This is a genomic window from Paraburkholderia sp. FW306-2-2C-D06C (assembly GCF_058781505.1).
The window spans coordinates 113,011-170,681 of the sequence record NZ_JBYSWU010000007.1 but is presented as its reverse complement, the minus strand read 5'-3'; the positions used below and the strand labels follow the sequence as shown (position 1 = coordinate 170,681).

The window sequence follows — 57,671 nt, the reverse complement described above, 5'->3', positions numbered from 1 at the left end:
TGCCCGCGCGGCGCTCGATGATGGTCTGCACGCTTTCGCCCATGGAGCCGAGATGGACTGGCATATGCGGAGCATTGGCGATCAGATTGCCGCCGGCGTCGAAAAGCGCGCACGAGAAGTCGAGGCGCTCCTTGATGTTGACCGAGTACGACGTGTTCGCAAGCGTCACGCCCATCTGCTCGGCAATCGACATGAACAGGTTGTTGAACACTTCGAGCAATACCGGATCGGATTCGGTGCCGATCGCATGACGGCTCACGAGCGCGGTCGTACGATCGACCACCAGGTGGTTGTGCCTGCTGACCTGAACCTGCCAGCCCGGTTCGATCACGGTCGTTCCGGTCTTTTCGCTGATGATGGCCGGTCCGTCGATGCATGCGCCGGGCGCCAGCGAATCGCGATCGAAGACGGGCGTGTCATGCCATTCGCCGCCTGAGAACATACGTGTCGTAGCGAGCGGTTCAGGGTTCGCCGAAGCGCTGTCGGCGAGCGGCCACTGTTCATCTTCGACGTCGTGCGCCTGTCCGATCGCCTCCACCGCGACCGCTTCGATCACAAGCGCCTTGTTCGGCATCAGGAACCCGTAGCGTGCACGGTAGAGCCGCTCGAACGTCGCGACAATGGCCGGCGCGTCGTTGCTGAATTCAATTTCGAGCGCGGTGTCGGTGCCGTCGTACTTGACGTGGAGTGTGCGGCGCAGCGTGATGCAGTCCGCCGCAATGGGCTGCTGGGTGACTTCGCTTTCTGCCGCCGCTCCCAGGGACGCAAGTGCTTCCTCGCAGGCGGCGAGCGATGCCGCATCCAGTCGAGTCTCGATGGCCTGCTGACGCAACGCGCGCACATCGGCGAGACCCATGCCGTATGCCGACAGCACGCCCGCAAGAGGATGGATGAAGACGCGCGTCATGCCGAGCGCATCCGCAACGAGGCACGCATGCTGACCGCCTGCGCCACCGAAGCAGGCGAGCGTGTACTTCGTCACGTCGTAGCCGCGCTGCACCGAGATCTGCTTGATCGCGTTCGCCATGTTCTCGACGGCGATCCTCAGGAACCCTTCGGCGATTTCTGCGGGCGAGCGCGCGACGCCCGTCGCGTCCTCGACCTGCACCGCAAGCGCCACGAACTTGCGCTGCACGACTTCCGCGTCCAGCGGCAGATCGCCTTCGGCGCCGAACACATGTGGGAACCAGCGCGGGTTGATCTTGCCTGTCATCACGTTGCAGTCGGTGACGGTCAGCGGGCCACCGCGCCGGTACGACGCCGGCCCAGGATTCGCGCCGGCGCTTTCCGGGCCGACCCGGAAACGCGCGCCGTCGAACGTACAGATCGAGCCTCCGCCAGCGGCGACAGTATGGATCTTCATCATCGGAGCACGGATTCGAACGCCTGCCACTTCCGTGGCGAACTCGCGCTCGTACTCGCCCGCATAGTGCGTCACATCGGTCGACGTGCCGCCCATGTCGAAGCCGATGATCGATTCGAAGCCCGCTAGCTTCGACACCTGCGCCGCACCCACGATGCCACCGGCAGGGCCGGACAGGATCGCGTCCTTGCCCTGGAAGCGGTGAGCATCGGTGAGGCCGCCATTGCTCTGCATGAACTGCAGCGGCACAGCGCCCAGATCGCTTTCGACTTGCCGAACGTAGTGATGCAGGATCGGCGACAGATACGCATCGACAACGGTCGTATCGCCGCGCGAGACCAGCTTCATCAGCGGACTGACTTCGTGGCTCACGGAAATCTGCGTATAACCGATGTCCTGCGCGATCTCCTTGAGCTTGCGCTCATGCGCGGTGTATCGATAACCATGCATCAGCACGATCGCACAGGAGCGGATCCCGCTGTCGTAGGCCTGTCGCAAGGCGACGACAGCCTGCTCGACGTCCAGTTCGCGGACCATTTCGCCGCGGGCGCCGATCCGCTCGTCGATTTCCACCACTCGCTCATACAGCAGTGTCGGCAATTCGATGTTGCGCACGAACAGCTTCGGACGGCTTTGATAGGCGATCCGCAGCGCGTCGGCAAAACCCTTCGTGATCGCGAGCACGGTCGGCGCGCCCTTGCGCTCGAGCAGTGCGTTGGTGGCGACCGTCGTGCCCATCCGTACGCTATCGATCAGATGCGCCGGTACGGGCTCGTGCGCCGCGATACCCAGCAATTCCCGAATGCCCTGCACGGCGGAATCGCGATAACGCTCGGGATTCTCGGAAAGCACCTTATGGGTGACGAGCCGTCCATCGGGACGGCGGGCGACGATATCGGTGAACGTGCCTCCGCGGTCGATCCAGAATTGCCAGCGGCGATCGCGGGGTACGGTGTTTTCAGTTTGGTCCATCAGACGAAGCTCCGGTAACAAAGGAAGTTCTCACGACTTGAGTTGCGCGCCGCGCGTTTCCGGCAGCGTCAGCGCGGCCAGAATGACGACGCCGTAGGCGGCCGCGGCGAAGATGCCGATCGCGGTGCCCAGCGCCATCTTTTGCGCGACAAAACCGATCAGAAACGGGAAGGTCGCACCGACCGCGCGGCCAAAGTTGTAGCAAAAGCCCTGACCTGAGCCGCGGATCCGCGTGGGGAAGAGTTCGGTCATGAACGCGCCCATCCCGGCGAAGATGCCGGATGCGAAGAATCCCAGCGGGAAGCCGAGCACGAGCAGCATGGCATTGTTCATCGGCATGAGGGTGTACAGCAGGGCGATCGCCATCGAAGCAATCGAGAACGCGATGAAGTTCAGCTTGCGGCCGAAGCGGTCGCTCAGATACGCGCCGCACAGATAACCCGCATACGAGCCGGCGATGATGACCGCGAGATAGCTCCCCGTGCCGACCACGCTCAGGTGCTGTTCGGTCTTCAGGTACGTCGGCAGCCAGGTTGTGATTGCGTAGTAGCCGCCTTGCGTGCCGGTTGCGAGGATCGCAGTGCGAAGTGTCGTTAGCCAGATGCCGGGTCCGAAGATTTCGAAGAACGAGCTCCGGTTGCCGGCTTCCGTCTCGCGCTGCTTCTGCTGCTGATGGACTTCGGGTTCCTCGACGAAACGGCGGATGAAGATCACAAACGGCGCGGGCAGAACACCGAGTGCGAACAACGCGCGCCACGCGATATCGCCGGGCAGGAGCGAGAACACCAGCGTATAGAGACCAGCCGACGCTGCCCAGCCGATGGCCCAGCCCGCTTGCACCATGCCCACCGCCTTGCCGCGGTCGCGCGGCCGGATCACTTCGCCGATCAGCACGGCGCCCGCCGTCCATTCGCCGCCGAAGCCGAAGCCCATCAAACCGCGCGCAATCAGAAGCTGGCTGTAGTTCTGCGCGAACGCACACACCAGCGTGAACAAGGCAAACCATACGATGGTGATTTGCAGCGTCTTGACCCGGCCGATGCGGTCGGACAGGATGCCGGCGACCCAGCCGCCGAGCGCGGAAGTCAGCAGCGTGACTGTGCCGATCAGGCCGGCTTCGCCCTTGCTGAGACTCCACGTGGCGATCAGCGTCGGAATCACGAAGCTAAGGAACTGCGTGTCCATCGCATCGAGTGCATAGCCGGTCTTGCAACTCCAGAATGCCCGCCGCTCGCTGGCATTGGTATGCCGATACCAGCCGAACATGCCGCGGCTCGCGGCGTCGACCATTCCGTCGTCGACGGGCGTGCTTGCGTATTGCGCTTCCGTGTTCATGTGTTTCTCCTGAGATGTGGCGAATCCGTGCGTCAGAACACGGCGAGCGATGCGTTGGGGATGTCGGTGACCAGCATGTGGCCAGGCCGGTGCGCGATGGCGAACGGCAGCCGCGCGCTTTCGATGGCGCTCTGGGGCGTCACGCCGCAGGCCCAGAAGACCGGCAGTTCGTGTTTGTGGATCGACACCGGATCGCCGAAATCCGGAGCCGACAGATCTTCAATGCCGAGCACTGCAGGAAGGCCGATATGCACCGGTGCACCATGCACCGACGGAAACCGGCTCGTGACCTGAACGGCGCGAATCGCATGGGCGCCGCTCATCGGCCGCATGGAGACGACGAGGTGGCCGCCGAACGGACCCGCCGCGTGATTGGGAAGGTGGGTGCGGTACATCGGCACGTTGACGCCTTCATCGATGTGGCGCAGCGGGATGCGTTCGCGCGCGAGCATCTGCTCGAACGAGAACGAGCAGCCGATGGCGAACACGACGAGATCGTCGCGCCATACTTCGCGGATATCGGCGGGCTGCTCGCACAGCACGCCTTCGCGATAGACGTTGTAGCCGGGGACGTCGGTGCGGATATCGAGGTCGCGGCCCAGCATCGGCAGATCGAATTGCCCCGGTTCGCCCACGGCGAGCAGCGGACATGCTTTCGGATTGCGCAGGCAGAAGCGCATGAAATCCTCGGCGTGGGCGCGCGGAAGAATGGCGAGATTGGCCTGCGCGAAGTCGCCGCAATAACCGGCCGTCGGACCGGAAAATTCCTTGCTGCGGACTTGCTGGCGAAAGGTGTGCGGCATGGCTGCGATTCCATTCGTGAGTTCGATGGGGTGCAGGTTAGAACCGAAAAAAAAGCTGTGCCAGCGAGTAATCCGTGCCGCCAGTGTTAGGTTTTTTTTAACGATTTCATGCGGGTTTTTACGTAGCTGGTGCTCGGCTCCGTGTCGCGGGAAAACCTCGGGTACGTCCTGGTAGCCAGCATTGGCACGCTGTTCAGGCCGATGCGGCGAGGGCGCCGCCACTCGTGCCACGCACCGGATTTCCTTTTGGAAGTACCGCAAGACAAGCAATTCTCCGTGGTGTAACTCGGGCTTTTTGTTAAGGTTCATACTGCTGACCGGGAACGCCGAAGGGATTTGCCGACGGTATGGGTCCCGAAACCGGTCCCGAAACCATTTGATCTAACGAAAGCCGCGAATACCTTGGCCATGAGTACCGATCTATCGATGTCCCTACGTGACGCCTTTGCTTGCACGGGTCCATACGCGAAGCGTCTCGCCAGATGAACACGCGCTTTCTCGAAACGTTTGTGACGCTGGCCCAGCTGGAGAGCTTTCGGGCCACGGCGCGTGTGCTGCACGCGACACCGGCAACGATCTCGCTGCGCATCCGTTCACTGGAAGACGAGTTGAAGACTGAACTCGTCGACCGTTCCACAACAACCTTCCGGCTGACACCGTCTGGCCAGAATCTGCTTGGGCCGGCAAAGAATGTCGTCAATGCTGTGCGCGCTTTGCGGGAGGCGGCGGGTCAGGAAGTGGTGGTTGGCGGGAAGCTTCGGTTGGGCGTGATCGAGACCGTGGTGCATAGCTGGCTCGCGCATTACATCACCCAGTTGAATGCGAGTTTTCCGGGACTCGAAGTAGACTTGACGGTCGATTCGAGTTCAGTGCTGCAACGACGCTTGCTGAGTGGCGATCTGGACATTGCGATACGGGTCGAGGGCATCGATAGTACGAAGATTGTCTCGAGTGCCATCGCAAGTTATCCGGTTCGCTGGATCGCGAAACGGGGCTTGCTGTCCAAGCGTGCCCAAGGGCTCGCGCTGCGGGTCCTGGAGCGCCCGGTTTTGACCTTCGGGCGTGGGACGGCGCCACAAGTGGCCCTCGAGAGCATTGTTCATGCGCTGGCGCAGCAACTCGGGATGCCGGCCGGGCAGACGCGAATCACCTGTTCGCCCTCCGTGGCCGCGATCGTTCAGCTGGTCCGGGACGGATATGGCGTGGCGGCCATTCCCGGCCTGTTTGTCATCGAGGCATTGCAGAGCGGTGAATTCATCGAGTTGCCGCTCAAACCCGTTCCCCCGCCGATCATCGTGTCGATTTGCAAGCCGGTGAACGCGAGTCCGATGATTCATGTTGCGGCGAATGCCGCGCAGCTTGCGTGCTCTGCATATTGCCAGTCGCGACGCAAGGACATGGTCGAGGCACTTTGATCAATACGGCGATATCCACGGATGCAAATGGCTGACCCGCGCGCCCTCGCCGTGTACCCAATCGAGCGCGTACTGGCTCGTGCCAGTACGCGATTCCTCGACACCGCGCGCACTGTTGCGCACGCCGTGACCGATCGTCCGGCCATGATGGCAGAGCGCGTCGATGCGCCCGCGCGGATAGCCTTGCGCAATGCGCTCGAACGCTTCGCGATCTTGCGCAAGCAGCGCCGACTGAGGCTGCGCGATTTCATGACGCGCGACTTCGGCAATCACGCGCAGCACGCCGGCACGCGAAACGAAGGTGCCCGTGCGCATCACCTTGCTCATCCGCGTGTGCATCTGCTCGGATGTCTGCCCGACGTGTACCTTGATCACGCGTTCCAGCGCGCCGCGCGAGATCACTCGCAATAGCGCCGGTTCGCGCGTGACTTTGTCCCACAGTTCACCGAGACGGTTTTCGATCGGTTCGCTCTGATTGCCGCGAGCAGTACGCTGCCGCATCCGGGTTTTGCCTCCATCACGCAAATCCTTCAGCGTCTGGCGATGAGCCGACAGTTGTTGCCCGATGTCCTCGACTTCGTCGGATACCGTCATGTGACGCGCGCTGAGCTTCGCATAGTGCTCGAACTCTTTCTTATGCTGCTGCGCGTATTGAAGTATTTCGCCTTGCAGACGTCCGATGCGAATTTCCAGCTGGTCGATATCGACACCGCTTGCGCTTGCTCCGACCGTATCCGACTCGCTTGCCTTCGCGCTCGGCACGCCCTCGCGCGTGAGCCTGTTGCGCTCGGCGCTCGCTTCGGCGATCTTGCCCTTGTAATAGGCGTCGAGTTTCGGCGCCACGCGCTGGCCCATCGCTTCGACGTCGTCGATGTTCATGATCCCCGTGAACTGTTTTTCCATCGCGTCGATCATGGCCTGAAACGCGGTGCGATGCTCGGTGAGCTGCGCGAACACGGTGGCGACCTGTTCGGCGGTGTGCGCGATTTCCGGGCCGAGCAGTTTTACGTCGCCGAACATCACGCCGCGCGACTGCCGTTGGACGGCGGCTTGCAGGTTGGCACTGGCGTTCCTGAACACCTGAAGCACCGCGCGCGTTGCGATTTGCGCGGGCGACACGTTGAGCAAGCGGCGAACCGCGTTCATCTGGTCCATCGTTTTGCCCACCCGCCTGCCAACCGTCGACACGCGCAAGCTGCGGCCGAAATCCTCTACCAGCAGGCGCTCGACGGCGGGGTACAACGGCTTGAACCGAGGGTGCGAGACGAGCGCCATGAACGCCTGCAACGCTTCCTGCGGGTCCGCTCCCGGTCGTGCACCGCTTTGCGCGATGTGATCGAACGCGGTGGCGACGGCCTCCTGAAGCTGGCGCTCGAGATCGGGCGGACGGCGTGACGGCCGGGCCTGCGCGGGCTGCAGGCCACGCAGCCATTCGGTGACCTTGGTCACCAGTTCGGGACTCACATGGTCTATCGACTCGAAGGTGCCGACCGTTCCCAATGCGCGCAGCGTATCGCGGCTCGCGACGACTTCCGCCTCGCGCGCCGCCTTCTTGCGGCTGCTCTTCAACAGATCGACTTGCTGCCCCAACGCGGCGATACGCTGCGAGTGCGCGGCGCGCAATTCGCTACGACTCGTGCTGGCTTGCGACGCACGAGGCGTGGGGCGTGCGTCGGCGGTGCGAGCTTCATGCAATTGTTCGAGGCGGCTCGATTTTTCTTCCAGCGACGCATTCAGCTTTTCGACAACCGCACGTGCCCGCTCGCACTGTTTGCCGAGCGCGTCGACGGTGCGCTGGGCGATGTCGCCGCGCGCTTCGAGTCGCGCAATGGCTTGCTGCACTTCGGCTTGCGACATGGTCGGGGCATCGGGTCCATCAGGTGCATCGGGCTGCGCGGGCGCCTTTAGCGCGAGCAACTGAGCCTCGAGCTCACGGATCTCATCGGCGAACGCGAGTACGGCATCGATGTCGCGTTGCCGCGCTGCAAGCACGGCGGCACGGCCTGCGTGTTCGGGCCGTTGCTGCGCGACGGGCGTCGCCTCGGTCGAAGACGATGACGCGCCTTCGGCCCCCGGCGAACGCGACGGCAAGCTGGCAATTAACGGGTTCGCGGCGGCGCGCAACCGACGTCCCGGTTGCGCGGGCGTCTGCGCGCCGGTTCGCGCGGCTTCCTGCTCCAGCACGTCGTGAGGTCGCTGTGGGGATCGAATCGGCGAAACCATATGCATCCTTTGATCGGGCGGCGGTTGACCGATGCTGTCGCGCGAACCCTGAGAAAACCGCAACACGCTGCACGCAAGCGCAATGGCTCGGCGCGTTCAGAAGGGTTGCGATTGTTTGCTTGCGAGCGATGTGCTGTGTCGCTCTCCAGGATCACGCGACGCATGAGTCTATGACGAGCCGATTGTGTTCGACGGCGATCCGCGAGCAAAGAGATGCGCCGAATATGCGGCGACGGGGGCGAAATGATCCAGGTCCTGTAGAACGACGTTCGATGTGCGGCATGCCGTCGTGCAGATGGCTGCCGCATCGGGGCTTCGCACCTTGTCGCAGTGCTGCCGGCCTCGCCGCGCAAAACGATGGTGATCGGCAGATTGGCGCCGACGCTTCGGTAAGCGGGAAACAACTTCGCTGTCCCGCGCCGCGCGGCTCGCATCTTCGTGTACGGTATGCGCCACCCGATCGAAGCTGAAGAAGTCACCATGTCGAAAATATCGGCGCAAAGCGGTGTTCAGGCGCTTGCTGAGCTCGCATTGTCAACAAGCGGCGACACAACCGGCGACGCAAACATCGCACGAGTCCCGGCACATCCCAAGGCGAAGTTCGGTTGTGGCTGGGGAGAATTGAAGTCCACAACCGCGCACTGCAAGCAACTTTCGATGGACCGCCCGAAGCTTATGCGCACGCCGCTAACGCGCGAGCGGCTGCATCGCCTGCGTTACGAACTCGGCAAGATCAGCCCGTCGCCGTCGACTATCGAAGAGGCGCGCGCCGAAATCATCAAGGCCATGGCGCGCGCGAATCTCGGCGGCTGGCGCGTACCGGAGCTCACCGACGACTCGGCGATTCACCATGTGGACGGCTCGGTGCGAATCAGCCTCATCGCGCATGTGATCGTTTTCAATCGCAGCGGTGCATTTCAGATTGTCGACACGCATCCGCCCGGCATGCTGTACTTCGAAATGTGTGGACGTGACGGCGCGGCTTTCGTGCCGCCTTGCGGTATGCATGCGCAAGCCAGCCGAAATGTAAGGTAACTGCCAGGCGAAACCCGCGGACGCGCGAGTTTCCCGCATCCGCGGCGCGCGTGACCGCGCGCAGTGCCGGATCAATTATTTTTGCGTCGCTCGCAACTTTTCGCGCCGGCGGCGACACTCACGGTCATCCACACAATCTGGCGGATTGCGAGCACAGCGACATGTCACCGAAACCGATCGTCTCAAGCAACGTCTGTCTTGCCGCGCGCAGCGTCGACGCGGAAGATGCCGCGTTGCTGCAGCGCATCGCGGCGGCGGACAAGTCTGCGCTGGCCGCGCTCTATCGCGAGTATCACCGGCGGCTGGTCCGCTTTCTCGGCCGCTTCACGCGGCGCGATGACGTGATCGAGGAAGTCATCAACGACACCTTCATGATCGTCTGGCAAAAGGCCGGCGAATTTCGCGGCCAGTCGCGCGTGTCGACGTGGCTCATGGGCATTGCATACCGCGTCACGTTGAAGGCGCTGCGCCAGGGCGGCTTGCCGGCCGAACAGCAGCATGACTTCGACGGGCCGTCCACGGAGCCGTTCGCCGAACAGGAAATGACCGACTGGGTGACCAAGGGGCTGATCAGGCTCGCCCCGGAGCAGCGTATCGTGATGGAGCTGGCCTACGTGATGGGCCATTCGCTCGAAGAGATTGCGGAGATAACCGAAAGCCCTGTCAGTACCGTGAAGGCCAGGATGTTTCATGCGCGGGTCAAGCTGCGCAATCTGCTGCCGGCGCTCGCCGGCATTGATGGGAGCGTTCGATGAGCAATACAGCCGAGAGCGAACTCGCTCATCTGCACGTATGGGAACTGTTGCCGTGGATCGTCAACGGCCGGGCGTCCGACACCGAACGCAAGCTGGTCGACGCGCACGTGCGCGATTGCGAACGATGCCAGGCGGAACTCGCGTCGCAGCGCAAGCTGGGCGCGGCGATGGCCGCGCGCGAGGACGCCGGTCCTGACGTCGAGCGCGGTCTCGATCATCTGTGGGAGCGTTTCGACGAAGAGGCGCAGCCGGCCGTTCGCACCGGCACGTCGGCGCCCAGGCGCAGCCGCATGACGGCGATCGCGGCCGGTCTCGCGGCCATCGTGCTGCTGGAGACGGGCGCGCTCGCGACGCTCGGCTTCGGCCGCGGCGCCGATAGCGCGCCGGCGAACTATCGCACGCTGTCCCAGACCGATGCCGCTGCCGCCCGCGCGACCATCCGGCTCGTCGCCGATCCGGCGATGCCGGTTGGCCGGCTGCAGGCGCTGCTCGTGCCGCTGCATCTCCAGATCGTGGGCGGGCCGAGCGAAAACGGCGTCTATTCGCTCGCGCCGGTGGCCGCGCCCGGCGACGTGGCGAAGCAGCTCGCGGTCTTGCGCGCCGCGCCCGGCGTGCGCTTCGCAGAGCCGGTCGGCGAGGGTGCCCGCGGTCCCTAACAATTCCTTGTCGGTTTTTTTGCGTTCGGGTTTATCGGTTAAGATCGGCACAGCCTTGCCGTGCGCAGTTGCGCGCCCAAGGCTTGCCGGATGGCTTGAATAACGCCATTGCTTTTCCATCCCACCCGGGTTCCTGAACGACAAGATGGCGCCGAGGTTTCGTTCGATCGCGCTTTGCGCCGGCGTGGCGCGCCCGCCAGCCCGTCCAATCCGATGGTGTGCATCGCTCGCGCTGCTTGCCGCACTGCTTATCGTTTCATCGCTGCCGCGCCTCGCCTTGGCGGCGAGCGAAGATTGGCAGTTCGAAGCTGGTATCGCCACCGACAAGGTCACGCGCGGCATGGACATCAGCTACCGGCAGCCGTCGGTGGACGTCGCTGCGAACTGGTATCCCGGCAACGGCTTCTTTGCGGGCGCGTCCGCATCCTCCATCAGATGGGGCGACCCGCCGACCACGGGCGCGGAATTCGTCGTCAACGCGGGTTACGGCTGGCGCCTCGCCAACGACTGGAGCGCGCAGGCCATGCTGTCGCACTACCAGTTCACCCGCGTGCCGTCCGCGTCGAGATTCAACTACGACGAACTCGCGTTGACGGTGGGCTGGCGCGACTCGGTGTTCGCGTCGGTCGCGCTGTCGCCGAATACGGGCTTTGGCCCGTCGCCGAGTTCACGGGCGATCTCCTACGATCTGGTCGGCCGCCTGCCGCTCATCCACGGCTGGACTGCAACGGCGGGCATCGGCTATTACGATCTGCATACGGTGCTCGGCTTCGGCTATGTGTACGGCAATCTCGGGCTGACCTGGCAGTTCCGGTCGTGGCAATTCGATCTGTCCTATATCGCGACGAACAACGAAGCCAAGACGATGCTCGGCCCGGGCGCCTCCAACCGGTGGATTGCCGATGCGATCTGGCATTTCTGAGTTGCACTGTAACTTTTTGCGCGGTGACGCGCACCTACGGCAGTCCACATCTTTGAATCAGATCACCATGAAGCTCGCGCAGCGCCGCCATTTCCATGAGCTCGCCGGGTCCGCTCCGGCGGGACGCCGCAACATTGGCGGAGAGGCGCGCGCGGTCGGCGCGGGCCAGGTTGTGCGCTGGCTTGTGCATGGGCTCGTGATGTGCGCGGCGCTGACAATGTCCGGATGCGCGCTCGTTCCCGCCACGCCCGATCCGGCCGTCGCCACGCAGCAGATGAAAGCCCGCCCCGAGCGGATGATCGTGCTGGCGGTCGCGAATCCGCCGGAAACGCTTATGTTGCGCGCGGGCACGACGGCAGGCGGCTACGGCGCAGCGGGCGGCTATTCGCCGGGCGGCAGTGCCCGTGCTCAGGTCGCAGCGCTCGCAGCGCAATATGGCTTGAGGGAGGTGTCGGCGTGGCCGATTCCGTCGTTGAAAGTGCATTGCGCGATGCTCGAAATCGCCGGCGACGCGCGGCGCGACGAGGTGCTTGCGCGGCTCTCCGCCGATCCCCGCGTGCGTCTCGCGCAGCCGTTGCAGACCTTCGAGCTGCTCGGCGATGCGCCGCACAGCAGCGACTACGCCGACTTGCAGCAGGGCTTTCGCGAGATCGGCGCGGGCGCCGCGCAAAAGGTCGCGCGAGGCGATTCGGTGCGCGTGGCGGTGATCGATACGGGCATCGATACGACCCATCCTGATCTGCATGGCCGCATTGTCGCGACCCGCAATTTCGTCGACGATGACTGGACGCAATTCAATCGCGATCTGCACGGCACGGCGGTCGCGGGCGTGATTGCAGCCGATCGCGCGGACGCGGCCGACGGCAAGCCGGGCGGCATCGAAGGCGTGGCGCCGCATGCGAAGCTGATCGCGGTCAAGGCTTGCTGGCAGCGCGACAGTCACAGCGGACCTTCGGTCTGCAACTCGTTCACGCTGGCCGAGGCGATCCAGGCGGCGCTCGAAGCGCATGCGCAGATCATCAACCTGAGTCTTGGCGGGCCCGCCGATCCGTTGTTGAGGGAACTGATCGAGCTGTCGGTAAAAAAAGGCGTGATCGTGGTCGGTGCGGTGCTGCCGGACGGCGACCTCAAGGCGTTTCCGGTCGGCGTGCCGGGCGTGATCGCCGTCGATTCGGCTCGCCCGGCGGCCAGCGCGCCAGCCGATGCTGGCCCGAACGTGCTGTATGCGCCGGGGCGCGACGTCCTCACGCTCACGCCGGGCGGGCACTACGACTTCGTTTCGGGTTCGTCGTTCGCGGCAGCGAATGTGACGGGTTCCGTCGCATTGCTGCTCGGATTGCAGCCGAATCTCGACGCGCATTCGATCCAGGCGCTGCTCGACCAGACAAGCGGCCCGAGCCGGCAGCATGGTCGCGTGATCAATGCGTGCCGCGCAATTGCCGCGCTTCATCGCCCGTGCGTTGACGTGGCGTTCTGACCGGCGCCGCTTGCTGCGCCGCTGTTCGCTGCCGGACGAAGCGGTTCGCCCGGTCGGCCAGGCCGCGCGCCAGTTGTGGCGCATGCTGTTGCCAGTCAAGCCAGCGGCCTTCTGTCCGATTCGACGCAGAGACAGGTGACGGCTCATCCTTGTGCGCCGAATGTTCCCGTGGAGCCATATCATGCGTACACAGCGCACAGCCAGTACTCCCCCAACCGATCTCGCCGATCCCCACGCGCCTCGGCCGGCCGGCGGCAATGTCAGCCGGTCACGGGCGAAGTCGCGCTTCTCCGGTTCGGCCAGCGCGATCCTGTCGCAGCTGAGGTCGATCGGCGGCGGCTCGCGTTCTGCGACGCGCTCGCTCCGGGCGACGTCGGCTGCGAACCGCGCGCCCGCGGCGGTGACGGTCACAGCGAAGGGGGATCCTCTCGGGGACACCGTCCAGTGGATCAATCATCAGCGTCGGCAAGTCGATGCTCCGCGCGCCGGCGCGAATGGCGGCGTGACGAAACTGACTCGCGAGCAGGCCGCGGCATTGAACAAGGTCGTGCCGAAGCGGGTCGCTCCCGCGCCGCCGACGGGCGCGAGTGGCGAAACCGCCAAAGCGCAGACGAGCAAGACGGGGCCTTCTCCCACCAACCCGGTGATCGAGTCTGACGACGATCTGTTCGAACTGCCTCTGCCGGCCGCAGGGCGCGCGCCGCATAAGACGTTGCAGCAGCTGTTCGATGAAGAGCGCACCTTTAGGAACGACCCGGAGCTACCCGCTCAGACCCAGCCTCAAAGCACCGCGGCCGCTCCCGCGGATGACGACGATCTCATCGAAGTGGATCTGCACAGCGGTCGCGCCAATGCTGGCGCCGACGCATCGGGGCCAGCCGGCGCAGCGGCTCCAACCGGGCTGAAAAGCGCACTGCGCAAACCGGACCCGGCCCGCCGCGAGGCCAGGCCGCGCGTGAGCTGGCATCCGGATGTCCGGGACACGAAACTCGCATCGGCGGAAGAAAAGGGCGGCCCACGGCAACGCACGACCGACCCGGAGCTCCTCGAGATCCAGGCGAACACCAGAAAGAACGAGGTGCTTCAGGAGTTTGGCAGGTTGCCCGTCGACGAAGAATGCGATGAAGGCAATCAAGGCGTGAGTGCCGCGCCGACGCTCGATCGGTCGCCGGCACGCCGTGAGCAGCCAGACGAAAGCGCACCGTCCGCGTCACCAGTCGCGACGGCTGTGACAGCAACGGCGCCTGCTGGCCGCGCGCGTCGCGGCGGTATCACGGGCATGCTCGGCCGCATGGTCCAACTGCCGCGAAAATTGTGGCGTTGAGTGACGAGGTTTCGCTGCAACGTTGCGGGCAGACGCGCACTTCAGCGCTCCATGCCACGCTCGACGAGCGGCCGCGACGACGCATCACAGGTCAACGCGCGCCTGCATACCGCTCGCGCACTTTAAAACGCACTTTTTTTAAACACACTTCACCTGCCCGAGTATTTCCAGCGTCTCGCGCAGCTTGCCGCGCGCTCGATGCATGCGCGCCTTGACCGTCGTGACCGGGCAGCCGGTGATCTCCGCGATCTCTCCGACCGAATGTCCGAGCACATACGCGAGCGCCATCACGAGACGTTGCTCGACGGGCAACAGATCGAGCGCCTTCGACAGCAGGTCGGACAGTTCATGGTCATGCCAGTACTGAACCATCGTATCGGCATGGTCGATGTCCAGTGGCTCGAATTCCGAACGGCGCTGGTCGCGCAACGCGCGCAGCGCCGAGCGATACGCAATGCCGATGATCCACGTCGAGACGCTGGCCTCGCCCCGGAAGTCGCCGGCCCGCTTCCAGACGACCATGAAGGTGTCGTTGATGATTTCATCGATCACCTCGCTCTTCCACGTAAGCCGGGTCAGGAAACGCGCGAGACGCCGATGGTAGAGCCGGTACAGGCGGGCCAAAGCCGAGGCGTCGCCCGCCGCCACGCGCTCGAGCAAGGGCCGGTCGTGATCGACGGCAGCAAAGCCCTCACGCGCGACGAGATTGGCGGACACGTGGCATGTGACTTCGCCGATTTCATGGCGCGCGGTTTCGTGCCCGCGCAGGTCGCCGATGTCGTGCATCGCGCCGACAATGCCGGTGATGCGTCCGTCTTCGCCATAGACGACGCCCTTGTAAAAGCGAACCATCCGCACGATGCCCGCTCCGTTGCGCACGCCGGCGGCATACGTCTGCACGCCGCCGTCGGCTATGAGATCGAGGTCGGCCTTGTGATAGGTGAGCGCGAGATCGGAGGGCGAGACGTCATAGACGGTCTTGCCGAGAATGCCGGCTCGCTCGATACCGAGAAAGCGTTCGAAGACCTGGTTGCATCCCGTGTACAGGCCATTCGCGTCCTTGAAGAAAACCGGCGACACCATGCCGTCCGTGTGACTTTGCAGCGTGGAGAAATCGGTGACGCCGTCGCGCGCGAACGAGAGCAGCCTCGTCTGCGCGCGTGCGCGCTCGACGATGGCTTCCGGGCTCAGCAGATCTTCGTTGCTTACCGCATCGTTGGCACCGCGCGAGATGAGCGAAACGACGCACTCGGCTGACAGCTCGCGCAGCACTGGGATCAGATAGTGTTCATCGCCGTTTTCGATCCGCAGTTTCTCTATCTCGGCGTTAGCGTCGGTATCCGCACAGTCGATAAAGACGACCGCCGGCGACGGGTCTTCGATCAGATGCGGCAGCCGCAGCGCCTGCGCGCCGTGGCGCCTGATTGCCGCGGGCGTCGGACGATCCGATGAACTCGACCAGAAAATGCGCGTCTCGTCGACAAGATGTGCCACCATTCGCTTTCCTCACAGTCTTCCTCATTGACTTTGCACACCGAACGAAAGAACGGCGGCGTCAGCTCACGCGGGCAAGCGAGGCACTGATCCGAAAAGCCGTGCGGCTGACGGAAGTTGCGCGGTCTGCGCCGCAAGCCGGTTTGCCCAAGTATGAGCATACCTGCTTGGAGACACAGAAATTATTGAATCGTGTGGCTGATGCGAGCAACGACTGCATCTTGTCCCATGTATCGGGAGTCATGTGGCGCCGCGATGAATGATTCGCTTAACTGCGTCCAAATCGTTGGTAAACAGGCGTTTCATCGCGTAAACCGAGCGCTTCATCGCGTATTCATTTTTTGGCCATGCGTGCCGGATTCGATGACGGCCGCGGCAGTTCACGCCATTGCCTGACAATGGCCGCGATATGCCGCGCGTAAAGATCGCGCTCGGCAGGCGTCTCCGAGTGATAGGTGCCGACCGCGGCCCATGTGTTGCCGTACTTTTCCATCTTTCCCCGCAGATGCCAGGCGGCGATATACACGTTCTTGCACGGCTCCATCAGCGCATCGCGATCGATGTGATAGCGCGCCAGTTCGCGCAGATGAATCGAGTTGATCTGCATGACGCCATAGTCGAGCGAGCCGTTTGCATTGAGATGTGTCGCGTTGGGCCGATTGTGCGATTCCTGCCACGCGATGGCCCGCAGCACCATCGGATTGACGTGCTGGTATGCGGCGGCGTCGTCGAAGCAATCGGCCCGCGCGGATTGCGTCATGAGCGCGATCGCCACGCTGACGGCGAGGGCGAGCGGCGAACAATGAATGGCGCGCTGCATGACGAACTCCTTCGAATGCTGCTGAACGGCGCGATTGTGAGCGTCGCGCGCAGGAACGCCGGCGCGAGGCCCCGAAAGAATGAAGGCGCGAACGAAGCCTGTCGTGCGATGGCACGGGGCTTTGTGCATGGTTCGCGCATGGGCTCAACTTTTCGCTGCGCTGCGGCGGGCGCGGCCGCGAGCAACTGTTCAATACGTCCTCAAGTGATGCGGGGCGCATCGTGCCACGAGGATGCGGCTGTCCGGTGACCCGCCTGTCGCGCACAGGAGGCGCTATGAAGACCCGTTCAGCAATTGAGGCACGCTCGATGTCCGATCTCGGCTCGACGCCCGAGACCTCGACACGCGGCAACAACGCAAGCCGTCGCGCCCGCGTTCGTTCAACAGACTCCGCATTACTCACGCTCGGCGCGCGCTCATCATCGCGTTCGCCGGCCGCGGCCGGCGAAGGACGTGCGTCGCGAGCCTCGGTCGAGCAACTGCAACGCTGGGGCGCGGGCGGGGAAATCGAGGAAGTGGCGCCGCGCACGACGCTTGGCGAGCTGATGCACCGGGAACGCCCAACGCCGACGACGTCGTCGTATATGACGCGTTTGCAACAGCGTGGCGCGACGCACGAGCGTTCATCAAGCGGCAGCATGATCGACATGCGTTCGCCATCGCGTGAATCGCGCTCGACGCAAACGCAAGGTCGCACAGATGCAGAGGTGTCCTTGCAGCCGCAGACACAGGCGCACACGGCGGCCCACACGGCGGCTCGCGGCGCGACCGCAGAATTCGCGCAGGCGCCGCAATCCGCGAGCGGGACATCTGCCTCCGATGTGCGCACAGCGAAGCCGCGCCCCATTCGCGCGTTGCCCTCGGGGCCGAAGATCGACGGCATGGACAATGTCCTGATGTCGGCCTACACCCTCGGCGACGAGCAGCTCTCGTCCATCACCGAAGCGCTCGGACTGGGGCCCGCGCACCCGGATGAATATGTGCGCAACATGCAGACAGCCGCGCTTGCGCGCATCCTGCGCGGCGCGGTCTATCAGGGGCCGCCCACGCCCAACGCCGGTTCGGTCGCGCGGCTTCAGTTTGGCCTCGGCTTGCCGCCCGAACGCCTGCACCAACTCATTGCGGCCGCGGAACAGGCCGGCTGCTTCATGACCGAGCGCCAACAACAAGGCAAGAACGGCGAGACGCAGCATCTGTTGCAGCTGCACTTCAGTCCATCCGTCGACTATGGCGCCGAGCGCCTCGCATCGCAACCGGATTCGGTGAACTACAAGGCCGTCAAGGCGCTCGCCGAGCTCATGGTCGAGGTCACCGCGCCCGAGCATCGCACGGACGGGCAGCGCTTCCCGATCGAATTCGTCGCGGCGAGCGTGATGCAGGGCGGCAGTTCGGAGGTATTCGCCGAGCACTTCGCAAAGCACACGCAGGTGAGCCCGCCGCGTATCAGCTTGTTCCATGAACACTTCAATGAGGCGAACCTCCGTAACGCCTGGCTGTTCACGGCGCTCACTCCCGAACAGAAGGAGAAGCTCGTGCATGCGGCGAACGTCTCGCATCTCCAGTTCGAGGAACGGCGATCGACGGCAGCGGACGGCACGCGCTGCGTGAAGCTTCGGGTTTTCTTCGGCGGAACGGAGAACTGGCGCGACGTGAAGCAGGCGCTCGTCAGCGGGACAGGCGGCGTCGGCAAGGTGTTCGGCGCGGTGCGCGACGCAGCAGAAATCATCGCGAAAAAAGTCGAGCAGGCGCAGCGCGAGGGCTATCGCGTCGAGTTCGAACACATCGCGGGGGCGTCGATGGGCGGGGCCAGCGCGCAACTCTTCACGGCGGCGCTGCAAAGCCGCGTCAAGTTGCAGAAGCACCCGCCCCTCGTCCTACTCGATCCGCAATTGCCCAACAGTGCGCAATTGCGGCATGCAGTAAAGGGCGGCACGCTCGAATACGACTACACGAAGCCGCGGGGCGTCGCAATCACGCTCGACTATCCCGCGAATCCCCGCAAGGGCCTGATGGGGCGCATGAAGGGACTGGGCTTCAAGTCGCCGGGCCTCGTGCGGCTCAAGCTCGCACTGAGCGATTACGACGCCACGAAGCGCCTGCCGAACGGCGAGACCGAGAGGTCGACTCCGCAGACAAGCGGTCCTCCGGGCATGGGCTATCACGCCGATCCCGAGCTGTACCTCGCGGCGATCAACCGTTTCACTCGCCGCGTCGTGCTGAGTTGATACACATCCGCGACCGCCACGCGTCATGCGTGTGTGAACTAACGCGTCTCGCATCCGTAAGCTGATAGTTAGAAAAGCTACACGAATCTTTCATGCGCACGCGTAGGGCAACTTATCGTAAGTACGGTGCCACATCGCGCGGTTCATCGCTCTTTGCTGAGCGATGACACGCAATAGACAAAAATTGAAAGAACATGCGGTGGCTCGCGCAACGGTGATTGGGCGCCGCACAACAAAATAAATACGCGCTGCGCATCCGTTGTGTCTTTCAGATGCACTAACGGACAGAGAGATCTCACCGGATAACGTCAACGACGATCGCGCAACGAAGCGGGCCTTTCACTGTGCCGTTGCCGCGCTGGACGACAGACGACCAACAACGTAACCCGAGTGAGAGGACCAGAAGCTGTATCGGGGATAGCCGCCGGCATTGCAAGAGGATGCCGGCCAGTAATGGGAAGGTTGTCACATATTTGGATGCGAACCGCCGTGGATAATGACCTGCTCTTTGCAATCGCGACTGACGATCGGATGCTTCGACGCAATCTTGCAGAATCTCTTGCCGGAGATGGCATCGTTGTCGAGTCGTTTTCGTGTGAGCTCGACTTGTTGCGCGCGATGCGTGCGAACCGCTACGACCTGGTGCTGATCGACTCGAAGACCGAGCCGACAGCGACAGGCGCATTGCTGTCATGGCGCAGTTGCAATGCCGACGTCTGCACGCCGCTGATCGTGCTGACGAACCAGTCTAGCTGGACGAGTCTGTTGCGTTGGATCGACAATGGCGCGACCGATGTCGTCAATCGCTACGACATGGAACAGATCCGTTTCCGCGCGCACCTTGCGTTGCAACGAAGCGTCTGCAACACGGTGCCGCACGAGATTCAGATCGGCCGCTACCTGCTGCAAAGGGACACGGGCCGCGCGACGATCGACGGCGTCGAGATTGCGCTGACAGGGCGTGAGTTCGCGATTGCGTGGCTGTTCTTCTCGAACCCCGGCAAGTTCTTCAGCCGCGCACAGATTGCAGCGAGCATCTGGGGCGCCACGGAGCAGATTGCCGCGCGCACGCTGGAGCAGCACATCTACAAGCTGCGCAAGAAGCTGGACCTGTCGCGCACATCGGGGCTGAGTCTGAAGACCGTCTATGCGCTCGGCTACAAGCTCGACGGCGCTCATGCGGCGCAATCGGAGCTCGATGCCAGCGCCGAACCGGGCTTCGCCGCGCTGCAAGGTTGTCTCGGTCGGAGCGGCGCGCGGGAAGCGGACTACCTGCGTGGCGCCGACCGGATGCTGCTCGCTCCGGCGCGCTCGCGAGGACTGCGGCGTGCGGACGAACTCGCGGTCGACGATGCTCGCGATCTATCCGCGCGTTTCGCGATGAGTAACGCGTAACAAGGCGCGTAACACACGCAGTTTGCCGGGATGCCTGCCGGGCCCATCGTTGCCCGGCGGGCCGCATGAGTCGGCTGACCTGTCTGATGCATGCGGCCCGATGACAGGGTTCGCTGCGCTCACGCGCTGTCCGGATCTTCCTCCCGTTCTTCCGCGGTACGTTCCTGCTGGTCCTGGAAGATCTGCATCATGACCTGCGAGCTGAACGCCTGGATCGCCGCATCCAGATCGGTCTGGCTGCCGCCCGAGTTGTCGTTCTTGTTCTTGTCCTTGTTCTTCGTGTTGGTCTCGTGAGTCGACGGATGGTTCGCGGTGTTGCCGTTGTTGACGCGTGATGTCATCTGATTCTCCAAATATGGGTTCAGGCGCGGATCCACACATAGTCGCCGCGGGCGAGGTTCTCGAACAGATCGTCGCGTGCAACGAAGATGTTGTCGCGCCAGTAGCGGCCGTGCTCGACATAGTGCTCGATCAACTCCAGCATCCATTGGCCCGTGATCTCGTCGCTCAATGCCACGCGCGCGATCAGCACGATTCCTCCGGTGTCCGTCTCCAGGCCGAGTTGCGCCTGGTCCTGCGCGTAGACGGCGAGGTTCGCTTCCAGCAGCAGCCGGAACACACGCAATGTGCGCCCTGCAGTGACGATGCCGAACTGGAACGTGACGTACAGCGCGTCCTGATCTTCCTCGAAGTGATCGATCGCGGCGTCGAAGCCGTCGATCTCCAGCACGCCGCGTTCGAGAACGGCGTCCGGCGCGGGCAGGTCGCGGAGCGCGCAGATTTCACGGATCAGTTCATCACGTCGTTCGATGCTCATTGCTATGACCGGATCGTTTCACGAGCGTCTGTGTGCAACACGGGTGGTCCACGCTGGCGTTAAAAAAAGAAACCGGTTGGAAACCGCGAACGGCTTCCAACCGGCGCACCATGCGCGGCCGGATGGCGCGCCGGAGCGCTTAGCCGACGATGTCCTTCGCGGCCTTCAGGCCCATCGTCGCAAGCTTCGCGAGCGTGTTGGCCTTGTTGATTTCGTTTTCTTCAGCCATCGCCTGATAGATGTCGGTGATCGAGCTACCAGTTGCGGCTGCACCAGAGACGGGACTCGGCATGTTAAATCTCCTCAAAAAATAGAACAGTGGTACTGCGTTGAAGTGTTCCGCGTCATGCGGAACGCTGGAAAATGTGTGGCCCTTTGCGGGGTTGCACACGGTTCGCCTGCATCGCTGCGCACCTGCTGCGTGCGCAGCGATGCAGGCGGTACTACACGATTGCGCTGCGGCACATCTGCGCCGCGGCGCGAAATCCGTCGACAACGACACGTCCTGCCTGAGCTTCCGTGCTTGCGGTATCCGTTGAATGCGAGGCCACGGTGTTGGCTACCGTGTCGAGTGCGTCCGCCAGTTCCAGCACTTCGCCGTGACGATGGCGCTGCGTCACCGCTTGCGGCAGGTCGGCAAGCACGTCGATCAGTTTGTCGGTCATCGCTTCGTACATGTTCGTCATCCTTAATGAAGGGTAGTGTTGCCGGGCATTTCGGCGACGAAGTTTTTCGTGCCGTCGCTCGATTCCACGTATTTCACGCTGTCGGCCGACAACGCCGAGTCCACGTCGCCTGCCACGCCGAGATCGTCGGTGCGCGCCACGTCGACGTCGATGCCCGCGACGAGCGGCCCAATGTCGCTGCGAAAACGCTCGACCACTTCCTGCACCGTGCCGGGCCTGCGCGCCGTGCCGCTGACCTCGAGACGCCGCGCGCCGACGTAATGCACATGCACGTTCGGCTCGTGCAGCGATTCCGCGAGCGCATCCGCGATCTCGTCGCCGGGCTTCACGTTCCAGGTGAGACGATTGCCGGCGAGCGCCTGAAGCGCGACGCGCGCGGCGCGCGCGTCCGCCGCATTCGGGGCGATGCCCGTCACGACGAAGCCGTCACCCTGCTGCGCCGCCGCGAGATCCGGCTGACGGAGCTGCGCGAGCGCCTGCTGCACGTCGGCGAGCGTGGCTCTCGCTTGCGGCCGGTCCGCTGCCTGCAAGGTCTTCCCTGCCGGCAGAACGACTGCCGCGGCGCCCATCGAGCCGACCAGCAGCGCAGCGATGCCCACGTGGGCCCAAGGCGCGCGATGCCGGCGCTTCATCACGAGAGGCGAGGGCGTGCCGGCGGGAAATACGCCGTCGCTCTCTTCGCCCTCGTACTTGCGGCCTTCGTGATGCGGCGCCAGCATCCGCTCCATCAGTTGCAGGTCGGACGGCCAGGGCACGTCGAGCGGACCGGCGCACAGCACCACGTCGCCAAAGCGTTGCGGCACGAAGTCTTCCATGATGACGGCGGCCGACGGATCGCCGGGCATGCCGATCATCAGGTTGTCCTCAGCATCGATTGCTAGCTGCATGGTGCCTTCGCTCCAGTCGTTGATCAGGATGTCCGCGTCGGCTTGTGCTCCGATCGACATCTTTGTTGTACTCAACTCTATCTGAGCGCCGGCATGGAAGCCGGTGAGTACGCGAATTTCTTTGGACATGAACGAAACCTCTTATCTGTGAGATTGACGGGATGGCGCCCGCCGTCACCATCCGCGTCCGCGGCGGATCAGGGCAGCAAGCGCGGACATGCCCATCGCACGGCCCGCGCGCGTGCGGCTGCGTCCGAGGTTGAGCAGCGCGATGGGCAACAGCAGATTCATCGATTCCTCCGCGGGCGAGAGCGGGCGCCGCGACACTGCGCGTGCATCCGTCGTGCGCGTGTCGCGGGCGGTTAGCGTGGCCGCGGCCACGAGGCGGTCGCGCACGTCGGCGAGCGTCGGGCGAGACGTCCGTGTATCGTCCGGCATACCAAGGAATTCGCGGACGATCGCGAGTACCTGATAGGTCGAGCTGCCGTGCCCGGGTTCGTCGATCGCATGGTCCTGCGAGTTCGTGCGAGATGCCGCCGTTAGTGACGATGCGGCTCGCAGCGTGGGCGCTGTCGGGTTCGCTGCGGGGTTCGCAGCGATTCCGGCGGCGGGCCGCGCTCGTGACGCATGTGTGCGGACAAGCGCCGCTTCGGCTCGCGCTGTCGGCGAAAACGTCGGCCCGTCGGCGCCACGGGTTGCGGCTGCGCGCCAGTGCCTCGACAGCACTGATTCGTCGCGCGCGTCACGTTTCGCGAAACGCATCGGCAGCTCGCGCGCGGGCAGGTTCCGATGATCGCCATGAGCGGAACGGTTGCCGCTCGTTCCCGCGCCGGCGGAATGATCGTCCTGGTCGAAGCCCTGCTGGCTGCCGCGCGAATCGCGCGCATCGACCTTGAACACACCCGTCTGATCTCGCCGCAGATGCTGGTCGAGCATCATCAGCAATTCTTCGCTTTCTGCGGCGGGGTCGTTCGCATCCGGACTCTCCGCGCTTCGGCGTTTCCTCAGTGACGACCGCTTCTGACGCGTGAGCGCATGATGGCGATGGTGCTGCGGTGCGGCCTGCGCGGCCTGCTGCTGCGCAGCGTCGGCCTCGGCCTCGGACGTGAGATCGGGTGGCGTGTAGCCGCCGCCGATGCGTTGAATGCTCATGGGAACATCACCTGCACGAGCGTGCGTGCGAAGTTCTGGATCGCGGCTGCGCCCCAGGGCGCGGCGATCACGATGACGACCGTCACGACGACGAGCTTCACGCTCTGCGAGATGCTGGAGTCCTGCAGCGACGTGACGGCCTGCAGGAACGCAATCAGCAGACCGGTCACCGCGGCCACTGCCACGGGCGGCAAGGACACCATCAGACACAGCGTGAGCGCTTGCGTGGTGAGATGAGTTATCGCGTCGTATTCCACGGCGTCACCTGTATGTGGAGATGAGTCCGTGGATCAGCGTCGACCATCCGTCCATTGAAACGAACAGCAGCAGCTTGAATGGAATCGCGACGTTGGTCGGATTGACCTGCGATAGCCCGAGCGCCATCAGCACGTTGGCGATCACAAGGTCGATCACGATGAAGGCGAGGTACAGCAGGAAGCCCATCTTGAACGCGGCGGTCAGCTCGCTCAGCGTGAAGGCGGGCGCGAGCACGATGAGGTCGTCGGGCTTGAGTTCGGCGGCGCGCTCTGGCGGCCAGATTTCGCGGGCCGAGCGCAGGAAAAAGGCTTTCTCGCGCTCCGACGCATGACGCTTCAGGAACACGCGAAACGGCTCGCGCGCGGCGTCGAGGAGCGGCATCACCTGCATGCCCGAGCCCGCCTCGCTGGAAAGCTGCGCGCGGTGCATCGCTTCCATGCCGACGGGCGCCATGATGAAGCACGACACCATGATCGCCACGCCGTTGAGCACGGAGGTCGGCGGCACCTGTTGCAGGCCGAGCGCGTTGCGCAACAGGCCGAGCACGACCACGATCTTCGTGTACGACGTGACGACCATCGCGGCGAACGGCAGGACGGCTAGCGCGAGCGCGGCGACGAGCAGGGACGCGATTTCAGGTGTGCCGTTCATCGGAGTTCGCAATGTGCTGGATCTGAAGGCCGAGATTGTCCCCGACCGCGACGAGTTCGCCGAGCGCGAGCGTCTGCCCGTGCGCGACGAGGCGGATCTCGGCGTCGGCAAGCGCGAGCGGCAAGGTCAGGATGTAACCCGGCTGCAACGCGGCGATTTGCGCGAGAGTGAGATTGACGGTCACCACCTCGATGTGCACGGGCAGCTCGACATCGCTCAGATCGACGGGGCGACCGGCGGCCGAGGCATCGCCGGAAGACTCCTCAGAAGAGGGTTCGGACAAACTCGCGAGGGAAAGGTCGGGGTCGTGGCTCATCGTCTCTGGAATCGTTTCAAGAATGATGTTGTGTCCGTCGATGCGCGCCCGCGCGCCCGCGGCGCGGCCTGACGGCGTGCCCCATAGCAGGGTCGCGTGATCGAGCGGTGCGCCGTGCGCGTAGCGGCTCGCGCGCGGCCAGCCGAGCAGCACATCGCCCACGTGCAGAGATGCCAGCAACGCCGTGCTGCAACGGCGACTGCGCAGCCGGATGCGCGTGGGCACGGCGAGGCCGGCGAGCGCTTCGGGCAGGGCGGTGCCGGGTGCCCGTTTGGGCGCACGTGGGGACGTCAGTTGGCGCTCGAGTGCAACAGCGAGCGTGGCGGGCGCTTCGAGCAACGTGGCCGTGTGAGCGACGCCCGCATGCTCATACTCGATAGGTAGTACGCCGGCGCCGCGCCCGCTGCCGTGCGGTTCGACATCGAATGAAATGTCGTGCACCGAGGGCTGGGCAACGCCGTGCGCGGACAGCATCCCGAGCGGCCCGGCGAGCCACAGGTTGGCGAGCGCGACGCGGCGCTCCGTATCCGGTTCGAGTGCGATCGCTTGCAGCGCGGCGTGGCGGCTCACGTCGACGTGCACGCATAGCTCGCCTTGTGCGCTGCCGATGTGCAGACGCGCGGCGTGAGCGGCACCCGCGGCGCGGCGCGTCTGCATGCCCGCGGCAGGCGCCGCCGCCAGGCGGACGGCAGACCGGCTGCGCGCATCGAACAGCGCGCGCGACACGCCGGCGAGCGCCGGCGTGTAGTGACGCAGCCGGTCGGCGATGCGAGTGCAGCCTTGGGGCAATGACATGATTCGGAATCCTTCAGAGAATCGTGACTTCCACTGCGATCTGACCGCCAAGACGCGTTTCGAGGCGGGTTTTCAGTTCGTTGCTGTTGTCACAGATTAGCTGCCGGCCGCGCGGGTCACGGCTATCGAAACGAAGCGTTAGAGCCGAGCCCGAAAGGCTCAGATGCAGCGCCGTGCGCGGCAGAATGGAAGGGTCCATTTCGACGGCGATCTCCCACTGGCCCGTACGCTTAACCGCTGGACTCGTGCAAAAACCAGCGACATGTTCCGCGAGATGCTGGGCGAGAAGATCGCCTTCGGCGGCTTGCGCGCAGCGGCGGATCATCTGGATGCCCAACAGCTCGTCTGGACTCGCGTCGTGTGCGTCGTGCGGGTCTTCCGGTTTTTTGGGGGGCCCGGATGCGCTCGCGGTTTCGCGTGCAATGCCGCTCCCATCCGCCGCCGATGCGCGGCGATTCTTGCGCAGCGCTACGAGCGCGCCAGAGAGCGGATGCAACGGCGGCAGCGGCGGCACCGCGGGGAGCGGCAGCGGCTGCGTGTCGCTCGCAGTGGTGGCGTCCGGAAATGCAGTGTCGGTGTGAGCGTCTTTAAAACCGTCGTCGCGCGCTTGCGCGCCCCGATCGCCCCCGTTGTCGTCCGGTGAATCCTGATCAGACGTTTGCTCGCCCGCGCCGCTACCGGCTCGCTGACGTGCGGCGTCGTAGAGTGCGCCGAAACGTTGGGCGTCGAGTTCGGCATCGGCGGAAGTGACGGACGTATCCGCCGCATGCTGCGCTGTGCCTGTGCGTGGCAGCACGGGCGGCGTGATGCGTATCTCGCGCGTGGATCGAATGCGTGTCATCGTGTGCTATTCCATCCGGGCGCCGTCAGAACGCGACGCGGCCGACTGGCTGCAGATCGACGTCTTCGCCCAGCTCCTGGAACGAATACACCGGCAGCCACTTCAGCCTTTGCTCGATCATGCGCCGGAAGTAACGGCGGATGTCCATCGACGTGACGACCGCGAGACGCTCCGGCGGCTGCGTACCGGCCAGCTCTTCGACGGCTTCCAGCAACTGCTCGACTTGCTGCGGTTCCAGCGTGAGGAAGTTGCCGGCCGGCGTCTGCTTGATCGACTGGCGGATGGTCTGTTCGACCTCGACGTCGAGCACGATCGCGGGCAACTGCCCGGTGCCGCCCGTCGCCCAATGCGCGATGTAGCGGCCGAGATCGCCTCGCACGTATTCGGTGAGCAGCAGCAGATCTTTTTCCTTGGCGCCCCAGTTCACGAGGCTCTCGAAGATCGCGCGCAGATTGCGGATCGGCACATGTTCCTCGAGCAGCCGCTTGAGCACTTCCGCGATACGCAGCACTGGCACGACTTTCTGCACTTCGGCGACAAGCCCGGGATACTCCGCTCCAACGCGCTCGAGTATCCATTGCGCTTCCTGCAGACCGAGAAAGAGATGCGCGTGCTGGCGCACGACCTCGCCGACCGCACCGGCGAGCTCCTGTTCGCGGCCGGCCTTCGTGGCCGTTAGTTCGACGGGCGGTTGCGGCACGTCGTGCAGCAGAACCTGATATGAAGCGTTCGGCACTGAGCCGGCGGTCCACACGGCGGTGCGCGGGAACGGCAGCCCAAGTTCATTGACGAGTGCTCTGCGCGCCGAGTCGAACGCGCGATTCAATGCGTCGGTGTCGAGTTGCGCCGCCAGTTGCGGCGCGAGACACACCGAAAGCGGGGCGGCGAAGGCGGGCGGATGCGCGGCGATTGTCGGCGGCTGTCCTTTGTAGCCGTCGGTGCGCAGCGACGACAGTTCGGGACCGGCGTTAGGCTCCTTGCTCTTCATCTGCTTGCGCAGCACGTGGCCGCTCGCGAACAGCGCGGCGGCCAGCAGCACGAAGAGCGCCGACGGAAAGCCGGGCACCAGCGCGAAGCCGCCCAGCAGCGCAGCGGCGCTATAGAGCGCGCGTGAACTGGTCGAGAGCTGGCGCACGATCTCGGTGCCGAGCGAACTCGGCTTGCTATGTTCGTCTGCGACTCGCGTGATCAGGATGCCTGCCGCGACCGAAATCAGCAGCGACGGAATCTGCGAGACCATCGCGTCGCCGATCGACAGCACGGAAAAGCGGTTCGCGGCTTCGCCCGCCGTCATGCCGTGATAGCTCACGCCGATCACGATGCCTGCGAGAATGTTCACGAGCGTGATCACCAGTCCGGCAATCGCGTCGCCTTTGACGAACTTCATCGCGCCATCCATGCCTCCATGCAACTGGCTTTCGATTGCCAGCATGCCGCGGCGGCGCTGCGCATCTTCGGCCGTCATGTTGCCGGCGCGCACGTCCGCGTCGATGCTCATCTGCTTGCCGGGCATCGCGTCGAGCGTGAAACGCGCGCCGACTTCGGCGACCCGTTCCGAACCCTTCGCGATCACGATGAACTGCACCGTGGCGATGATCAGGAACACCACGAGTCCGACCACGAGGTTGCCGCCCACCACCAGTTCGCCGAAGCTCTCGATGATGTGGCCCGCCTCCGCGTGCAGCAGGATCGACTTGGTGGACGCGATGTTCAGCGACAGACGGAACAGCGTCGTGAAGAGCAGCAGCGACGGAAACGAATACAGCGAGGTCGCGTTCGGTATGTACATCGTGACCATCAGCAGCACCACGCTGATCGTGATGTTCAGGCCGAGCAGCGCGTCGATCAGAAACGGCGGCAGCGGCAGGATCATCAGCGAGATCACGGCCACGATCAGCGATGCGATTGCGACCTCGCCGCCGAATTCGTTGAGGCGGACTGTCTTGAACATGTGCTTCTCCGTGATATCAGTTGACGGCCTCGGCTCCGCCGCGCCGCCCGCCGATGTTTTCGACCCATGCGAGCACCGCGGCGACGGCATCGAACAGCGGTTGTGGAATCGAGTCGTCCAGCGCGACGCGATAGAGCGCCCGCGCGAGCGGGGGATTGCCGATGATTGGAATGCCGCGCCGCGCGGCCTCTTCGCGGATCAGGCGCGCGTCCGCGTCGACGCCCTTCGCGATCACGCGCGGCAGGCCGCATTCCGAGGGCACATAACGCAGCGCGACAGCGTAGTGAGTCGGGTTCACGACGACCACGTTCGCGTTTTTCACCGATCGCTTCGGATCGGACGACGCGAACTCGCGCGCGATCTTGCGGCGCTCATTCTTGATGTGGGGATCGCCTTCGGAGTTCTTGTGCTCGCGCTTGACCTCATCCTTGCTCATCCGGTGATCGCGAATGAAAAGCCAGTGCTGCACGCCATAGTCGGCGGCGCCGATCACCAAATAGAGCGCGCCCGCGATGCCGAACAGCTTGCACAGCGTGCCCCACGCGATGCCGTCGATGCTCTCGAGCGGCTCGTACACGACGCCGATCATCAGGGGCATCAGCAGCACGATCGTCTTCCACAGCACCGCGGAAATCACGATCGCCTTGATCACGGTCTTCGCAAGATCGATCAGCGAGCGCAGCGAGAAGATGCGCTTGAGCCCCGACGCGGGATTGATCGCATCGAACTTCAGTTCGAGCGGCTTTGTCGAGATCTGCAGGCCGACTTGCGCCGCGAGCGCGGCGATGCCCGTGATCGACGCGCCGAGCGCGATCGGCAGCACCAGCGTCAACGCGCACGTGCCGGCCTCGACGACGAGGTCGTGCAGCTGCACGCCGGGAGATTCCATCCGCGCGACGTCGAGGCCGCGGTGCATCAGCAGGCGCAACTGCTCGGCCATGCGCGGTCCCGCAACGGTAAAGCCGATCGACGCCACCAGCAGGATCGCGGCGAACGGCAGGTCCGTGCTTTTCACGGTCTCACCGTCGCGGCGCGCATCGCGCAGCTTCTTGTCGGTTGGCTCTTCGGTCTTCTCGTCGGACATCGTGAAGTCTTCGTGAAGGGATTGCGGCCGATTGTCGGCGGCATGGGTTGCGGCGATTCGCGTGCGCGGCGAATTGTTGGGTCCGGCGCCGAAGCCGTCCACTAGCCCGAGGCAGCTCACAGGCAGCTCATACGCCAACGAGGCGCCGCCGAACCCTGACTTTCGTTCGACGCGCTCACGCTTCGCCGCAACGCGCTGCCGCGCCGGGTCGTGCGCGTTACGGTTCACCCCAGCGTCGGCCACCGCGCAGCCGTCCGCCACATCGGCAGACACGCAGGCACAGGCGTTTGATCTCAAGAGGAGTGCCCCATGTCCCTGACGAAATGCAGTAACCGGCTCGTGTCCGCATTGATCGAGGCGCTGATGTTCGGTGCGAAGCACGGCAATATTGAACAGTCGGAGCGGCTGCTGTCCGCGCTCCACGTATTGCGTCCCGACTTCGTCGAGCTGCATGCGTACGACGCATGGCTGATGATCCGCCGACGCGACTTCGCGGAAGCCGTGCGCCTGCTGCGCACGCTCGAGCAGCGCACGTTGCGCGGCTCGTTCGGTCCTTACGTTGCTGCACTGCTCGCGGTCTCGCTGTGCGGACTCGAAGACCCGGCGTGGCGCGTCTACGCGAACGAAGTGGCAACCCGCAATGAAGACCCGGATTCCGTCGAACTCGTGATGACGCTGATGGGCAAGCAGAAGGCCGCGCCCGCGGCGGCGGCCGAGGCGCAGATCGATCGCGGCGCGTTGCAGCAGCTGATGCAGCGTCGCCATCTGCGCGCATAGCCTGGGAGGATCGCGATGAACCCCATGATTCCACCGTTGCCGCCGCTCGAGGCCACGTCCGCCGTCACGCGTGACGAGACCATGAGCCGGCCCGGAGCAGGCGGCGCAACCGGCGCGGGCGCGCTGCCTGAACCCGGCTCGGAACTCGTCGATCTGTTTCGCAGCAAGCTCGATGCAGCGCGTCTTGCGCCGCCGAGCGGCTCGCACTCGCATGGTCCTTCGGCGTTGACGGAAGTCGTCAATCAGGAAGACCACGCGGTCGCGAGCTTGCGTGGCGACGTCGACCGCTTTGCCGGCGAGGCCCCGCTGATGTCGCCTCAGGAGGCCGCGGCCCAGTCCATCAAGGTGCAAATGCAAGTGTCGGAGATGGTCGGCAAGCTGTATGTCGGCGAGGCGGTCGCGCAGGGCACCAAGGGCTCCGTGCAGACGTTGATGAAGAACCAGTAGCCGAGCACGAACGACAGGACGGACCAAGATGGCTTCCTACCTCAAGCTGGCGCGCACGGCCGTGCTGCTGTGTTTCGTCGCGGTGCTGATGACCGGTTGCAGCAAGCAGCTCTTTGCGCAACTGTCCGAGAGCGACGCGAACGACATACTGGCGGTGCTGCTCGATGCGCGCGTCGACGCAAGCAAGCAAAGCGACGACGGCGGCAAGACCTGGAGCGTGGCAGTGGAGGGCGACCAGTTCGCCCGCGCGATGGACGTGCTGCGCGCACACGGCTTGCCGCATCAGCGCTTCCAGAATCTGGGCGACATGTTCAAGAAGGACGGGCTGATTTCCACGCCGACCGAGGAGCGCGTGCGCTTCATCTATGGCGTATCGCAGCAACTGTCCGAAGTGCTGTCTCGAATCGACGGAGTGGCGTATGCAAACGTACAGATCGTGCTGCCGAACAACGATCCGCTCGCCGCGACAGTCAAGCCGTCGTCGGCCGCCGTGTTCATCAAGTATTTGCCGGGCACGGACGTATCGACGCTCACGCCGAACCTGAAGAACCTCGTCGTGCATGCGGTCGAGGGCCTGACCTACGACAACGTCAGCGTGACGATGGTGCCGGGCACGGCGGCGCCCGAGCCGCCGGTGCCCGTCGCGCCGCGCGTGCCGCCGGAATGGCTGTGGGCAGGCGGGATCGTTGCAGCGGGACTGCTCGCCGCCGTGCTCGCATGGCTCGTGCGCCGTTTCGGCGCGGGCTCGAAGGGCATCGGCATGCGCTTTCGCAGACGGGCTGACGGAGCCGCTACATGAGCATGGCTCGCGCGGAAGCATTCGAGGCTGATGAGCACGCGCAGGCCCAGGCGCAAGCGGAAGAAAGCACGCTCGCCGGTGCCCGGATACCCGCCGCGTCGCGCCTGCTTCAATGGCTCACCGCCTATGAAGCGCGCATTGCCGAAGCCGCGCCGCGCTCCAGCGAGCAGCAGTGCAGGCTTTGGGGCGTGCCGTTCACGAGCGATGCGAGCAACGCGTGGTACGTCGCGCGCGACGTCTGGCTCGGGCCGGCCGTGCCCGTCAGTGCGTTCGCGCCGCGTGCGAACCGGCTTGCGCTGCTCGACCGCGCGTGCTTGCGCCGGGTGCTCGCGGCGCGGGCGATCTATCCGTCGCGTGGGTTGTTGCGCCGGATCGTTTCCGGAGCCAGGCGGCGCACGTTGTGCGACGCATTGGGCGAACACGCTTTGGCCGTGCTCACGCAACTGGGCGTGAATGTGCCGTCCGTGAGCGCCGCGCTTCCGGCAGATCTCGCCGTCGATGCGCTCGCGCGCGCCGGACGCACGCTGTTCGAACGCGACGGCGCGTGGACGCTCGCGCCCGCGCGGACGTTGATCGCCCTCGCGCTCGACGACGATGCCGGCGACGACGACGCATCCGCATTGCCCGATCCTGACGAGTCAGCGGATTTTCTGCTCGCGTGCGGCACGCTGTTTCCGGAGTTGACATGGTTATTTGGCTAAGAGCGCCGCAGGGCGGCATCGGCATCGCTCGCGATGTGTTGCGCGCGCCGGAACTGGCGCAACTGATCGAACTCGATCGCGCCTCCGACCACTTCGAGCGTCGCGCGGATGAATTGCTCGCGACCGCGCGGCGCGAAGCCGACGCGATACGCCAGGCGGCGGCCGAAGAGGGCGAGCGCGTGCTGCAAGCGGCGCAGACGAAATACGACAACGCCGCGCGGCTCGGTTATGAGGCGGGGCGGCACCGTGCGTTGCGCGAAGCACACGAGGCGATGCTGCGCGGCGCGGCTACCGAGCGCGATCTGCTGAGGGCATTGCGCGAGCGCATCGCGGACATCGTGATGCGTACTGTCACGCGAGTGCTCGGGGATGCGGATCGCGACGCGCTGTTCGCGCAGATTGCCGCGGGTCTTTCGCGCAGCCTCGAAGGCACATCGTTCCTGACCGTGCGCGTTGCCGCGTGCGATGTCGAGGACGCGACGCGCGCGTTTCGACGCGCCTGCGAGGTGCACCGCTGGCCGGTCAATCCGGAGGTCGTGAGCGATGCCGCGGCGCAGGCCGGCAGCTGCGTGTGCGAGTGGGATCATGGGCTGATCGAAGCCGGCTTGCCTTCGCAACTGCGCGCAATCGCCTGCGCGATCCGGCGCGTCGCGTGCACGGACAGCGAGAGCGAGGGGGCCGCCGCAACTGCGCACGATCTTGCGACACCGGCGCTGCCCGGTGCTGGCCGCGATGCACAAGTCGAGTTCCTGGACGACGCGCAGGCAGACTTTCCATACGACGCACAAGCCGATCCGCAAGACGACCGGTCTCGCCCCACCGGAGCGCCGCAATGAACGAGGTCACCGCTTTCATCGATGCGCTGAGCGAGGAGCTTCTGATCGCCGACGGCACGGCGCGGCATGGGAAAGTCGTCGAGGCTGTCGGGACTTTGCTGAAGGTCGGCGGACTCGACGCGACGCTGGGCGAGCAGTGCGAACTGCGCGATGCGCGCGGCATGCTGCTGCAACGCGCGGAAGTGGTCGGCTTCACGCGCCAGTTCGCGCTACTTGCGCCGTTTGGCAACGTGGCCGGGCTGTCGCGCGCCACACGCGTTACCGGGCTTGGGCGTCCGCTGTCAGTGCCGGTCGGCGAGGCGCTGCTAGGGCGCGTGCTCGACGGGCTCGGGGAGCCGATCGACGGCGCAGGCCCCGTTCAATGCGACGCGCCGCGGCCCGTGATGGCCGCCGCCCCCGACCCGCTGACGCGGCGCATGGTCGACACGCCGCTGCACACCGGCGTGCGCGTGATCGACGGGCTCATGACGGTGGGCGAAGGCCAGCGCGTCGGCATCTTCGCGCCCGCGGGCGTCGGCAAGAGTACCTTGCTCGGCATGCTCGCGCGCGGCGCGGAGTGCGACGTCAACGTGATCGTGCTGATCGGTGAGCGCGGCCGCGAGGTGCGCGAGTTCATCGAACTGATACTCGGCGAAGACGGCATGGCGCGCAGTGTGGTGGTGTGCGCGACATCCGACCGTTCGTCGATCGAGCGCGCGAAAGCGGCCTATGTGGGTACCGCGATCGCCGAGTACTTCCGCGATTGCGGCCTGCGGGTGCTGCTGATGATGGACTCGCTGACGCGTTTCGCGCGCGCGCAGCGGGAGATCGGTTTGTCGGCGGGCGAGCCGCCCACACGGCGCGGCTTTCCGCCCTCGATTTTCGCCGAGCTGCCGCGTCTGCTCGAGCGTGCCGGCATGGGTGAGCAAGGCTCGATCACCGCGTTCTATACGGTGCTTGCCGAAGACGAAGAGGGCAACGATCCGATCAGCGAGGAAGTGCGCGGTATTCTCGACGGACACCTCGTGCTGTCGCGCGCGATCGCGGCGCGCAACCGTTATCCCGCGATCGACGTGCTGCACAGCCTGAGCCGCGTGATGACGCTGGTCGCGCGGCCCGAGCATTGCGATGGCGCGGCGCGCATGCGCAAGCTCATTGCGAAGTACGACGATGTCGAGCTGCTGCTGCAAATGGGCGAATACCAGCAGGGCGCGGACCCGCTCGCCGATGATGCCGTTGCGCAGCACGACACGATTGACTCCTTCCTCGGCCAGCGTACCGACGAGTTCGCGCAGGGCGACGCCACTCACGCGTTCGTTGCCGGATTCGCCGACTCATGACGGCGCCCGCGATCCCCAAGTGGCGCACCATCGTCGCGGCGAAGGCACGGCGATGCGAGCGCATCGAGGCCGATCTGCTGCGTGAGCGGCAAGCTCTCGCCGAGCGTCAGGCAGCGCTCGGCGAAGCCGTGCAGGCGCGCACCGAAGCGCAGACGAAGCAGGCGGTGCACGAGGCCCAAATCGTGTCCTTGCTCGACGGGGCAGCGCGCCTCGCGACGTCTCACTACCTGCTTCACGATTCGTGGCGCGGCCCGCTCAAGGAAGCGCTCGACGAGGCGCGCGCGGCGGAGCGCAAACACCGCACCGCCCTCGAGCGTCAGCAAGCGAAGGTGGTCGAACTGCAGGCCGCGCTGTCGCGGGCCGAAGGCTCACTCGATGAATGCCGCCGCAAGCTCGACACGTTGCTGCGTGCCGCGGCCGTGGCCGCCGAACTCGCCGCCGACGAAGAAGCTGCCGAAAACCTGCTGGCCCGCCGCTATGCGAGGTAGCCGATGACACATGACTTTCACACGTGGGCCGAGGCGCTTCTCGGCTGGTTCGAGGCCTATCACAACCTCATCGTCATGATGTTGCTCACAGGCATTCGCATCATGGTGACGTTCATCCTGCTGCCCGCGACGAGCGACACAGTGTTGCCGGGCACCGCGCGCAACGGCGTCGTCTACGTGCTGACGATGTTCGTCGCCGCGGGCCAGGCGCCGCAGGCGTTCGACTCGCTCAATAGCGCAATGCTGCTGATGCTCGCGTGCAAGGAAGCATTCCTCGGCCTTGCGTTCGGTTATAGCGCGGCACCGGTGTTCTGGATCGCGCAGTCGCTCGGCACCTTGGTCGACGATCTCGCGGGCTTCAACAACGTGCAGATGACTAATCCGCTGCGGGGCGATCAAAGCACGCCGGTGTCGACCTTGCTGCTGCAACTCGTCGTGACGCTGTTCTACGTCGGCGGGGGCATGCTGTTCGTGCTCGCAGCGCTGTTCCAGTCGTTCAAATGGTGGCCGCCGTATGTGCTTTATCCATCGCTCTCCGATACCGCGCTGACGTTTCTGATCCAGCGTACCGATTCGGTATGGACTGCGCTCGCGAAACTCGGCACGCCCGTGATGCTCGTGCTGGTGCTGGTCGACCTCGGTCTGGGCATCGTCGCGCGTGCCGCGGACCGGCTCGAACCCACTTCGCTCAGCCAGCCGCTGCGCGGCGTGATTGGCGTGCTGATGCTGATCGCGCTCGTCGCGGTATTCGCTTCACAGGTCGTCACCGATGTGCAGCTCGGCGATCTGTCTGCTGCAATGACGAAAGGGATGCTGGCGAATCCGGCGCAATGAATGCAGTGAATATTGTTGTGAAGTGTCATGCCGATTGTTGAGTTTTCGGGAGCGTGATCTCTCTAACATGGTTTCCGTGCCCGGCGATCCGCCGGGACCACAGGTCTTGCAGGGCGGATCGCAAGGTTCGCCACATCGGACACATCCTGAGGTGGAACCATCATGTTCTCAACGATCTATTTTGCTTTGCTGTCGGGCCTCGCACAGAAGAACCGTCTGCCGTCGTATGCGACGGCCATGCTCGACGGCGTCTCGGAACGCGCCTACTGTCTCGTCGACGACGTGCTCGAACGGCCGGCGCACAAGCTGATGGAAGCGGACGATGCGCGTCTCGTCGCCGTGGCGGACGCATCGCTTCTGCTCGGCTATGAGCAGGATGCCGAGGAAATGTACCGCCGCGCGCAGAAGATGAGCGTGGGCGACGATAATCGGCTGCGCATCCTGTCGTGCCGCAATGCAGGCTGGCAACTGATGATGCGCGACCGCTACGGGGCAACGGAAAAATGCTTTGCGCGCATCGTGCACGACGCCGCCGCTTCGCCGGCCGACGTCCTCGAAGCGCTGATCGCGTCGGCGCTTGTGCATCATCAGGTGGGACGTCAGCGCGATGCAGACGACGCGCTGCTGCAAGCCGCGGAACTAGCCGACATGCATGAAGAACCGGGCTGGCGTCTGGTGATTGCGCTGCTCGCACACGAGTTCGACGTGCAGTTGCGCATTCGCACGGCGACCACGTTGAGCGACCACGCGTTCTGGAGTTCCGCGCATCTGGCGCGCGCGCAGAGCGCGGGCGACCGCGCGGAGGTCACGCGCAAGCTCACCGAAACCGACACGCTGATGTCGCCGATGCCGGCACTGCTTGCGCAGCGGCGCGAATATCTGGAACGCCTTGCGATGCTCGCGCGTGGCGAGCGCATTGCCGTCGCGCCGCTCGTCGAACTCGTTTGTCATCCAAAGCATTTTCGTGGCGCGGGTCAGGCGTTTCTGGCGAAGATCGACATCGTGCTCGCGAGTCTTGCTGGCGGACTCGACGACGTAGCCGACACCGTGCTCGCCAAGATCAGCCGAGCCGAAGCTGACACGGGAACGCGCCGCTGCAATTTCGACTACCTGTACAGTGTATCGAAGCTCGCGGTGTGGCGAGGCAATCCGACCGAAGCGCTCAAGCTCTACGCGAACTACGCATCTGAAGCGCTACGTTGTCTGCGTTGCGAGACGCAGGGACCCGGCGCGACGCAATCCGCTGCAAGCCGCGCGCTGCCGGCGGACGATATCTCTGCGCGCCTCACGGTGAAGTACCGCCGCGCGTATCGCTACATCGTCGAGAACCTCGATCGCGCCGACCTGAATACGCGCGAGATTGCCTCGCAGATCGACGTCACCGAGCGTGCGCTGCAACTCGCATTCAAGCGTTCGATCGGCATGTCCCCGCACGCGCTGATCCGCAAGCTGCGCCTCGAAAGCATACGCAACGACCTGCTCAACGATGAGCGCATGCAAGGCTCGATCTTCGATACCGCAAGCCGCTGGGGCCTGAAGAGCCGCTCCGCGCTGGCGAAGGGCTATCGCCGGGAGTTCAACGAGTCGCCGTCCGAAACGATCCAACGTTAAAGGATCCCCATGAATGCAATCGTTTGCGGCCGCCGCGGTGCGGCTTTTCGGGTGCGCACGCTGTGCGCGGCCCTCGTGGCAGCCGGCGCGTTCGCCGCATTGCCGGCCCATGCTGAAGCAGTCGCATGGCAGGGCACGCGCTTCGAATACGTCGCGGATCATAAGGATCTCAAGGACGTGCTGCGCGATTTCGGCGCGAGCCAGCATGTGATGACGTGGATCTCGCCGCATGTCGAGGGCACGGTGACGGGTCGCTTCGACGCCGCGCCGCAGCGCTTTCTCGATCAGATGGCTGGATCGTTCGGCGTACTGTGGTATTTCGACGGGTCGGTACTGCGCATCTATGGAGCGAACGAAGCCCGCAGCGCGACGCTCGGGTTGACTTACGCCAGCACCGAGGACTTGCGGCGCGCGCTCGACCGCTTGCAGATCGACGACCCGCGTTTTCCCGTGCGCTACGACGGCGTGTCACGCACGGCGGTGGTGTCGGGTCCGCCGCGCTTCGTCGAGCTCGTGACCGACGTCGCGCATCTGATCGATCACGATTCGATCCCCGGTGCGAAGGTGGTAGTGCAACGCTTTGCGTTGCACTACGCATGGGCGACCGACCGCAGCATCACGGTCAACGGCCGCAACGTCACCGTGCGCGGTGTCGCGTCGCTGTTGCGCACGCTGTACGGCCAGGGCGTGCCGGCCGCCGGCGGTGCCTCGAGCGATGCACCGCCGGCACGGCGCGACGCCTACCGGGTGCCAAGCGTGCGCGAGATGCAGGACGACGGCATGACGACGGGCGTGACGCGCGCATCCGGCGGACGTCCGCCGCCGTTGCCGACGCTGCCGAGCCTGGGCGCCGGTTCGTCATATGGCGCGACGGGCGACAGCACGGCGCCGCCGCCCTCGGGCGGCATCGTGGACGTGAGCACGGAATCGAACGCGGCCCGCGACGGCGGCGCTTCGCCCGCGGCGGAGCGCGCGAGTCAGCACGCCGCGCATGGTGCGCCGACCATCGAAGCGGATTCGCGCAGCAATTCGATCCTCGTGCGCGACCGCGCGGAGAACATGGCCGCGTTCGGCTCGCTGATCGAATCGCTGGACACGCGCCCGGGGATCCTCGAGATCGATGCCAGCATCATCGAGATCACCGACAACGCGTTGCAGGAACTCGGCGTCGACTGGCGGCTGCATTCGGGTCACGTCGATTTCCAGACGGGCAACGGCCAACAGTCGCAGACGAGCAATCCGGGCTCGCTCAATCCGCAGGGCTTCAGCAATCCATTCGACGCAGCGAGCGCGGGCGTCCTCGCCACGCCTGCGGGCGGCGTGCTGACGGCGGTGATCGGCGGAACCGGACGCTATCTGCTCACGCGCATCAGCGCGATGCAGCAGACCGATCAGGCACGCATCACGGCGAGCCCGAAAGTCGAGACGCTCGACAACGTCGAGGCGCTGATGGACAACAAGCAGACGTTCTACGTGCAGGTGGCGGGTTATCAGTCGGCGGATTTGTACAGCGTGTCGGCGGGCGTGTCGCTGCGGGTGCTGCCGTCGATCGTGAGCTCGGCGAGCGGCGAGCAGATCCGCATGGACGTGCATATCGAAGACGGCAAGCTCACGGACCAGCAGGTCGGACAGTTGCCCGTCGTCAGCAACAGCACGATCGACACGCAGGCGCTGATCAACGAGGGCGACAGTCTGCTGATTGCGGGCTATTCGGTGGACCAGGACGACCATACGGAAACGGCCGTGCCCTTGCTGTCGAAGATTCCGCTGATCGGCGGGCTGTTCAAATATCGCAAGCATCAGGGGCAGCGCTTTCAGCGGCTGTTTCTGCTGACGCCGCGCGTGCTGTCGGCGGGCGTGGGTGGCGGGGCGAGTGGTGGCGCTAGTGGTGGCGCCAATGGTGGAATTGGCGGCGGCGGGAACGGCACAGGGACGGTCCCAGACACCGGCACGGGCGATGGCGCGGGCATCGTGCCGCTTCCGCCCGATGCAATGAACGTTTCGCATCAGCCGTCGATGACTCGCGTCGCGCAGTTCGCCGCGTTGCCGGCGCCGCAGCCGACCAGCACGGTCATCGACGGCAAGCCCTGAAACCACGCGGGCATATTTCACATGCCTGCATTCTGCGCGGCCTGTACATCGCGTGCAGGCCGCATGTTCATGAGCCAGACAAAAGTAAAAGCAAGGCAAAGACCAAGACAAAGACAGCAAGGCGAAGAGACGGCTATGCGCCGTCTCTTCTAGTGCTTCAGGCAATACGCCGTTGACTGTCGGCGAGATAGCTGAGAAGCAGCGAATCGAGCACGCCTGGAGGCGGCCCGGCCTGCTGGTTCTTCTCGTTCTTGTCGTTCTTGTCTTTCGAGCCGTCCTTCTCTTTCGTGCCGTTCGCCTTGTCGGTGTCGCCGGCGCTCTTCTCGCCGGTCTTGCCGTCGCCGTGCTTGTGTCTTTCGGGGCCCGCGTTCTTTGTCGTTTCGGTTTCCACCGAACGCGTTTCATGCGACCCTTCGGCGCCGCCGTGACCGCCGCCGCGGCGTGCGCTGCGCGCGGACCCCATCGACGAAAGCATCACCGCGGCGTCGCCCGCGCTCGTCAAAGTGTCGGCGCCGCTGCCGCTCAACACCTTGTCGGTGCATTTCTGCACGCCCTCGCCGACCCCCATCTCCGCGACCGACTTGACGACTTTGCCGATGCTGCCATGCATTGCGCCTACGATGGCGCTGTCGAGCGCCTGGCTGCCGATATGCGCGGCCGCAAGCGTCGAAGCCGCCACGTTCGCGGCGAGCCCTTCAGGCGTGAGATCGGCGGCGACTTCGAGCGCGACCTCGCCGACCTTGGCGAGGTCGTTCATCATCGCGCCGAAGTTGCCGTGCGCGAGATCCTTCAGCGCATTGACCGAGCCCGAGACGACGCCCTCGACCGACGACACGAGGTCCTGGGCGGCGGCGTCGATGCCCTTGTTCACGTCTTTCTTGACGGTCTCGATCCCCTTTTCGACGCTGTTCAACGCCTTGTCGAAACCCTTGCCGAGATGCAGGCCCTGTAAGCCTTCGAGCGTCGCTTCGGTGGCCGACGTCGCTGCATCCGACGCGGTCTTGGCGATGTCATCACCCGTCTTCAGCAAGTCCTGCATGGCAAGTTTCATGTTGCCTTGCATCAGCGCTTCTGTCATGGCGAGCGCGTCCTGCAAGACTTTCTTCAGGTCGTTCTCGAGCGTGTGGGCCACCTGCTCGACGCCGTGCACGACGGCTTTCGCCGCCTTCTCGATGTCGTGACCGAGATGCTGGAACGCATGCTTGATCTTCGAAAATATACTCATGTTGTGCTCCTCAGTGCGCGCGGCCGCCGCGAGCCGCGCCGTTCGGCGCAACTCCGGGCGGACCGTGCAGCGATGTTGATGGCGTGCTTCAGGCTTTCGTCGTCTGCTCGCTGGACGCCTTGTTGAGCATCGTCAGCAATTGCGAAAGCAGCTTGAGCAACTCGTTCGTGAGCGTGTTCGGATCGGTAGAACCGTTCGTGTTGTTGTTCGATCCGTCTGTGCTGCTCGGGTTGTCGGCGCCGCTCGTGTTGTTCGTGTTGCTCGGGTCGTTGCCGGTGCCGTTCGAGCCGGCGGTCTGCGAGCCTTGAAGCTGCTGCAAGAGCTGGATGACTTCGGACAGCAGTTCCTGGATTTGCGCCGCCTGGCCGCCGCCGTTCGCGCCGCCCTTGTTGTCGCCGCCGCCGGCCTGGTTGCCGCCTTGCGCGCCTTCGATCTGCTGAAGCAGCTGGAGGATGTCGTCGATGAGTTGGCCCGTCTGCTTGTCGAGCCCCTGGCCGCTTTGCGACGATTGCTGCAGCATCTGCAGAATCTGTTGCAGCAGCGAAGCGATCTGGCTTTGCACATCATTCGAACTGCTGGACGGATCGGTGGTGTTGTCCGTCGACGGACCTTGCGTCGAGTCCGGGCTTTGCGCGGAGCCCGGAGCTTGCGTCGAGCCGTCGCCGCCGCCGTTGTTGCCGCCCGCGCCGCCGCTTTGCGAGCTGCCGCTCAGTTTCTGTTCGACGATCGCGAGAATCAGTTCGAGCAGTTTTTCGATGTCGTTGTTGTTGAGCTTGCCGCCACCCTTCAGGTCCGATTCGAGCTGATCGATGTCGGTCTGGATGTTGGCGTTGCTAATGTCGTTGCTGATCTTGGTCATGAATAGCCTCTTAACGTACGCGATGAGATAGGCGCAGCGGCGTCAGGCTCGCTGCGTATCGATGTCCATCCTGTTGGCCGCGCGACGGCCGCCCAGCGGCGATCGTCCCTTGCTCAAGCGTAAGAGAGCCGCTCGATCGCCCTGTGTCCAGGAACGAAACATCTGGCGTGACGGCGAATGAGATTGGGAGAGCGCGGAACAGTGAGGAAAAGGGCGGAGCAGGAGCGGGGCGAAAAAGCGCAAGCGGGAGGCCGCGAAAAGGCCGCGCACGCGCCGCGCTAGCGCGCGGCGCGTGGTCCTCGATCAGGAGCGATCGGCGCTGTCCGGATTGACCGCGCGCTCGACGCGCAGCACGCTGAGCTGGCGTGGGTGGGACACTTCGGTGACGCGCTGCGCGGTCGCGAGGAAGCTCGGTCCGAGCGCGCGCGATGTGCCGTTGACTTCCAGCGAGTACAGGAAGCGGTTGTCCCAACTGTCGTCCGCTTCGAGCAAGCCGGCGATCTGCGCATTGCGCTTGTCGATCTGCGCGAGTTCGCGCTCGCCCGGCTTCACGCCCGGCGCCACCACCGCGTCGCGCAACTCGCGCAGGATGTTGATCTTGCGCGCCGCGTCGGGCTTGAGCCAGACACGTTCGGCATAGAGCTGGTTGCCGCGCGTCGCGTCCTGCTCGACGCGGGCGAGATATTCATCGATAGGCTCCGGTTGCGCGGCGCCCGCGGGCTGCTTGCTGTAGGTGTCGTCCCACGATGCGCGGCGGCTGTCCACGTACTGCTTGAACTCCTTCATGCTTGTGAAGGTGGTGTCGCGATAGCTGAGCGATGCGTCGATATGGCCGTCTTCCTCGGCGATGCGCCATGTCGAGCCCGTCTCCGACTGAAGCACGGTGGTGCCGAAGCCGACGATCGCGACATTGGGCAGCACGACCGATTTGACGTGGCCCGTCTCGTCGGCGAAATTGCCTTGCGGCGCGAGGCCGGCGACGAGTGTCGCGGATGCACCCGCCTGCAGCGCACTGCTGCTGCCCGCGAACTCGGCTTTCAACGGACCTTTCTCCTGGCGACGCGTGCGCGTGAGCCAGGTCTTCGTGCCGCCCAGTTGCGCCGACGGGCCGATCTTGTAGCCGTCGTGTTCATAACGCACGCCGGCCGACGCGCTGACCGTCGTCGAAAACGATTGCGCCTTCGAGTCCAGCCAGTTCACCGACACGTCCGGATCCTTGTAGAACGAATGAGCGATGGCGTCCCACATCGAACCTGCGTCGTGCGGAAGATCGCGGTTCGGCCCGCTTGCGGTGGCCGCATCGATCACGCCGAGCATCTTCGCTCGCCACGGGTCGGGCTCGCCCGCCGGCTGCTGGCCGGCGGGCAGCGTGCCGGTCGGCTGAAGCCGCGCGCGCACCATGACGCCTTTCGGCTGCGACATGTCGAAGACGGCCGGCAAGACCTGCACCGAGCCGATCGCCTGGAAGCTCTTGTTGAACAGATTGGCACCAGCTGCCGCGCTCACGCCCGCATGCGACGACCAGCGACGGTCGCTGCCGATGAACAGCTGCCCGTGATTTGCCGACGAACCGCCGTTGATCATCGCGTGGCGGCCGTGGATGAACTTGACATCGGGGCCGGCAAGCACGAACGGCAGCTTGCTCGCGCCCGGCAGGTTGAGCAGTTCGGCCACTCCCGTGTTCACGCCGAACTGTCCGCCGTCCGCCAGACGCACGTCGTAGGTCATGCGCGGTTCGGTGATGACGCGCCTGAAGTTTTCGAGCACGGTCTGCGGCGTGGAGCGCTCAGGCGATGCTTCGCCGTTGCGTTCGAGCGTGGTCAGGTTTTGCAGCGCCGCTTTGAGCCTCGCCGCTTCCGATGGTGCGGGCGCGGTTTCATCGGTTGCACCTTCCGCCGCGGCATGCTGCGTTTCGTCGAGCGGCCCGGTGGCTTCGAACCGTTCGATCCAGCTTTCCAGCGTCGCGGTCGTGAGTCGCGAGCCGGCGCCCGATTTCAGCGCGGCGTACTCCGGGCTGAGCTTGACTTCCGTTTCGCTGACGCCGGCCAGTGCCGCGGCGCGTGCGGCGATCGCGTGCCGCATGCTTTTCGGCACGCTTGTCTTGTCGCGCCAGCCTTTGTGCGCGACGCGCTGATACCAGGCTTCGAGCGTCGCGGCTTGCACCGCGTCGCCGAGGCGCGCTGCAAGCGGGCGCTCGCCGCGCCCCTGCGCGCGCTGCGCGAGCACGCCGCCCAGTTGCCAGATCACGTCGGCCTTGAGCAGATCGTCTTCGGGATGACGTAGGCTCGCGCCGCCCGTGCCCAGCGCGAGCGCGGACATCGGCGACTTGTTGAAGCCGAACGCGCGCCTCAGGTTCGCGAGCATGCCCGGTTGGCTCGCTCGCCGCGCGTAGCGCGACAGCTTGAAGAGCCGATGCTGCGCGTGGGCGAGCGGCGTGCCGGGGCCTTCGTGTGTAAAACCGCAGCGCCACGCGAGATACGCGGACTTCAGATGCCGCTCGGGCTCCACCGAGGGGTCGTCGGCAAGTTGCAGCGCCGCTAACAGTGCTTTGGCCGGCACGCTGACATCGCCCTTCATTCGCTGCGACTGCGGCACGTTCGTGATGCCGGTCGGACGCTGATGTTCGGGCAGCGCGGCTAATGCGAGACGCACGACTTCGTCCATGCTCTGCGGTGGCGTGTGGCCTTCGGGCAGTGCGGCGATCAACGTGTTGGCTGCGCGCAGCGCAAGCTTGGTCGAGTCTTCGCGGATGGCGCGCTTGACCGGGTCCGCGTCGGTGGCGACGTCGCCGCGTAACGCGTGCAGCGTGCCGTAACCCAGCGACGATGTCGCGAGCCGATGTGCCAGCTCGAATGCGCCGCCTTTGACATCGAGCAACGAGGACGCACCGCGCAGATCGTGCAACGCTTCGCGCGCGCGGCCGGCATCGGCGCCGAACGCGTGGTGCATCCGGCGCAGCACGAGTTCCTGGCGGGCGGCTGCCTCGATCTGGGTCGCCATGTCGCTGTGCTCGGGAGCGCCGAGATGCTGCCCGAGCTCACTCGCGAGTTCCTGCGGCAAGCGTTTTTGCGCGTCGAGGCCGGATGGATTGAAGAGTCGCGCCGCGACCGCCTCCGCCCCGCCTCTGCCGACCACCTGTTCGGCGGGTGCCGTCTTGTCGGCGCCCGCGAGCGTCAAGGCGACGTTGTGCTTGTGCTTCGCGACAGTCGCGGGCGGCGTGGCGTCCTTGGCGGGTTGGTGACGCTGACTCTCCGCCACGCCGATCTTCGCGCGCGCGGTCGTGGGACGCGCGGTCGTGACCGTACCGAGGAGCGAGTTCGAGACCGTCACCGGCCGCGGTGCGAGCGTGCGCTTCAGGTTCGACCAGAAGCCGTCGCGGCGGCGGCTCGTGGCAGGCCGAGTCGGTGGGGCTTGCGTGGCGGCATGGGTCGAGGTGCCGGCGGTGACGTCGCCGGTCGTCACGGGCTCGTGCGTGTGGCCCGAACTGGATACTTTAGGAGGGGGCATGGGCGTTGGGGTGGAGTGGACGATTGCACGCAGGCCGCTGCGGCTTGCGCGGATAGGGAAGTGGCGCGCCAGGGCGGGCCTGCCAGGGTAACGACAGGGTAGCCGGGAGATGCGGCGGCCCGGCTGCCGTTGCAGCGAAACGCCGTGCGCGCTGGCGAACTCATCGGACAGCCGGAGCGTCGCCGGGAAAACCACAGGTTTCGCTACGGTCGATAAGATTTCGCCGCTTGGCCGCTCATGTCATACGCAGTCCAGATAATCGGCGGCATCGGAGGAGGAAAGGCGATGCGGCTCACTACCATGTTCAGGAATACGGCATCGATGCTGCGCGGAACGACGCGGGCGTCAACGACGGTTGCGCCAGCTGCCAGTCCCGCTGCATCGACGGGAGCGGGCGTGCAGCCATCGCCGCCTGGTCCGCGTGCGGGCGCCAAGGCGAGCTTTGCGGCGACGCGCGAGCGCTTCAAGAGTCTGCTCGGATTCAGCCGTCCGCCCTATGCGACGCGCGATGTGCGAACGGACCGCCGGGCGCTGGTCGAAACCGAATGGCGCATGCCGTTCACTCGCGCCAACAAGTTCGGCCGGCCTTTCCCGGCACACGACGTGCGGATTGCGGCGCAGACGCCGGCTCGACCCCTCGATCCGCCCGGTGACTGGAGCGAGGCGGGACAGATGAAGCCGGCGGCGGGTTCGAGCGCATCCGCCCAGCGACGCGCGGCGAAGGCGCATCGCATGCTCGCGAAAGCGGTCGGCAAGTTCACCGCGAAGCGCGCGGGCGACTCGCCGAATGAAGCCGCGCCGCGCGCAACCGGACGCCCGCGTACTGCGGCCGAACTCGAGCATTGGCTTGATCATCGCGAAGGGCTGGACAGCTGGGTGCGGGAGCATTTCAGCGCGGCGGGCGGGGGCGTTGTGGCGGCTGCCGATGCGGGGAATAACGCACGCAGCGGGAATGATGCGGATGAGGCCATCGCCGCTCACCCCGATATCGCACCCACCGATCCAATGGTCACGCTATCCGCCTTGCTCGCGCAAGCGGCGCAGGCCACAGATGCCGTGCACGACATCGCGGACGAGTCCATGTCGCAGGCCGATCCATCCGCAACAGACAGCACGCTCCGATTCGCACCATCGCTGATGCTCGGCTATGCCGTGCTGTCCGCGCTCGGCTCAAGCGAACCGGCGCGGGCGGCAGCGGCATTGCAGGCATTGCCGGACGTGGTGACCATCGAAGGGATCGTGCAGCGGGCCGCGACGTTCGACGCGAACGCAGTGCGTCCCACGGTCACGACGACAGCAGAGCGGCCACAACCCGATGACCAGGCTGTCCGGGTAACCAACGAGAACGAATCGCCCGCCGACGAAATCACGACCGAACACGTCGACGAAATCACGCACGAAGACGACAGCAACGTCGGCACGACCGCCACGGCCGATGCCGCGGCTCTCAACCCGGCGCATGAGGACGCCTGGCGCATCGCCCGCGCTCTCGCGAACACGCACCTGGGCTTCGATGTACTGAAGCAGCTCACGGGCGGCGCTGCATCGACCGCCGACAATGCGACCGCGCTCGCGGCGCTGCAAGCGTGGAACACATTGCCCGAGCCGCATGCCGATCTCGGTGCGGCGCTCGCTGCCGCGCACGCCGCTGTCGAAGACAAAGGCAACCTCGCTCCGCGCGTGCTTCGCGCCGTGTCGGGCTCGACGCAGCCGCGCGATGCGGCAGCGCTTTTCGCGTGGCGCCAGGGTTTTCGGAGCGACGCGCCAGGCAGTGCGCTGAAGCAGACGCAAACGCGGCTGCATCGTTTCGTGACACGCGGGATGTTGCGGCTCGACAAGCCCAACTGGTTCTTTCAGCGCATGTTCGGCAAGAAGAAGTCGGCGTTGCGCGGCATGACGCTCGGCACGTCGGCCGCGGCGCTCGCGTCGTACACGAAAGAGGCGGCCCGCTATGCCGACGCGCTGAAAGCGGCTAGCGCGGCTTTGGCCGCATCGCTGCGCAGCCCGCGTCTCGCAACTGGGGCGCCGGACGGTCCCGAGGCGCAGGCGCGCGAAGCCGCGGCCGCGGCGCTCGAGGCGCTCTGCGCGAGGCCCGCGACGCACATCGGCGATCTCGAACTGGACGAAGCCGCCGTGGCTGCGCTCGAAAATCGCGAGCCGGTGGCGAGCGCCGCCCGCCGCGACGACGCGCCCGCGCTGCTCGATGCAGGCGCATTGCGCGAGTGCGCGAAGCGCTTTCACGTGCATCGATGGGAAGCGGTGAAGACCGCGCTCGATCACGTCGACAATGTCGGCAATTCCAAGGCGCTCAAGCCTGAGCGCCTTGGCCGCGAAGAAATCAGAAGCGTGCTGCGCCAGGTGATCACCGACCTCCAGCAATCGACGCAGGTGTCCTTCGCGGACGGCGGGCGCTTCGGCTTCAGCACGCGCGGTCTCTCGCTGTCGGTCAACCGCGGGCCGCATCAGCACTTGCCCGTCGGCGGTGAGCTCACGTTCGCGCATTACCATACCCGCAGGGCCGTCGTGTCCCTCCAGCGCAATAACGTGGGCTTCGATATCTTCATCGGCACCGAACACGGCAAGCGCTCGCGGGCGAGACTCGGGGGACGCCTCGGCTACAGCAAGCATATGAGCTGGCTCGGCGGCTTGCGGCTCGGCGGCTCGCTGCGCCTCACGCCGTTCGATCGCGAGTTGCGCGAGCCACGTGGCGTGATGATTCGCGTCGCGCGCGAGCGTCTCACCGACGAGAATCTCGACTGGGTCGCGATGAAGTACGACGATGCGCGCACCACCGAAGCCGTGCTCGACATGGTCGACTTTCTGTTCGAGGAAGCGCGCGAACCGGTGCGGGAAAAGGGCGCCGAAACGCCGTTGTTCGAGCGTCTTGCCGCGCACATCGGCGACCGCACGGACATCTCGATCGGCTGGCAGGACGGCCGCACGAAGGCAACGCGCCAGGGCATTCAGGCATCGGCGGGCGCGTCGGTGTCCGCGCCCAGTTCGTCGGTGCGCGGCTCCTATGGCCTCGACGGCAATGTGACGGTGGACCTGAACAGCCGCAGCGACACGGCCGTCACCGAAGCGACCGGTTCGATCCGCTACGACCGCCGCGCCGTGACGTCGAGCATGCGGGTCTCCGTGCAGGGGACGGCGGGGGCCAGTCCCGGCTGGCATAAGGGTGAACTGACAGGCGGCCTGCCTGGCGCATCGCCGCTTGGTGTCGGCGGTGCACGGCCGGAGCGGCTCGTTGCCGCGCGCGTGATGCTTCCGGAGCGCGAAGGGCGGCTGCTCAATCGCGGCTGCTACGCGGACCAGCAGTTCGCGTCGTTCAACGCCTTCGCGGCGGCAGTCGAGGGTTCGCGCGAAGAATGGATCGAGATGTACCGGCACACGCACGGTTGCGACTATCCCGAGGCGGCTGCGAAGCTGAAGCACGACCTCGCGATCCTAAAAAGCCATCAGCGCATCAATCACACGTTCCTCGTGCGCCGCCGCCTGAAGCCGGCGCAGGCGCGGCGCGGCGACGTCTATCGCGCGCTCGAACGCATGCATGACACCGCCGCGAAAGCCGCGGGCGGCAGGGGCGTGGACTGGTCGCGTCCGCTCGACGCGATGTTGCGCGAGCGCGCGTCGTGGCTGCCGGAGCGTATTGCCGTCACGGAAGTGTCGGGCCGCGTGCGCAGCACGCCGGGCTTGCGCCTGCCGATCGGCGGTGTTGCCTCGGAAAGCGTGTTGGCGCAGCGCGAGCTGATGCGCTCGAAAGCGTGAGGTGTTGCGGATCAGGTATCGATGACGTTGCGCGAATTCTCTCCGGGTTGCGTTGAAGTTGCGCTGAAGTTGTGTTGGCGTTTCGTCGGGTTTCGTTGACGGATGCCGTGTTTCGCTGCGACTGCGAAGGCGCGCGCCGCGTGGCGACTAGCATGCTTTCGCGCGCCACCCTGCAATTCTCACGGAGAAAGATATGACTCGCATCAATTCGACTCATGCGTCGACGACCGATCACACATCGGAGGCCGGTCCGTCCGGCACCAACGAATCCGCTTCACGTTCTGGCGCAAGCTCGCGCAAGCGCGGCGCAACGGCGTTTAGCGGCGCGGGCGCGCCGCAGCCTTCGGCGCCGAAGCGCGCCGCGCCGGGCGGCAGCGGCGAGAACCGGCCGGTGCGCGCCGGCGCGCAGAAGCTGATGCGCGCGCATACCCGCTTCTTCGAGGATGGCAGCGCGTCGGTGCGAGGCTTCGAAGTGCAGTCAGTGCGGCGCGGCACGGCCGACGAATCGCACGCGGTCACGCGCGCTCTGCGTGAGACGCCCGAGCTCGCCGCGATGCTGACGACCACGGTCGACAAACTGGGCGAGAGCGCGTTGCAGGACGCGCACGCGAGCCGCAACGCGACCGGCGACTGGATGTCCGATTCGCATTTCCACCCGACGAACTATGCGCAGCAGGGCATGGTGCCGGAAGAGATGCTGAAGATGATGGACGAGGTCGGCATTCATCGCAGCGTGATGTCGCCGATTCCGACCAACGTGATGCCGTGCGGCGACCACGACGGACACAACCACATTCCGCCCGAGTCGTACTACGTGAAGCAGAAGTACGCCGACATCAAGCCGCACGAGTTGACGGCCGACGTCGAGGAAGAAATCGCAAAGAGCGCGCACCTGATGCTGAACACACAGGTCGATGCCGACACGGCGCTCTTCATGAACATCGCGGAGCTCTCGGACGCCCAACGCGACCGGCTCGATCCGATGGTGACGGGCCTGCATCTCGGCGATCCGTTGAGCCCGCAGACGCTGCTGCTGAAGGTCGCGAACCATCGCGGCATGTTCACCGGCGTGGGTGAAGTGACGATTCACAAGGAACTGGTCGAGCGCCAGTACGAAGGCGTACGGCAGGCCAATCTGACGGACAACGTGCAGGTCTTCAAGAACATCGTCGCGACGGCCGGCGTGATCGGCATGCCGGTGGTTCTGCATTGCGACGTCGATTCGACCGCGAACCAGCGGGCCAACGGCAAGGGCCAGCCTCAGCATCTGGAGAACCTCAAGAAGCTGTTCGCTTCGCCGGAGGCAAGCGGTGCGACAGTGATCTGGGCGCACTGCGGCGGCATCGGCCGTTTCGTGCAGAAGCCCATCGATCATGCCAACAATCTGCGCACGATTCTGGCGGACCCGAAGACGAGCCACGTCCACATCGACATCTCGTGGTCGCGCGTGGCCCGGCAGATCGTCATGAAGACGCAGCCCGACGGCACCGAGGTGCCGGATCACGAGTCCGTGCATGCATGGGCATCGCTCATCAACGAGTTTCCGGATCGCTTCCTGTTCGGCTCCGATGCATTGAATCCGCAGGTCAAGGATACCTGGGCGGAGACCGGCAACATATACAAGCCGCTGCTCGAGGCGCTGACGCCGCAAGCGCGCATCGCGGTGAAGACGGGCAATTATGAGCGCGTGATCGTCGGTGCGCGTCCGAAGGTGCGTGCGTTCGAAGAACACGTGCTGACACCGGAGTTCGTCAAGACGGGCTTGCGTTCGTCGGGGGTGGGACGGGTCAACGCGGGTCCGCACATCGATCCGGAAGCGCTGCGCGCCGTGCGCGACGAAGCGTATGCGAAGGCCGGTGTGGATGTGTTCGGACGCCCGGCGGACGCGGCTACGCACTGAGCGTTGCGATAGACGGCTGGCGCTTGCACGCCGGCCGGTGTGCGTTGTGCGGAACGCGCCCTTGTGGCGCGTTTTTTTGTCCGCAGGCGAATCCGGACCTTGCGCGCCGACGACGTTCAGGCTCGGTTCGCAGCCGCAACCGGCTCTTGCGCGGCGCGTGCGGACAGCGCTTGCAGCGCGCTCTCGTAGGCCGCCTGCAGTTCCAGAAGCGCCGGCCGGTTGCCGGCCGTGTTCGCTTCGAGGCGCCGCTTCTTGAGCTTGTAGCGCAGCGTCACCAGTTCGACGGTCGCGCGATCATGTGGGATTTCGAGTACGGCATGCCACGGACGGTTTGCTGCCGTTGCGCCGGCGTGTGCGTTGACCGCGCCTCCATGATGAAGTGCGGGCGACCCATGCCACGGCGCAGCGGGCGGCCATGCCGGAGCCGGCATCGCGTGAGTGTAGCCGCTGTGTGTATGGACGAAGAACGGCCGCGTCGCGCTCGGATAGAGACCGAAGCGCAGCGTGCGAAAACGTCCGTTGAAATGGAAGCCCACGTGCATCTGCTTGCCGGTAGGGCCGTCGCCGAAACCGTAGGTGAAGCCGATCCGGCTGTTCGCGCCGACGACGCGGCTTTGGTAGGTCGGCGCTAGCCAGCCCGGCAAGGGCGCGTGCCACGGCAGCGGCTGCGTATAGGACGCATAGCCATGAGGCGTGAAGGCCGAGCCGCTTGCGGGATACACATGCTGCGCGCTCCAGTGATACGGCGAGTAGTAGGGCGCTGTCACGGGCGGGCCCCAGGGCTGCGCGTGCGGCGCATGGGAATAGGGCGTGTAGGCAGGCGCCAGATGCGGGCCGAAGTGGGGCACCGGATACGGATGTGCGCTGCCAAAGCTGCTTCGGGGCTGGTGCGCGTCGTTAGTGGATTGGTCTGGGGCCGCGGCTGTGGTCTCGTTTGGCGTGGCCGTTGGGGGCGTTGCCGTCGTCGTGGCCGCAGTGCCGGACGTGCCGGATGGATCGCCGTGTGTGTCAGCGCGTGCGGGCTGCTCCGCGTGCTCGGCCTGGGGCGTTTGAGTCGTTGGACGCTCGGCCGCATCGCACTCGCGTGGAGAGGTGAACCGCGCGACGTGAGGCGATTCCTGATCCTGCTGGAAGCGCTGCGAAAACGCCGCGACGCGATCGGTCAGGTCGCTGCGCGACAACGTGCGTCGCAGAAGCGGCGAGGCGGACGCGCTGTGCGTGCGCTTGTGCAACGCGGACGCGCTGCCCGCGCCGTGCGGCAAGCCGGCGTCGAGGGTGCGCGAAGGGCGGCGATTCGGCGCGGCGGCGTGATTCTGCGCCGGCTGGCTGTCGGGCCGGTCGATGGGCGAAATAGAGGGATGTGATGTGATTCGTTCGGGCATCGGATGCTCCTGTACCGGAGGACCACGCGTTCGCGAGGCCATGGCGGCCATGCGCCGGCTCGCGCGGATAGCAGAGCATAGGGCCGCACGAGCGGCACCGGACGTGTTCGCGGCGATACGCTGACGCCCGCAGCGAAACTTCGCGATGACTTCGCTGGCGTCGCCGCAGTTTCGCGACGCTCTCGCGCGGACGAAGACCCGAGTCGATAACGTCGCGTCATCGATACAGCGATTTGACTTCAGCCGATCATGGCAAAGCGAGGCCCAATGGCATTACCGAACGAACCGCGCGTGCAGGCGCTTCTCGACACGATCAGGCAGCGCGTGGCCGATGCGGCGCGCGCGCCGGGACTGGCGGCACGGCACGAGGCGATCTTCGATGTCGTGCCCGCCTTGAAGGAGCAGATCGACGAGTCGCTCGCCGACGACGCGGCCGCCGCACAGGAAGCCGCCGCGTGCCTGCGCGAAGCCTTCGAATCGTTCAAGCAGGTTCACGCGATTGCGCGTCTGCCGTACTCGCCGCGGCTCGATGCGCGTTATCCGTATCGCGACGAGTCGTTGAACCCGGTTCTTATCGTCGAGCTGCGGGATCCGACGCGAGCGCACGATGAGCGGGAGGGCTCGCGAATCGAAGCTGTGATGCCGTACGTCGATGCCGCTTTGAGCGACGAGAGCCGTGGCGACACTTATCGAAACACCATCCATTGCCGCACGATCGAGCCCGACGATCTGCGCGATCCGCGTGAGCACGTGCTGGTTGGCGAGCGCGGTGCATTTGCCGCGCGGCGCATACAGCGCGGCGAATGCGTCGGCGTGTACGGCGGACGGCTCATGAGCGCCGCGATGTTTTTCACGTGCGTGGACGAGTCGTTCGTGATCTGCGCGAACTCGGGCAACTCGCTTGCTTTCGTCGACGGAGAGAATGTGCTGGCGATGGCCAACACGTCGCTCGCCTACGATGCCGACGGCATGCCGGTGGCCCAGGCGGATGACGGCTACAACCTCGAAGCGATATCGTTCGATGCTTTGCCTCGCTGCGGCCGACGCTTTTCCATACGCGCATTTTTTGCCACCGAAGATATCGAAGTGGGCGCGGAGTTGCGGTGGAATTACCGGTATTCGCCGGAGCTCGTTCGACGTGTTTTTGCTTGGGCGTACAGGCCGGCGTAACGATTCCCTCGACTGGAGTTGGCCGGGTACTGCCTCATGCAAGAGCCATACGCGATGTGAACTGCGCAAGACGATCCGGCCGTCGTCGCGGACGGGAGCGGCGAACCGCCGGATCGTCCGGCGCAACGATCGGCGTGCATCGCCTGCCGTTCATCTGCAAGCACCGTTCGGTTCGCTGTCCCGCATATGGTTTCGCCGCGCCCCCCCTCCCGGATGCCCCGTGGCCGCAATATCTCAACTACGCGACATTGCCGGATATGCCCATGTTCAATCCTCGAATCCAGAACCCGTCGTCTAATCCGCAGCCGGTATCGGGCATCCCGCCCGAATCGCCGGACCACGTGACCGGTCCGAACGCGTCCTCGTCCCGCCGCGCGTCGTCGTCCGACGCAGCGCTGGAGCCGCTTGCGCATGCGCCCATCAGGACGGCCGCCGCCGGACATGCGCAGCGCGGCCAGGCGCTCGCACGGCTCAAGCAGATGAGCGCCGCGGCGCCCCCGCCGCCCCCCATCAATCCGTGGAACATGCTGCTGCACGGGCTGAAGTCCGGCGACGCCGGGGCGGCCTATGCCGGCGCGCTGGCGGGCGCCGGATCGCCGGGCCCGCTGCCCGCCCCGCATCCGACCGTTCTGCGCGAGCTTCAGGCGCTGCGCCGTTCGCCCGCCTGGCGGGACGTGGCGGCCCGCATTCAGTCTCACGAAGGCTTCGGGCATCTCAGCCTGCGCGGCGTCGCCCGGATGATCGAGATCGCGAAGCCGTTCGGCACCTCCAAATCATGGGCGCGCGAAGCGACGACCAAGGGCGTGTTCGACGCCGCGTTCGCCGGAAGGATCTTCGGCAGCGCCGAACGCTATGCGTCCGGAATCGAATCGGATCCCGAATTGAGCCATCTGCGCGCAACGCCGCCGTCGCAGTGGAATGCACGGCAGCGTGAGCAGGGGATCGACGCATTCGGCCGGCACGTCAACGACGCGTTCGGCATCCGGAGCAAGGTCCGGTACGCGGGCGAGCAGTCGGTCGCCGACGAAGGCTCGCTGATGAAAACCTACGACCGCAGTGCCCGCGTCGACGTGTTCGACCCCGCGTTCCGCCACGGCTTCCTGACGCTGGCCGAAGGCGTGTTCCACGAGGCCGTCCACGTTCGGCAGCACGCGCAAGACTTCGACGCCGATACGCTGCAACTGCTGAAGCTGTCGCCAGAGCCCCGGACGCGCTACGACGCCACGGTCGGACTGATCGAGAGTATGGCTTACCGGTCGGGGCTGATCGCCGCGCTGAGCCTGATCCGGCGCTCGGACACCGGCTCCTTCCTGGGTCACGTCGCGTCGAAACTCGAGGCCGCGCCGCAGGATCCGTGGGTGCTTCTGCGCACCGAACTCGCGGCCCAGACGGGTCGAGACCTGCACGGACTCGTCGCGATGCACGACGGCCGCATCATCACGCGCGGCGATGCGGCGGACGTGCTGCAATCCATTCATGAAATCTGTTCGCAAGGCCAGCACGGCAACCATGGCCGCCTCATCGCAAAGGCTCTGTGGGGTGTGTGGCCCGATGCGGCGAAGATGCTGGGCGAGGATCACCGCGACGCCGACGTGCTCAAGGATTTCGAACGCACGCTGGACGCCGCGTGCGGGGGCCGTTTGCATTTGTCGGGTCTGCAGCTGCTCGGTCGGCACGGGATATCGGAGCAGATCATCCGCCCGGCTCATGAGAAAGGTACGTTGGGCCGAGGCCTGAAACTGGTCGCGCAGAAGTCCACTCCGCTCGAAATGCTGCGGATCCGGCACGCCCTGCAATTCGTGCTCGGCGAGACGGGCGTTCGCTCGTATGCGGACGAGTTTGGCCTGCCGCCGCTCCCGCAACAAGCGGCGCAGCCCAGCTCCTCCCGATCGCCGGCTTAGAGACGGTTTCACCAAGATCGTTGAGTGCAGGGAGTGCAACTGCGTCTCGACACCGGTGCAGAAGCTGGAACCGCACTTTGTGAGCCCGCTCCAATTCGTTGTCGGCGCCTTGAGCTTACTAGTGGACAGGAGCTCGCTCGCCTGTAACTGCGACCACTGGCCGCGTAGAAGTATCGACGTTAAAAACGGCGACAGTCTCGGCCAGCCTAATCGCCTGAGTTTCATGCTCTCGGCCGCGGCCGGGAGACTCCTCAACCAGTGCCGCATTCTGCTGGGTGACTTGGTCTGGTTTTGACATTATGCTGAGCGCTTTTGGACAGCTTCCGTTCAGGGGGAGAATATGCGGCGCGTCGTATTCAATCAGAAAGGTGGCGTAGGCAAATCGACCATTGTATGCAACCTGGCGGCAATCAGCGCCAGCGAAGGTATGCGCACACTGGTCATCGACCTGGATGCTCAGGCGAATTCAAGCCAATACCTGCTCGGCTCGCAGGCCGGCGAGGTCAACCCCACCGTCGCGGGTTTCTTTGAAACCGCGTTGACGTTCAGCTTCAGGCCTGTGGAAGTCACGTCGTTCATTCATCCGACGCCGTTTGAGAACCTCGACGTCATGCCCGCTCATCCTGATCTGGACACGTTGCATGGCAAACTGGAATCACGTTACAAGATCTACAAGTTACGTGACGCGCTGAACGAGCTCGACATGTATGACGCGATTTATATCGACACGCCGCCTGCGTTGAACTTCTACACACGCTCCGCGCTGATCGCGGTCGAGCGTTGCCTGATTCCGTTCGACTGTGATGATTTTTCCCGTCGCGCGCTTTACACGTTGTTGGAAAACGTGAAGGAGATCCAGCAGGATCACAACGTCACGCTGGAGGTGGAAGGGATTGTCATCAACCAGTTTCAGCCTCGCGCGAGCTTGCCCCAGAAACTGGTCGATGAGCTGGTTGGTGAGGGCCTGCCGGTGCTGGCTTCGCGCCTGTCGTCGTCCGTGAAGATCCGCGAATCGCATCAGCAGGCAACACCCCTCATTCATCTCGATCCGGGAGACAAACTTTCGCAGGAATATCGGGCTTTGCATCGTGAATTGGCCGAATAAGGGGGAGTCAGCGGACGGCCACCCGCAGCCTCTCTCCGGACATTGATCGATGCCCTGGCACGGACGTTTGAACGTCTACACAGATGCGGCGGATTCAACCGGTGGATGTAATTGTTTGCTGGAATCGTTCGGCTGACGTTTGCGTGCCGGCCCGCTACGAGGGCGGTCACTGCTCCGCGCTGGCGCCGGTTAGGGCGCGTACCCGACTTTCATCGGCGGCGAGCGCGCGCGCATCTCCCGAATAGACGATGCCGCCATCGTCCAGCACGTAAGCATAGTCGGCAATCTCGAGACTCACGCGTGCATTCTGTTCGACCAGCAGTACCGAAATCCCCTCATCGCGCATCTGCGACACGACTCGAAACACCTCCCGAACGATCAGCGGGGCCAGGCCTTGCGATGGCTCGTCGAGAATGAGCAGCCGGGGATTGAGCAGGAGTGCGCGGGCAATCGACAGCATCTCCTGTTCGCCGCCGGAGAGCAGGCGCCCGCGGCTGAACTTGCGCTCGGCCAGGCGTGGAAACAGCTCGTAGATCCGCGCGATCGTCCACGGTCCGCCGCGCTCCAGCGGGACCTTCAGATTTTCCTCGACACTGAGATTGGCGAAGATTCTTCGCCCCTCGGGCACGTAGCCGACGCCGCTCGCGGCGATCTGGAAGGTCGGCCAACGCGTGGTATCCGCCCCGAAGATCGTCACGCGTCCCTGGCGCGCGGGCGTCAAACCGACGAGGGTACGCAAGGTCGTGGTCTTGCCGGCGCCGTTGCGGCCGAGCAATGCCGTGATCCGGCCTTCTTCGACCTCCAGGCTCACGCCATGCAGGATGTGGCTCTTGCCGTAGTAGGTATGCAGCCTTTCGGCGGTCAGTGCGGCGGTCATTTGAGCCCCCACGCTCGGCACTTCGTGTCCTCGCTGCCCCCCGAGGGGGTGTGAGCTTGCTTGGAGCGGTCCGGCGCGGCGCTCATGCTGCGTTACCCAGATAGGCGGCCTGTACGGCCTCGTTCGAAGCGATCTGCTCCGGCGAGCCTTCGGCGAGGACGCTGCCCTGGTCGAGCACCGTGATTCGATCGGCCAGATGGAAGACCACGCGCATGTCATGCTCGATCAGCACGATGGTGAAATTGCCGTCGCTGTGCAGGCGGCGCACGAGCTGCGTAATCTCATGAGTCTCCTGATCGCCCATGCCGGCGGTGGGCTCGTCGAGCAGCAACAGGCGCGGCCGCAGCGCCAGCGCCATCGCGATTTCGGCAACCCGCTGGTCACCGTGCGGCAGTTCTCCGACCAGCCGGTGCGATTTGCCG

Annotated in this window: 48 protein-coding genes (2 of these 48 only partly in view); 24 read left to right on the top strand and 24 right to left on the bottom strand. The window is 65.1% G+C overall.

Features of this window, described 5'->3' with window-relative positions:
* The 3 genes in view from AC3WLT_RS07845 to AC3WLT_RS07835 are tightly spaced (at most 32 nt apart) and all read right to left on the bottom strand, a layout consistent with a single transcriptional unit that may run on beyond the window.
* Nucleotides 1-2,335, bottom strand: the 5' portion of a protein-coding gene (locus tag AC3WLT_RS07845) for a hydantoinase B/oxoprolinase family protein (protein WP_492591324.1). Its footprint begins 1,331 nt before the window's first position; only the first 2,335 of its 3,666 coding nucleotides appear in the window; it begins with the start codon at nt 2,333-2,335; the stop codon falls past the left edge of the window.
* A gap of 30 nt (nt 2,336-2,365) precedes the next feature.
* Entirely contained in the window at nt 2,366-3,670 is a 1,305-nt protein-coding gene (locus AC3WLT_RS07840; protein ID WP_492591323.1) for an MFS transporter, read from the bottom strand.
* A 32-nt stretch (nt 3,671-3,702) separates the two neighbouring features.
* Nucleotides 3,703-4,473 carry a putative hydro-lyase gene (locus tag AC3WLT_RS07835; RefSeq protein WP_492591355.1) on the bottom strand — a complete coding sequence of 257 codons (771 nt, stop codon included), beginning with the start codon at nt 4,471-4,473 and terminating at the stop codon, nt 3,703-3,705.
* A gap of 482 nt (nt 4,474-4,955) precedes the next feature.
* Here AC3WLT_RS07835 and AC3WLT_RS07830 point away from each other — a divergent pair, with 482 nt between their 5' ends.
* Entirely contained in the window at nt 4,956-5,888 is a 933-nt protein-coding gene (locus tag AC3WLT_RS07830; protein ID WP_492591322.1) for a LysR family transcriptional regulator, read from the top strand.
* On the opposite strand, the gene AC3WLT_RS07825 is transcribed toward AC3WLT_RS07830, so the two are convergent.
* The gene (locus AC3WLT_RS07825) at nt 5,889-8,111 is read right to left on the bottom strand and encodes a hypothetical protein (RefSeq protein WP_492591321.1); all 2,223 of its coding nucleotides are present in this window, start codon (nt 8,109-8,111) and stop codon (nt 5,889-5,891) included. It abuts the gene before it with no gap.
* A 657-nt stretch (nt 8,112-8,768) separates the two neighbouring features.
* On the opposite strand from AC3WLT_RS07825, the gene AC3WLT_RS07820 reads away from it, so the two are divergent.
* From AC3WLT_RS07820 to AC3WLT_RS07795, 6 genes are all read left to right on the top strand, one after another.
* Entirely contained in the window at nt 8,769-9,146 is a 378-nt protein-coding gene (locus AC3WLT_RS07820; RefSeq protein ID WP_492591320.1) for a hypothetical protein, read from the top strand.
* Nucleotides 9,147-9,307: 161 nt separating this feature from the next.
* Nucleotides 9,308-9,901, top strand: coding sequence for an RNA polymerase sigma factor (locus tag AC3WLT_RS07815; RefSeq protein WP_492591319.1), 594 nt, complete (start codon nt 9,308-9,310; stop codon nt 9,899-9,901).
* Nucleotides 9,898-10,557 carry a zf-HC2 domain-containing protein gene (locus tag AC3WLT_RS07810; RefSeq protein WP_492591318.1) on the top strand — a complete coding sequence of 220 codons (660 nt, stop codon included), beginning with the start codon at nt 9,898-9,900 and terminating at the stop codon, nt 10,555-10,557. The genes AC3WLT_RS07815 and AC3WLT_RS07810 overlap by 4 nt, the downstream gene beginning before the upstream one ends.
* A gap of 145 nt (nt 10,558-10,702) precedes the next feature.
* Nucleotides 10,703-11,479: a TorF family putative porin gene (locus AC3WLT_RS07805; protein ID WP_492591317.1), complete on the top strand. Its 777-nt coding sequence runs from the start codon at nt 10,703-10,705 to the stop codon at nt 11,477-11,479.
* Nucleotides 11,480-11,531: 52 nt separating this feature from the next.
* Entirely contained in the window at nt 11,532-12,956 is a 1,425-nt protein-coding gene (locus tag AC3WLT_RS07800) for a S8 family peptidase (RefSeq protein ID WP_492591316.1), read from the top strand.
* A 181-nt stretch (nt 12,957-13,137) separates the two neighbouring features.
* Nucleotides 13,138-14,280 (top strand): hypothetical protein, encoded by a 1,143-nt coding sequence (locus tag AC3WLT_RS07795; protein ID WP_492591315.1) that lies wholly within the window; start codon nt 13,138-13,140, stop codon nt 14,278-14,280.
* Between the two features lie 138 nt (nt 14,281-14,418).
* On the opposite strand, the gene AC3WLT_RS07790 is transcribed toward AC3WLT_RS07795, so the two are convergent.
* Complete coding sequence (locus AC3WLT_RS07790; RefSeq protein WP_492591314.1) at nt 14,419-15,777, bottom strand: RNA polymerase sigma factor; 1,359 nt, start codon at nt 15,775-15,777, stop codon at nt 14,419-14,421.
* Between the two features lie 331 nt (nt 15,778-16,108).
* Complete coding sequence (locus AC3WLT_RS07785; protein ID WP_492591354.1) at nt 16,109-16,534, bottom strand: lytic transglycosylase domain-containing protein; 426 nt, start codon at nt 16,532-16,534, stop codon at nt 16,109-16,111.
* Between the two features lie 335 nt (nt 16,535-16,869).
* On the opposite strand from AC3WLT_RS07785, the gene AC3WLT_RS07780 reads away from it, so the two are divergent.
* Both AC3WLT_RS07780 and AC3WLT_RS07775 read left to right on the top strand, forming a co-directional pair.
* Nucleotides 16,870-18,819, top strand: coding sequence for a type III effector protein (locus AC3WLT_RS07780; RefSeq protein WP_492591313.1), 1,950 nt, complete (start codon nt 16,870-16,872; stop codon nt 18,817-18,819).
* Nucleotides 18,820-19,308: 489 nt separating this feature from the next.
* Nucleotides 19,309-20,214 carry a response regulator transcription factor gene (locus AC3WLT_RS07775; RefSeq protein ID WP_492591312.1) on the top strand — a complete coding sequence of 302 codons (906 nt, stop codon included), beginning with the start codon at nt 19,309-19,311 and terminating at the stop codon, nt 20,212-20,214.
* Nucleotides 20,215-20,333: 119 nt separating this feature from the next.
* Here AC3WLT_RS07775 and AC3WLT_RS07770 read toward each other — a convergent pair whose 3' ends face one another.
* The 12 genes from AC3WLT_RS07770 to sctU form a co-directional block, all read right to left on the bottom strand.
* Entirely contained in the window at nt 20,334-20,555 is a 222-nt protein-coding gene (locus AC3WLT_RS07770; RefSeq protein WP_492591311.1) for a hypothetical protein, read from the bottom strand.
* 20 nt (nt 20,556-20,575) lie between these two features.
* A complete protein-coding gene (locus AC3WLT_RS07765; RefSeq protein ID WP_492591310.1) occupies nt 20,576-21,031 on the bottom strand; it encodes a CesT family type III secretion system chaperone in 456 nt (151 codons plus the stop codon).
* Nucleotides 21,032-21,170: 139 nt separating this feature from the next.
* Nucleotides 21,171-21,323 carry a hypothetical protein gene (locus AC3WLT_RS07760; protein WP_492591309.1) on the bottom strand — a complete coding sequence of 51 codons (153 nt, stop codon included), beginning with the start codon at nt 21,321-21,323 and terminating at the stop codon, nt 21,171-21,173.
* A gap of 151 nt (nt 21,324-21,474) precedes the next feature.
* Nucleotides 21,475-21,708, bottom strand: a complete 234-nt coding sequence (locus AC3WLT_RS07755; RefSeq protein WP_492591308.1) for a hypothetical protein — start codon at nt 21,706-21,708, stop codon at nt 21,475-21,477.
* 11 nt (nt 21,709-21,719) lie between these two features.
* Nucleotides 21,720-22,733, bottom strand: a complete 1,014-nt coding sequence (hrpD5, locus tag AC3WLT_RS07750; protein WP_492591307.1) for an HrpD5 family protein — start codon at nt 22,731-22,733, stop codon at nt 21,720-21,722.
* A 45-nt stretch (nt 22,734-22,778) separates the two neighbouring features.
* A complete protein-coding gene (locus AC3WLT_RS07745; protein ID WP_492591306.1) occupies nt 22,779-23,756 on the bottom strand; it encodes a hypothetical protein in 978 nt (325 codons plus the stop codon).
* Nucleotides 23,753-24,013, bottom strand: coding sequence for a type III secretion system export apparatus subunit SctS (gene sctS, locus AC3WLT_RS07740; RefSeq protein ID WP_135894696.1), 261 nt, complete (start codon nt 24,011-24,013; stop codon nt 23,753-23,755). Before sctS ends, AC3WLT_RS07745 begins: the two co-directional genes overlap by 4 nt.
* Nucleotides 24,014-24,017: 4 nt before the next feature.
* A complete protein-coding gene (gene sctR, locus AC3WLT_RS07735; protein ID WP_492591305.1) occupies nt 24,018-24,665 on the bottom strand; it encodes a type III secretion system export apparatus subunit SctR in 648 nt (215 codons plus the stop codon).
* A complete protein-coding gene (sctQ, locus tag AC3WLT_RS07730; protein ID WP_492591304.1) occupies nt 24,649-25,776 on the bottom strand; it encodes a type III secretion system cytoplasmic ring protein SctQ in 1,128 nt (375 codons plus the stop codon). Before sctQ ends, sctR begins: the two co-directional genes overlap by 17 nt.
* Before the next feature lie 13 nt (nt 25,777-25,789).
* On the bottom strand, nt 25,790-26,617 hold the full coding sequence (sctP, locus tag AC3WLT_RS07725; protein WP_492591303.1) for a type III secretion system protein SctP: 828 nt from the start codon (nt 26,615-26,617) through the stop codon (nt 25,790-25,792).
* Nucleotides 26,618-26,642: 25 nt separating this feature from the next.
* Nucleotides 26,643-28,568, bottom strand: coding sequence for an FHIPEP family type III secretion protein (locus AC3WLT_RS07720; RefSeq protein ID WP_492591302.1), 1,926 nt, complete (start codon nt 28,566-28,568; stop codon nt 26,643-26,645).
* Between the two features lie 16 nt (nt 28,569-28,584).
* On the bottom strand, nt 28,585-29,925 hold the full coding sequence (sctU, locus tag AC3WLT_RS07715) for a type III secretion system export apparatus subunit SctU (protein ID WP_492591301.1): 1,341 nt from the start codon (nt 29,923-29,925) through the stop codon (nt 28,585-28,587).
* A gap of 36 nt (nt 29,926-29,961) precedes the next feature.
* On the opposite strand from sctU, the gene AC3WLT_RS07710 reads away from it, so the two are divergent.
* From AC3WLT_RS07710 to sctC, 10 genes are all read left to right on the top strand, one after another.
* Nucleotides 29,962-30,429 carry an HrpB1 family type III secretion system apparatus protein gene (locus AC3WLT_RS07710; protein ID WP_492591300.1) on the top strand — a complete coding sequence of 156 codons (468 nt, stop codon included), beginning with the start codon at nt 29,962-29,964 and terminating at the stop codon, nt 30,427-30,429.
* Between the two features lie 15 nt (nt 30,430-30,444).
* Nucleotides 30,445-30,876, top strand: coding sequence for a hypothetical protein (locus AC3WLT_RS07705; protein WP_492591299.1), 432 nt, complete (start codon nt 30,445-30,447; stop codon nt 30,874-30,876).
* Nucleotides 30,877-30,904: 28 nt separating this feature from the next.
* Entirely contained in the window at nt 30,905-31,675 is a 771-nt protein-coding gene (gene sctJ, locus AC3WLT_RS07700) for a type III secretion system inner membrane ring lipoprotein SctJ (protein ID WP_492591298.1), read from the top strand.
* On the top strand, nt 31,672-32,376 hold the full coding sequence (locus AC3WLT_RS07695; RefSeq protein WP_492591297.1) for a type III secretion protein HrpB4: 705 nt from the start codon (nt 31,672-31,674) through the stop codon (nt 32,374-32,376). The genes sctJ and AC3WLT_RS07695 overlap by 4 nt, the downstream gene beginning before the upstream one ends.
* Nucleotides 32,361-33,212, top strand: a complete 852-nt coding sequence (gene sctL, locus AC3WLT_RS07690) for a type III secretion system stator protein SctL (protein ID WP_492591296.1) — start codon at nt 32,361-32,363, stop codon at nt 33,210-33,212. The genes AC3WLT_RS07695 and sctL overlap by 16 nt, the downstream gene beginning before the upstream one ends.
* Nucleotides 33,209-34,531, top strand: a complete 1,323-nt coding sequence (sctN, locus tag AC3WLT_RS07685) for a type III secretion system ATPase SctN (protein ID WP_492591295.1) — start codon at nt 33,209-33,211, stop codon at nt 34,529-34,531. Before sctL ends, sctN begins: the two co-directional genes overlap by 4 nt.
* Nucleotides 34,528-35,019 carry a hypothetical protein gene (locus AC3WLT_RS07680; protein ID WP_492591294.1) on the top strand — a complete coding sequence of 164 codons (492 nt, stop codon included), beginning with the start codon at nt 34,528-34,530 and terminating at the stop codon, nt 35,017-35,019. Before sctN ends, AC3WLT_RS07680 begins: the two co-directional genes overlap by 4 nt.
* Nucleotides 35,020-35,022: 3 nt before the next feature.
* Nucleotides 35,023-35,853, top strand: coding sequence for a type III secretion system export apparatus subunit SctT (gene sctT / locus AC3WLT_RS07675; protein ID WP_492591293.1), 831 nt, complete (start codon nt 35,023-35,025; stop codon nt 35,851-35,853).
* Nucleotides 35,854-36,015: 162 nt separating this feature from the next.
* Nucleotides 36,016-37,464, top strand: a complete 1,449-nt coding sequence (locus AC3WLT_RS07670) for a helix-turn-helix transcriptional regulator (RefSeq protein ID WP_492591292.1) — start codon at nt 36,016-36,018, stop codon at nt 37,462-37,464.
* Nucleotides 37,465-37,473: 9 nt separating this feature from the next.
* Nucleotides 37,474-39,555 carry a type III secretion system outer membrane ring subunit SctC gene (gene sctC / locus AC3WLT_RS07665; protein ID WP_492591291.1) on the top strand — a complete coding sequence of 694 codons (2,082 nt, stop codon included), beginning with the start codon at nt 37,474-37,476 and terminating at the stop codon, nt 39,553-39,555.
* A gap of 157 nt (nt 39,556-39,712) precedes the next feature.
* Here the strand turns inward: sctC and AC3WLT_RS07660 are convergent, their stop codons facing one another.
* From AC3WLT_RS07660 to AC3WLT_RS07650, 3 genes are all read right to left on the bottom strand, one after another.
* Nucleotides 39,713-40,780: a hypothetical protein gene (locus tag AC3WLT_RS07660; RefSeq protein WP_492591290.1), complete on the bottom strand. Its 1,068-nt coding sequence runs from the start codon at nt 40,778-40,780 to the stop codon at nt 39,713-39,715.
* An 88-nt stretch (nt 40,781-40,868) separates the two neighbouring features.
* The gene (locus AC3WLT_RS07655) at nt 40,869-41,639 is read right to left on the bottom strand and encodes a hypothetical protein (RefSeq protein ID WP_492591289.1); all 771 of its coding nucleotides are present in this window, start codon (nt 41,637-41,639) and stop codon (nt 40,869-40,871) included.
* A gap of 303 nt (nt 41,640-41,942) precedes the next feature.
* Complete coding sequence (locus tag AC3WLT_RS07650) at nt 41,943-45,146, bottom strand: hypothetical protein (protein WP_492591288.1); 3,204 nt, start codon at nt 45,144-45,146, stop codon at nt 41,943-41,945.
* Nucleotides 45,147-45,431: 285 nt separating this feature from the next.
* Between AC3WLT_RS07650 and AC3WLT_RS07645 the strand changes: the two genes are divergently transcribed.
* Both AC3WLT_RS07645 and AC3WLT_RS07640 read left to right on the top strand, forming a co-directional pair.
* Nucleotides 45,432-48,914: a hypothetical protein gene (locus AC3WLT_RS07645; protein WP_492591287.1), complete on the top strand. Its 3,483-nt coding sequence runs from the start codon at nt 45,432-45,434 to the stop codon at nt 48,912-48,914.
* Between the two features lie 193 nt (nt 48,915-49,107).
* A complete protein-coding gene (locus tag AC3WLT_RS07640) occupies nt 49,108-50,814 on the top strand; it encodes an amidohydrolase family protein (RefSeq protein WP_492591286.1) in 1,707 nt (568 codons plus the stop codon).
* Between the two features lie 116 nt (nt 50,815-50,930).
* Here the strand turns inward: AC3WLT_RS07640 and AC3WLT_RS07635 are convergent, their stop codons facing one another.
* Nucleotides 50,931-52,196 carry a hypothetical protein gene (locus AC3WLT_RS07635; RefSeq protein WP_492591285.1) on the bottom strand — a complete coding sequence of 422 codons (1,266 nt, stop codon included), beginning with the start codon at nt 52,194-52,196 and terminating at the stop codon, nt 50,931-50,933.
* Nucleotides 52,197-52,463: 267 nt separating this feature from the next.
* Between AC3WLT_RS07635 and AC3WLT_RS07630 the strand changes: the two genes are divergently transcribed.
* The 3 genes from AC3WLT_RS07630 (at nt 52,464) to AC3WLT_RS07620 (ending at nt 56,372) form a co-directional block, all read left to right on the top strand.
* Entirely contained in the window at nt 52,464-53,366 is a 903-nt protein-coding gene (locus tag AC3WLT_RS07630) for an SET domain-containing protein (protein WP_492591284.1), read from the top strand.
* A 257-nt stretch (nt 53,367-53,623) separates the two neighbouring features.
* Nucleotides 53,624-55,267, top strand: a complete 1,644-nt coding sequence (locus AC3WLT_RS07625; protein ID WP_492591283.1) for a hypothetical protein — start codon at nt 53,624-53,626, stop codon at nt 55,265-55,267.
* Nucleotides 55,268-55,607: 340 nt separating this feature from the next.
* Nucleotides 55,608-56,372, top strand: coding sequence for a ParA family protein (locus AC3WLT_RS07620; RefSeq protein ID WP_492591282.1), 765 nt, complete (start codon nt 55,608-55,610; stop codon nt 56,370-56,372).
* A 166-nt stretch (nt 56,373-56,538) separates the two neighbouring features.
* On the opposite strand, the gene AC3WLT_RS07615 is transcribed toward AC3WLT_RS07620, so the two are convergent.
* Together AC3WLT_RS07615 and AC3WLT_RS07610 are read right to left on the bottom strand one after the other, a co-directional pair.
* Entirely contained in the window at nt 56,539-57,249 is a 711-nt protein-coding gene (locus AC3WLT_RS07615) for an ABC transporter ATP-binding protein (RefSeq protein ID WP_492591281.1), read from the bottom strand.
* A gap of 82 nt (nt 57,250-57,331) precedes the next feature.
* Nucleotides 57,332-57,671, bottom strand: partial view of an ABC transporter ATP-binding protein gene (locus tag AC3WLT_RS07610; protein ID WP_492591280.1) — the end only. Its footprint extends 410 nt past the window's final position; the window shows 340 of its 750 coding nt (coding positions 411-750); its start codon lies beyond the right edge, outside the window — the gene reads right to left on this strand; its stop codon occupies nt 57,332-57,334.

Excerpts from the sequence above, each read along its gene's own strand:
- sctN (WP_492591295.1), top strand. The coding sequence starts at position 33,209 with ATGAACGAGGTCACCGCTTTCATCGATGCGCTGAGCGAGGAGCTTCTG.
- sctJ (WP_492591298.1), top strand. The coding sequence starts at position 30,905 with ATGGCTTCCTACCTCAAGCTGGCGCGCACGGCCGTGCTGCTGTGTTTC.
- AC3WLT_RS07755 (WP_492591308.1), bottom strand. The coding sequence starts at position 21,708 with ATGTACGAAGCGATGACCGACAAACTGATCGACGTGCTTGCCGACCTG.
- sctQ (WP_492591304.1), bottom strand. The coding sequence starts at position 25,776 with ATGTCATTGCCCCAAGGCTGCACTCGCATCGCCGACCGGCTGCGTCAC.
- AC3WLT_RS07630 (WP_492591284.1), top strand. The coding sequence starts at position 52,464 with ATGGCATTACCGAACGAACCGCGCGTGCAGGCGCTTCTCGACACGATC.
- AC3WLT_RS07680 (WP_492591294.1), top strand. The coding sequence starts at position 34,528 with ATGACGGCGCCCGCGATCCCCAAGTGGCGCACCATCGTCGCGGCGAAG.
- AC3WLT_RS07720 (WP_492591302.1), bottom strand. The coding sequence starts at position 28,568 with ATGTTCAAGACAGTCCGCCTCAACGAATTCGGCGGCGAGGTCGCAATC.
- AC3WLT_RS07655 (WP_492591289.1), bottom strand. The coding sequence starts at position 41,639 with ATGACCAAGATCAGCAACGACATTAGCAACGCCAACATCCAGACCGAC.
- sctR (WP_492591305.1), bottom strand. The coding sequence starts at position 24,665 with ATGAACGGCACACCTGAAATCGCGTCCCTGCTCGTCGCCGCGCTCGCG.
- AC3WLT_RS07640 (WP_492591286.1), top strand. The coding sequence starts at position 49,108 with ATGACTCGCATCAATTCGACTCATGCGTCGACGACCGATCACACATCG.
- AC3WLT_RS07745 (WP_492591306.1), bottom strand. The coding sequence starts at position 23,756 with ATGAGCATTCAACGCATCGGCGGCGGCTACACGCCACCCGATCTCACG.
- AC3WLT_RS07825 (WP_492591321.1), bottom strand. The coding sequence starts at position 8,111 with ATGGTTTCGCCGATTCGATCCCCACAGCGACCTCACGACGTGCTGGAG.
- AC3WLT_RS07815 (WP_492591319.1), top strand. The coding sequence starts at position 9,308 with ATGTCACCGAAACCGATCGTCTCAAGCAACGTCTGTCTTGCCGCGCGC.
- AC3WLT_RS07770 (WP_492591311.1), bottom strand. The coding sequence starts at position 20,555 with ATGACATCACGCGTCAACAACGGCAACACCGCGAACCATCCGTCGACT.
- AC3WLT_RS07705 (WP_492591299.1), top strand. The coding sequence starts at position 30,445 with ATGAACCCCATGATTCCACCGTTGCCGCCGCTCGAGGCCACGTCCGCC.
- sctP (WP_492591303.1), bottom strand. The coding sequence starts at position 26,617 with ATGACACGCATTCGATCCACGCGCGAGATACGCATCACGCCGCCCGTG.
- AC3WLT_RS07835 (WP_492591355.1), bottom strand. The coding sequence starts at position 4,473 with ATGCCGCACACCTTTCGCCAGCAAGTCCGCAGCAAGGAATTTTCCGGT.
- AC3WLT_RS07805 (WP_492591317.1), top strand. The coding sequence starts at position 10,703 with ATGGCGCCGAGGTTTCGTTCGATCGCGCTTTGCGCCGGCGTGGCGCGC.
- sctL (WP_492591296.1), top strand. The coding sequence starts at position 32,361 with ATGGTTATTTGGCTAAGAGCGCCGCAGGGCGGCATCGGCATCGCTCGC.
- AC3WLT_RS07790 (WP_492591314.1), bottom strand. The coding sequence starts at position 15,777 with ATGGTGGCACATCTTGTCGACGAGACGCGCATTTTCTGGTCGAGTTCA.
- AC3WLT_RS07760 (WP_492591309.1), bottom strand. The coding sequence starts at position 21,323 with ATGCCGAGTCCCGTCTCTGGTGCAGCCGCAACTGGTAGCTCGATCACC.
- AC3WLT_RS07615 (WP_492591281.1), bottom strand. The coding sequence starts at position 57,249 with ATGACCGCCGCACTGACCGCCGAAAGGCTGCATACCTACTACGGCAAG.
- AC3WLT_RS07620 (WP_492591282.1), top strand. The coding sequence starts at position 55,608 with ATGCGGCGCGTCGTATTCAATCAGAAAGGTGGCGTAGGCAAATCGACC.
- AC3WLT_RS07650 (WP_492591288.1), bottom strand. The coding sequence starts at position 45,146 with ATGCCCCCTCCTAAAGTATCCAGTTCGGGCCACACGCACGAGCCCGTG.
- AC3WLT_RS07810 (WP_492591318.1), top strand. The coding sequence starts at position 9,898 with ATGAGCAATACAGCCGAGAGCGAACTCGCTCATCTGCACGTATGGGAA.
- sctT (WP_492591293.1), top strand. The coding sequence starts at position 35,023 with ATGACACATGACTTTCACACGTGGGCCGAGGCGCTTCTCGGCTGGTTC.
- AC3WLT_RS07780 (WP_492591313.1), top strand. The coding sequence starts at position 16,870 with ATGAAGACCCGTTCAGCAATTGAGGCACGCTCGATGTCCGATCTCGGC.
- hrpD5 (WP_492591307.1), bottom strand. The coding sequence starts at position 22,733 with ATGTCCAAAGAAATTCGCGTACTCACCGGCTTCCATGCCGGCGCTCAG.
- AC3WLT_RS07795 (WP_492591315.1), top strand. The coding sequence starts at position 13,138 with ATGCGTACACAGCGCACAGCCAGTACTCCCCCAACCGATCTCGCCGAT.
- AC3WLT_RS07830 (WP_492591322.1), top strand. The coding sequence starts at position 4,956 with ATGAACACGCGCTTTCTCGAAACGTTTGTGACGCTGGCCCAGCTGGAG.
- AC3WLT_RS07785 (WP_492591354.1), bottom strand. The coding sequence starts at position 16,534 with ATGACGCAATCCGCGCGGGCCGATTGCTTCGACGACGCCGCCGCATAC.
- AC3WLT_RS07635 (WP_492591285.1), bottom strand. The coding sequence starts at position 52,196 with ATGCCCGAACGAATCACATCACATCCCTCTATTTCGCCCATCGACCGG.
- AC3WLT_RS07660 (WP_492591290.1), bottom strand. The coding sequence starts at position 40,780 with ATGAGTATATTTTCGAAGATCAAGCATGCGTTCCAGCATCTCGGTCAC.
- AC3WLT_RS07670 (WP_492591292.1), top strand. The coding sequence starts at position 36,016 with ATGTTCTCAACGATCTATTTTGCTTTGCTGTCGGGCCTCGCACAGAAG.
- AC3WLT_RS07645 (WP_492591287.1), top strand. The coding sequence starts at position 45,432 with ATGCGGCTCACTACCATGTTCAGGAATACGGCATCGATGCTGCGCGGA.
- AC3WLT_RS07840 (WP_492591323.1), bottom strand. The coding sequence starts at position 3,670 with ATGAACACGGAAGCGCAATACGCAAGCACGCCCGTCGACGACGGAATG.
- AC3WLT_RS07710 (WP_492591300.1), top strand. The coding sequence starts at position 29,962 with ATGTCCCTGACGAAATGCAGTAACCGGCTCGTGTCCGCATTGATCGAG.
- AC3WLT_RS07695 (WP_492591297.1), top strand. The coding sequence starts at position 31,672 with ATGAGCATGGCTCGCGCGGAAGCATTCGAGGCTGATGAGCACGCGCAG.
- AC3WLT_RS07765 (WP_492591310.1), bottom strand. The coding sequence starts at position 21,031 with ATGAGCATCGAACGACGTGATGAACTGATCCGTGAAATCTGCGCGCTC.
- sctC (WP_492591291.1), top strand. The coding sequence starts at position 37,474 with ATGAATGCAATCGTTTGCGGCCGCCGCGGTGCGGCTTTTCGGGTGCGC.
- AC3WLT_RS07625 (WP_492591283.1), top strand. The coding sequence starts at position 53,624 with ATGCCCATGTTCAATCCTCGAATCCAGAACCCGTCGTCTAATCCGCAG.
- AC3WLT_RS07820 (WP_492591320.1), top strand. The coding sequence starts at position 8,769 with ATGGACCGCCCGAAGCTTATGCGCACGCCGCTAACGCGCGAGCGGCTG.